Below are 57,671 nucleotides of genomic sequence, written 5' to 3' on the forward strand. Positions count from 1 at the left end.
CCGGAGTGGCTCGCCCTCTACAACCGGACCGGCACCGACGCAGGCACGTGCACGGACACAGACACAGACACAGACGCGGACACGGACACGGACACGGACGCACTGAAGGTCCTGACCGGCGGGCCCTCGGTGTGGTTCGCGACGGTACGCGGCGCCGACGGCAGGACGGCGGCGATCGGCCGGCTGGTCGTCGACGGCCGCTGGGCCGGCTTCGCCGCCTTGGAGGTGGCCCCGGCCGAGCGGCGGCAGGGCCTGGCCACCCTGGTGACGGCGGCGCTCGCCGAGCGCGCCCTGGACGAGGGTGCCTCGGCCGCGTACCTCCAGGTCGAGGCGGACAACACGGCCGCCCTCGAGCTCTACGACCGGCTCGGCTTCACCGACCACCACAGCTACCACTACCGCCGCCCCCTGCCGCGCGCGGGCCTGCCGCACGCGGGCGCCGACCGGGTATCCCTCTGAGGCGCCCACCGGGTATCCCTCCGATACGACCCAGCACAATTGATCCAGGGCGACTGATACGACCCAGAAGAACCGATCCACTACGACCCAGAAGAACTGATCCACGACAACGGACGGCGACATGGCCCACGAACCCGACATGGCCCAGGACCCCTCCGAGCCGGAGCAGGACGCCCGCGCCGCGCGGCGGCGGCTGTTCGCCGACACCGCCCGCGCCGAGCGGCCCGACCTGGCGCTGCTGTGCCTGCTGATCGGCGCCGAGGCCGATCCCGCACTGGACCAGACGGGCATGGACGAGGCCCAGATCGAACTGGACCGCCTGGCCGGGCTCCTGCCCTATCACCCGGCCGGCGGCCCCGGCGCCTGGGCCCGTAACCTCGCCGAACTGCTCGGCACCCGCAGCGGCTTCGCCGGCTCGCCCGGCGACTACCGGTGGCTGGACTCCTCCCTGCTGCACAAGGTGCTGCGGCGGCGCCGGGGCCTGCCGATCCTGCTGTCGGTGGTGTGGATGGAGGTCGCGCGGCGAGCCGGCGCCCCCGTCTACGGGGTGGCCCTGCCCGGGCACTTCGTCGTCGGCTTCGGCGACCCGTACGGGGCCCACGTCCTGGCCGATCCGTTCGCCGGCGGGCGGCTGCTCACCGATGACGACGCGGAGCTGCTGGTCGCGGGGGCGACCGGCGGGCGGCTGACCGCGGCGGTGACGGAACCCGCCGATCCGCTGGACATCGCGCTGCGGGTGCTCAACAACATCCGGGCCTGGGCACAGGCCCGCCCCGAGCACAGCGCCGTACAGCTGTGGGCACTGGAGCTGTCCCTCCTCCTGCCCAGCCATCCGGCCCGGCTGCGCCACGAGCATGCCCAACTGCTCGTCCAGCGTGGCGAGTTCCTCGCCGGGGCGGCCGAGCTGGAGGAGTACGCCCAGGTGGTGGAGGCCGTCGAGCCGGCCGGTGCGAAGGCCGTCCGGCGTCAGGCCGCCGCGGCCCGCGCCATGCTCAACTGATCCGTGGCGGGCGGGCGCCGCCGGACCACCAGTACGGTCGCGTCGTCCAGCAGCTCACCACCGGTGAAGCGCTCCAGATCGGCGCGGAGCGTACGGGCCAGCTCGGGCGGCTCCAGATCCGTCCAGCCGGCCAGCCGCGCGGCCAGGGGATAGAACTCGCCGTCCTTGCCGCGCGCCTCGGTCACCCCGTCCGTGCACAGCACCACCCAGTCCCCCGGTTCCGGACGGATCCGGACGCTGTGGCGCGGCTCGCCGGTGAGCGCGCCCAGGCCGAGCGGGAGCCCGCCCTCACCGTCCCGGCGCTCGCAGACCTGGCCCCCGCGCACCAGGTAGTACGGGATGTGGCCGCAGGACAGCACCCGGCCCCGCGCCAGGCCGCCCGGGCCGCGTACCTCCATCAGCAGCGCCGTGACGAACCGCTCGTCGGTGCCCTGCTCGACGGAGCGGGCGTTGTAGCGGGTCAGCGCCTGCTCCATGCGCTCGGCCACCGACTCCAGGGATTCCTGGTGCTGCGCGGCCTCCCGGAAGGACGCCAGCACCTCCAGGCCCGCGCCGATCGCCGGCATTCCCTTGCCCTGCACATCGCCGATCATCAGCCGCAGTCCGTGCGGGGTCTCGATGGCCTCGTAGATGTCGCCCCCGACCCGGGCGCCCTCCTGGGCGGACACGTAGAAGCCGTACGCCTCGGCCGGCCCGGCGACGAGCGGCAGCTCACGCAGCATCGCCCGCTGCACGGTGTCGGCCACCAGACTCGTGCGTTCGTGCAGTGCCTCACGCTGCAATCGGGTGCGGCACAGCACCAGTGCGAACACCGCCACCAGGTACTCGCCGAATATCCCCACCGCCCGGCTCGCCGGAGCCCAGTCCGGCACCGCGAAGAGATCGACGTACGTCAGCGACGCCACGAAGACCGCCGCCACCAGCCGCGTCTGCGGAAACGTACAGCGCAGCGCGGCATACAGCGGCGCCAGCCCCAAGAACGCCGAGATATGCAGCTCCGGCCCCGTCGCCGCGTCCACCGTGGCGACCACGACGATCGCGAGGCTCAGCAGCACAGCGGCCCGACGACCGCTCTCCGACGAGCGGGCGCGAGGAACACCATGGGCGCGCTGAGCGCGATGAGCTCGCATCACACTTCAAGCCTGCTCGACACCACCCCACACCGCACAGGGGCAAAGGACCCGCCCCGAGCACGCCCAAGGACACCCACAAGGACCACAAGGGTCACAGACCTCACAGACCTCACGGAGCCCACGGCCACAGCCTCAGCCAACCCCCTCGGTTCCGAGAGCCGGCCCCTGCCTCTTATCGGGTTCCTAGAGCCAACCCTTGTCGCGGGCCGTGCTGACCGCCTCGGCGCGGTTCTTGGCACCGGTCTTCTGGATGGCGGTCGAGAGGTAGTTGCGCACCGTGCCGTGGGACAGATGCAGGGCGGCGGCGATCTCCGCATTGGTGGCGCCGTCCGCCGCGGTCAGCAGGACCTCCCGTTCGCGGTCCGTGAGGGGGCTGGCGCCATCGGCGAGCGCGGCCGCCGCCAGCACCGGGTCGATGACCCGCTCCCCGCGCAGCACCTGCCGCACCGCATCCGCGAGGCGGGCCGCCGGGGCGTCCTTGACCAGGAAGGCCTGCGCACCGGACTCCATGGCGCGGCGCAGATAGCCGGGACGGCCGAAGGTGGTGAGGATGACGACCTTGACCCCGGGCAGCTCGTCGCGGAGTGCGGCCGCCGCGTCCAGTCCGCTGATGCCCGGCATCTCGATGTCCAGCAGCGCGACGTCGACTTCCTGCGCCCGCGCCGCCGGCAGAACCTCGTCCCCGCGCGCCACCTGCGCGACGACCTCGAGGTCCCCTTCCAACGACAGCAGCGCGGCCAGCGCCTCCCGAACCATCGACTGGTCCTCGGCCAGCAGCAGTCTGATCATGCGGGCCAGCTTAGCCAGCTCGGCCGGTCGGCTTGGTGGGGCCGCAGGCTTGGCTTGCTTGGTGGGGCCACAAGCTTGGGCCGGGGGGGCAGGGCCTGATGTGCCTTGGGGCCGCGTTCCTTATTTACGGCAACGATTACGGAGAGTTATTTGTTCCTGCTATCGCTACGTTCTGTGATTCTGGTGGGGGTGGGGTGGATGTGGCGGATGGGGTGGATGTGGTGGTGGAGGGCGCGGTTGAGGTCGGTGTGAGCAGGGGGACGTAGGCGTGCAGGGCGAAGCCCTGGGTGCGTGGGGCGGAGCCGGTTTCCAGGCGGCCGTCGGCCAGGGCGAGGCGTTCGCGCAGGCCGCTGAGGCCGTTGCCGTCGTGCTGGGCACGGGGCGGACCGGATCCGTCGTCGAGGACCGAGAGGCGGAGGTAGTGGCGCTCGTCGGCCTCCCACTCCTCGGAGAGGAGGAGTTCGCAGCGGCGGGCCCCGCTGTGCCGTACGACATTGGTGACGGCCTCACGGAGTGCCCAGGCGAGGGCGCCTTCCTCGTCGGCCGCCAGGCCCCGGTGCTCGCGCTCCAGCGCCGGGTCGACGGTGAGGGCGACCCCGGCGGTGCGGAGCGCGGCGCGCGCCCCGGCCAGCTCGACGGCGAGCTGTGGGCGGCGGTAGCCGGTGACCGCCTCCCGGACGTCGACCAGCGCCTGTCTGCTGACCTGCTCGATGTCCGCCACCTGCCGGGCGGCGTCCTCCGGCCGGTCGGGGAGCATCCGCCCGGCCAGCTCGCTCTTGAGTGTGATCAGGGAGAGGGAGTGGCCGAGGAGGTCGTGGAGGTCACGGGCGAGGCGCAGGCGCTCCTCGTTGGCAGCGAGGCGGGCGACCTCCTCCCTCGCTTCGCGCAGTTGGTTGGTCGTACGGATCAGATGCTGCATCCCGACCATCGTGAAGCCGGAGCCCAGGCAGGGCATGGCGTACGCGAACAGGTAGACCCCGACGTTCGGGGAGCGCAGCCCGATGGCGACGACCACTGCGGTCAGCGCCGGGATCGCCCACCGCGCCTGGGCGGCGGGCAGCACCCCCGCCGTCGCGACGCTCACGAACGTGAACAGGACCAGCCAGTTGGGACCGATCGTCAAGGCCAGCGAGGCGGCCAGCACCCCCAGGACGGCGACTGCCGAGCGCACCGCCGTCCTGCCCTGCGGGAGGTGGAGCATCTGCCGGAAGAGCAGAGCGAAGTAACCGCCGACGAAGGCGATGAGGCCGGACCATCCCAGCACCTCGTGTGCCATGGACATCTCCCCGTCGAGCAACTGCCCGACCGGGCCGATCAGGTACACGAACCAGATGGCGATCCACATCGCCTTGCCCAGTGCCTGCCGGCGGGTGCGGGGCCGGTCGCCCATCAGCAGCGGGTTCCGCTCGGTCTCCGGCTCGTTCATGCCTTGCGTGTGTCCTTCCGGTACAGCCATGCGGCGGCCGCCGCGAAGACCAGAAGGTAGCCGATGAGGAGCGCGATGTCCTTGACGTGCGGGGCGCTGCCGACCTCGATGGCCTGGCCCAGCGCGGTGTAGGCGTGGGTGGGCAGCCACTCGGCGATGTTCTGCACCCACTGCGGCAGGAAGGTCAGCGGCAGCCACAGGCCGCCCAGGAACGCCAGCCCGAAGTAGATCAGCATCGCGATCGGCCGGACCGCCTCGCCGCTGGCCAGATAGCCGATGGCCACACCGAGCGCGGCGAAGGCGAAGCTGCCGAGCCAGGTGCTCGCCAGGATGGCTATCCACTGCCATGCCTCCAGGCGTACGCCCTTGACGGCAGCGGCGGCGATCATGACGAGCAGGATGGACGGCAGGCTGATCGTCGCGGCGGAGGCCATCTTGGCGGCGACATAGCCGCGTCCGGGCAACGCGGTCAGGCGCAGCTGCCGCACCCAGCCCTTGGCCCGCTCCTTGGCGATCGCCTCGCTGTTGCCCAGCAGTACGGCCGTGATCGCGCCGAACGCCGCCATGGCGACCATGAAGTAGAGGGGCATGCTCAGTTGCGTACCGGGGATCGGCTGGTTGTCCGCACCACCCGCGATGATCAGGTAGAGGAGCGGCGGGTAGATCACCGAGAAGAACATGAACTTCTTGTTGCGCAGCGCGCGGGTGACTTCGAGCTTGATCAGGGTGGTCATCGCGCGGTCTCCCCGGTGTGGTGGTCGGGCGTGGTGAATGCGGACGCGGTGGATGTCGGTCCGGAGGCGGAGGATTCGGATGCGGAGGATTCGGAGGATTCGGATGCGGTGGTGAGGGCGATGAACGCCTGCTCCAGGCCGAGGCCGGAGACCTCCAGGTTGCGCGGGTACAGCCCGAGACCGTAGACCGCGTGCACCGTCGCGTCCGCGTCGGCGGACTGGATACGGACCGTGCGCCCGGACACCTCGATCGCGGTCAGGAACGGCAGGCCGCGCAGCGCCCCGTGGTCGATCGGCCCATCGAGGTCGAAGGCGATGCGGCGGGCGCCGGCCCTGGCCTTGATCTCGGCGGCGGTGCCGTCGGCCAGTATCCGGCCGCGGTGCAGCACGATCACCCGGTCGGCGATCTCGTCGGCCTCTTCGAGGTAGTGGGTGGCGAACAGAACCGTACGGCCCTGCTCGGCCTGCCGGCGCATCGTGCCCCAGAAGGTCTGGCGGGACGAGACGTCCATGCCGGTGGTGGGCTCGTCCAGGACGATCAGGTCGTTGGCACCGGCGGTGGCGAGGGCGAACCGTACGCGCTGCTCCTGGCCGCCGGAGAGCTTGTCGACCATCCGGTCGGCGATCTCGGTGATGCCGGCGGTGGCCAGTATCTGGTCGAGGGGGTAGCCGCGCGGGTGCAGATCGCGGGCCAGCTTGACCAGCTCCCTGACCTTGACGCCCTCCATCAGGCCACCGCTCTGCAGCATCGCACCGACCTTGCCCTGCTCGATGGCGCGTTGCGGGGTCGTGCCGAAGAGGGTGACGGTGCCGGAGTCGGCGCCCCGCAGCCCGAGGAGCAGGTCGAGGGTGGAGGACTTGCCGGCACCGTTCGGGCCGAGGAGGGCGACGGTTTCTCCCGGGTGCAGCTCCAGATTCAGGTCGGCGACCGCGCGCACCGCGCCGTAGCGCTTGTTGACCTGGCGGAAGCTGACCACGGGTGCCCGGGCCGCCTCCCGGGCGGTGGTGGCTGTGGTGGTCGATGTGATCGTCATGCCCTCAAGCCTCCGGGATCCGCCGGAAGCGTGGCAGTGTCAGGTGTACGCACTGCGGCATGACATCTGTCATGGGTGAGCCCCCAGGGGCCCTCGCTCGCGCGGTGCGAGCCAGGGCCCCTGGGGGCCTCGCTCATGCCCCGTCAGGCGTTGTCCGCGCCGATGGCCTGGATCCGTTCGGCCGGGGTGGTGCCCTGGAGGGCCTTGGCGACGGCGCTGGCCACCTCTTCGACGGTGACCGGCTTCTTGGAGCCGTCGCCCTTGGTGAGCAGGACACCGTTGAAGGTGTCGCCGTAGAGCTCCTTGAGGGCGGTCCGGTCGTAGAACGGCACCAGTTCGCCGCCGCTGCCGACCTTGAAGGACAGGAACTTCGGGATGGACCTCTGGGGGCTGAAGGAGACCGCGTGCGCCGCGTCCGTACGGACTGTGACCAGGCCGGACATCGCGGGCTCGGCGTACTGCTTCATCGCCTTGTCGACGGCGGCCTTTCCGACCCTCGGCTGCTGGGTGCTGCTGGCGAGCACGACGGGCGTCTCGGCCCCGGTCGTGACGCGGTCGCGGTAGGCGTCGGCGACCTTCTGCTCGGACGCCTTGGCGTCGATGGCCTTGTAGGGCGTGCCGTAGCGCGGTACGGCCTTGCCGTTCTCGAAGGTGATGCCGCCCTCGGAGGCGTCGGCGGCCCCCGCGAGGCTCCGCAGGGCGACCTGGATCTTCTCGTGGTCGACGACCATCGCCGGTTCGGCCGTCCGCGTGCCGCCGAAGAGGGAGCCGATGACGGAGACCGGGTTGTAGTCCCTGCCGGAGGCGTTGCGGACCGTCGTCTGCAGATCGACGTCGAGGCCCGCCTTCGCGGGGTCGAGGGTGCCGGACTTGCCGTCGACGGTGAGCTTGAGGGGCGTGGAGCGGCGGTCCTTGAGCGCCGACTCCAGCTTCTTGACGGCTTCCTCCTTGCTGGCGCCGCCGATGTCCACGCCGAGCGCGGTGGTGCCGTTGGGTACGTCGGCGTGGTCCAGCAGGAGTCCGGCGCCGTACGCGACACCGGCCAGGACCACGACGGCGACGCCGGCGAGGACGAGCTTGTTGCGGCCCTTCTTGGGCGGGTTGATCGGCTCGGGGATCTTGGGACGCGGCTTGGGGGCGGCGCTCTCGCCCGTACCGGCGGGCGAGGTGGCGAACGGCGACGGCGCGTTCTTCGGGGCCACGGCCGGGACCGGGCCGTCGGTGCCCGGGGTGGCCGGGATGCCGCTGACGAGCGTGTCGCCGGAGATCCGGTCACGACGGCCGGGGCCGGGGCCGGCGCCGGCCGGGTCGCTCTGCGCACCTCGCCGGCCGCCGGGTCCGACGCCGCTCTGGGAGCCGGGCGGTCCGCTCTGGGAGCCGGGGAGTCCGCCGGAGATTCCACGGCCGGAGCCGAGGCCGCTGCCGGGACCGGTGAGGGGCGCGGGCGGCTGGGGGGTGAGTTCGGCGGTCTCGTCGAGCGCCGGGGGCGTGCTCCGGGGCGTACCGGCGGAGCCCGCATGCGGGTCGCCGAAGCCGGGCGGGAGGTTGAGCGCGGAGTCGCCCCGGACCGGTCCGGTCGTCGGGCCGCTGGGGCCGCCGGCCGGGTTGTCGAACGGACTGTGGTCGCGGGGGAGGCCACCGCTGGACGTGTCGAACGGCGTTCCGCTGTGCGCGAGGTGGTCGAAGGGCGTCTCGTCGCCGAACGCCGCACCGGGCGGCGTGGAACCGGGCGGACCCGACGGCGTGGAACCGGACGGGGTGGCACCGCCGAATCCGAGTACGCCGCCGTCCGGTGCGCCACCGTCCTGTGCCTGGCCGTCGAAGGGCGAGGCACCGGCCGGGCGGCCGCCGTCGTCGAACGGTGACGGGGTGCCCTGCGTGGCCGGGGCGGGGGCCGAGGCCGGGCTGTCGGAGAAGTACGGCAGGTCGGGCCGCGGCCTGGGAGTGCCGTGCGGCGGGGTGCCGCCGCCGGGGGCGGGCGGCGCGGCGTGCGAGCCGGTGGTCGAACCGGACGGCCCGCCCTGGGCCTTGCGGGGCGCGAACCAGTCGCTGGCCTTCTCGGGCCGGCCGCTCGTCGCCGCCTCGTCGGCCGGGACGTGGGGCCGGGGGGTGCCGCCGGTGCGCTCCGCGGTCCGCTCGGCGCCGGCGGCGGTACGGTGCGCGCCCCGGGAACCGGCAGGACCGGGGCCGGGGGCACCGGCAGAACCGGGGGAACCCACGGGACCGGTGGAACCCGCCGGACCGGTGGAACCGCCGGATGCGGCAGACCCGTTCATACCGGACTCTTCGCCGACGGGCTTGCGCACGACGACCGGCGGGATGGGACGCGAACCCGGAATGTTGATCTTGATCCGCGTGGTCAGTGTGGTCTCGGTCTTGGGCTCCTCCGGCCGGTCCGCGGCACCGGGCGCCGACGCATCGCCGGCGTCTCCCCTGGGCGAGCCGTACGGCGGCGTTCCTGATGGGTACGCGGCTGCGCCACGGCCCTGAAGGCCGGAGGACGAACTGTCAGATTCACGACTCAAAGCAGGTTCTCCCGGTTGGCTCCGCCGCTCGTCAGAGATGATCCCCGGCCCGAGGCCGAGGGGTGCCCCCAGGGCGGCGCGACGGCGCGCACCACCATACTGTCCGCCGCGGGCGGACACCCGGCGAGCGTGTGAACACCGCCGCCACGGGCGATACCCCTGCTCCAGGGCTGTTCACTCGCACTTACAGGGCCGTTCACCCGGACTTGCGGGGCATCCGTCCCGGTATGGACCACGCGGGGACCATGTCATCCACCGACTCGGCCGTACCGCGCACCGGCGGCGCGCATCTGGGCCACGGTGGCGCAGATCACAGCGGCGAGGGTGCCGCCGAGCAGGAAGGCGTACGTCCCGGCGCCGGCCGCGAAGAGGAAATCACCTTCCGGACGGACGTCACTGAGCAGCAGGAACACCGTCAGCAGCCATGCCGCGCCGGGCACCAGCACACCGGCGGCGGTGCCGGTGGCCCGGGCGCCGCCGTAGAAGAGACCGGTGACACCACCCAGGGCGAGCACCAACCCGCCGGGGAACCAGGCCGCTTGCACCAGCGTGCCGGCGAACGCGACCAGCACACCGGCGACGAAGAGCAGGGCATATATGCCGATCCGGCCGGGCGTGAGGGGCGCGGAGGGCGCGCCGCCGCCGGCGGCCGGACCGCCGTCGCCGCCCTTCTTGCCGGGGGCCGCACCGGCGCTACCGCCCGTTGCCGCGCTCATTCCGCTACCTCCTCGATCCGGGCATTCTCTTCCATACCCGTTATTTCCGAGCTGACCACGTCACCGCCGATGCCCGCGAAGAGATCGTTCTCCCGCTCGCCTTCACCGGTTTCACCGGCTTCACCGGCCACGGCACCCGGGACCCCGTGCACCAGCCGGTAGTGCTCGGTGGCGAACAGCGGCTGCCCCAGGTCGTTGGAGAGCGCGAAGAAGGACCCGTCGACCACGATCTGGGTGCGGTGTGCGCGCATCGCCGCGGCCTTCGCGGCGGCGCACTCGGGGCCGCCGGAGATCGCGGCGGTGACCTCGGAGTCCGGCACCACACCCGGTACGTCGCCGACGGCGGCGATTCCGGCGAAGCCGTGGCCGTACGCGCGCAGCCGCGCGAAGCCCTCCTCGACCACGGATCGCGGGTTGCAGTTCCAGTAGATCTTCTCGATCGCGTACGGGGAGCCCAGGTCGGGCCGGAAGCGGTGCTCCGCGGCGAGCTCCGCGCCGCGCATGGCGACGCGGTGCGCCTGGATGTGGTCGGGGTGGCCGTATCCCCCGTTCGGGTCATAGGCGACCAGGACCTGCGGCCGGACCTCGCGGATGACGGCCACCAGGTCGGCGGCCGCCTCGTCGAGCGGGGCCCGCCAGAAGGCGTTCGGCCGCTCGTTCTGGGGCGCGCCCATCATCCCGGAGTCGCGGTAGCGGCCCGGCGCGCCGAGGAAGCGGTGGTCGATGACGCCCAGCGCGGCCATCGCGGCGGCCAGTTCGTCGGCGCGGTAGGGGCCGAGGGTGTCGTCCCGGTCCGGTGCGAGGTGCGCGAGCTCGGGCGGGATGACCTCGCCCTCCTCGCCACGGGTGCAGGTCACGAGGGTGACCTGTGCGCCCTCGGCGGCGTACTTGGCCATGGTCACGCCGTTGTTGATCGACTCGTCGTCCGGGTGGGCATGCACCAGGAGGAGACGGCGGGCGGGGCTCTCACTGCGACGCGAGGGGGGCGGCTGGGCAGTCATGCGGACAAGCCTACGAGCCGCCCGCCGCGGCCTCACCAGGCGATCCCGGCGGCCGCCCCCGGACCATGACGCAGAGCGCGCGGGCCTGCGCCCCGCCCCCCCGGCCCGGACGGCCCGCATCCGGAACGCCCACGATCCGGTCCGGAACGCCCACGATCCGGACGCCCCCGATCCGGACGGATCAGAGCCTGATGCCCCCGATCATGCTGGCGACGTTCGTCGTCAGGGTCTTGACCGTCGGCGCGATGGACGAGCTGGCGAGATAGAAGCCCAGCAGCATGCAGACGAAGGCATGCGCCGCCTTCAGCCCGGACTTCTTGACAAGCAAGAAGACGATGATCGCCAGCAGCACCACCGCCGAAATCGAGAGTGCCACGGCGGCTCACCTCCAAGTACACACGGTCCGGACAGAGTTGGGCGGTGCGCGGACCGCTGCCCGCGGACCAGCACACCGGGGTATGCCATGGGCTCCTTACCCCGTACCCACTGTGCGCAAGGGATCATAACTTTCCGTTGAAGCGCATAAGTCGGAGCACAGAAGCAGAGCGGGGGCGCACACGATCTTCACAGGTGCGACCACCGTGAGCCCCGCCCCCACTTATCCACAGGGCAACCCCGACCCACCGGCCACGTCCTAAGCTCGGCCCATGACAGGACAGCCTTCGTTTCCGCGGCAATCCGCCCGTACGCAGCGCTTCACCCTGGGCGCTCCGCGCGGCTTCACCCTCGCACCCGACGGCGCCCGCGTCGCCTTCCTCCGTTCCCGCTCCGGCACGGACCGCAGTCAGCAACTGTGGGTACTCGACCTGAACGAGGGACGGGAGTTCACGGCGGCCGATCCGCACGCCCTGCTGGCCGGCGCGGAGGAGGACCTGCCCCCGGAGGAGCGGGCCCGCCGTGAGCGCAGCCGGGAGGGCTCGGCCGGGATCGTCGGCTATGCCACGGATTCCGCCGTGGAGTTGGCGGCGTTCACGCTCTCCGGCCGGCTGTTCGTGTCCGAGCTGCGGGCCGGCACCACCCGCGAACTCCCGGTGCGGGGCCCGGTGGTGGATCCCCGTCCGTCACCGGACGGCCGGTGGGTCGCCTTCGTGTCGGAGGGCCGGCTCCGTGTGGTGGCGGTGGACGGCACCGCGACATCGGACAACGGCGGAACCACGACCTCGGACAACAGGGGCGCAGCCACCTCGGACAACAGCGGCGCGGCCACCTCGGACAACAACGGCGCCGCGGCGGAATCCGGGGCGGCGGCCGGAGCCGGCGGTGGGCCGGCGGCGGACCGCGTTCTCGCGGAGCCGGACGGCCCCGAGGTGACCTGGGGCCTGGCGGAGTTCATCGCGGCCGAGGAGATGGGCCGCTATCGGGGCTTCTGGTGGTCACCGGAGAGTGACGCGGTGCTGGCCGCGCGGGTCGACGAGGCGCCGGTGCGGCGCTGGTGGATCTCCGACCCGGCGCATCCGGACCGTGAGCCGGCGCGGATCGCCTACCCCGCGGCGGGCACCGCCAACGCCGAGGTCACGCTGGCGCTGTTCGGCCTGGACGGCTCACGCACGGACGTCGGCTGGGACACCGGGCGCTACCCGTATCTGGCGCGGGTCCACTGGTCCGCGGCCGGCCCGCCGCTGCTGCTGGTCCAGGCCCGGGACCAGCGTGACCAGCGGTATCTGACCGTCGACACCGCGACCGGCGCGACCACAACGGTGCACGACGACGAGGACGAGGTGTGGGTCGAGCCGTTCCCCGGGGTACCGGCCTGGACGCCGGACGGCCGGCTGGTGCGGATCGCGGACGAGGGCGGGGCGCGTCGCCTGTTCGTAGGCGACCGCCCGCTGACCGGGGCGCCGCTGCACGTACGGGCGGTGCTGGACATCGGCGCGGAGGACGTCCTGTTCTCCGCGAGCGGCAGCGAGATGCACGACATCGGCGTCTACCGGGCGTGGTTCCGCGGCAGCGGCGACCAGGGCGGCTGGGAGAGGGTGGGCGAGCGTCCGTACCCGACGGTGTCCTCCGCGGTGCGCGGCGGAGCGCTGACCGTGCTGTCCCAGACCTCGCTGGAGTGGCCCGGCACGCGGGTGGAGGTGATCCGGCTGGATCCGGACGGCGGCGAGAAGTCGCTGGCCACGATCGGTTCGTATACGGAGGAGCCGTCGCTCACCGCCCGGCCCCGGCTCGTACGGGCCGGGGAGCGGGAGATTCCGTGTGCGGTGCTGCTGCCCGGCGGATATACGGAGGCGGACGGTCCGCTGCCGGTGCTGATGGATCCGTACGGCGGACCGCACGGCCAGCGGGTGGTCGCCGCGCAGAACGCCCATCTGGTCTCGCAGTGGTTCGCCGACCAGGGCTTCGCGGTGATCGTCGCGGACGGCCGGGGCACCCCGGGCCGCTCCCCCGCCTGGGAGAAGTCGGTCTCCCGGCGGATCGCGGAGTTCGCGCTGGACGACCAGGTGCACGCCCTCCAGGCGCTGGCCGGATCCTTCCCCCTCGATCTGGACCGGGTGGCCATCCGCGGCTGGTCCTTCGGCGGGTACCTCGCCGGACTCGCCGCGCTGCGCCGGCCGGATGTCTTCCACGCCGCGGTGGTGGGCGCGCCGGTGACCGATCTGCGGCTGTACGACACCCACTACCAGGAGCGATACCTGGGACACCCGGACGACGAACCCGCGGTCTATGCGGCGAACTCACTGCTCACGGACGAGGGGCTGTCCGGGGCGGTGGAGCCGCACCGGCCGATGCTGATCGTGCACGGCCTGGCGGACGACAACGTGGTGGTGGCGCATTCGCTGCGGCTGTCGTCGGCGCTGCTGGCGGCGGGGCGCCCGCACGAGGTGCTGCCGCTCTCCGGGGTGACCCATATGACGCCGCAGGAACAGGTGGCCGAAAACCTGCTGCTGCTCCAGGTGGACTTCCTCAAGCGGTCGTTGGGGATGACCACCCGAGCGTGACGGTCCCGGGGAGGCCCTCCCGGCGGCGGGGGACCTCCCGAACACAGAACCGACCAAAATGGAACAAAGGCCACGACCGGCCGGGGAGCCGCCTGGCGTCCCGGCCGGTCTACGGCACCCGCACGGCCGTACGTTGTTCATCATGGCGCGTCCGTATATCGGTGATGCGACAGTGAAGTTGCCGCCATGTTAAAGAGGTTGGTGCTCATATGTCACCCATGCCGTATATGGGAACCACATGTCAAGCACGCCGGGGCGTCGATCTGCGCAATCTTCGCTCAAGAAGTGGGCTACCTGTTCGCGAGCACACCCGATCCCCTTGACTCCGCCGTAAATCACTTGCGAAAGTCCGCTCATCCAGCGGTGCTTGACCAGGTGCCGCTTCACGTTCCAAGAGAACTCGGCGCGGGGGCACTTCGCGATGACTAGTCCATCCCAGACCGCGGCTACCAAGTCCGACCCACCGGGACTTGGGCCGGAAGGTCTGAAGAAGGGGAAGAAGGCCAAGGGCGGTGAACTCACCGGCCGTTCCCCCGGCCAGCTGATGTGGATGCGCTTCAAGCGCGACCGTACGGGTGTGGTGTGCGCGATCGTCGTCCTGGTCTTCTTCGTCGTCGCGGCGCTGGCCCCGGTGATCGGCGCGCTGTACGGCAAGGACCCGTACACGCTCTACGGCAACGAAAACCCCGACCTCCTCGACGAGTTCGCCTACCCCGCAGGCCCCAACGGCGGCATGTCGCCCGAGCACTGGCTCGGCATCGAACCGACGCTGGGCCGCGATGTGTTCATGCAGCTGATCTACGGCATCCGGATGTCGCTCGGCATCTCCGTCGCGGTGACCATCCTGACCGTGCTCACCGGAATCATCGTCGGTGTGACGGCCGGCTACCTCGGCGGCAAGTCCGACTACTTCATCAGCCGGGTGATCGACTTCCTGCTGGCCTTCCCGAGCCAGCTGACCTTCGTGGCGTTCATGCCGGTCGTGGTGGCGCTCTTCGTGCCCCCGGGCACGGAGACACCCACCTACGTACGGGTCTGCGCGCTGATCATCGTGCAGTGGGCCCTGGGGTGGATGGGTCTGGCCCGGCTTCTGCGGGGACAGGTGCTCTCCCTGCGGGAGCGGGAGTTCGTCGAGGCCGCGCGGATCACCGGTGCCTCCCCCTGGCGGATCATCCGCAAGGAACTGCTGCCGAACGTGGTCACCCCCGTGCTGGTGCAGAGCACCTACATGCTCCCTCTCTTCGTCACCGCCGAGGCGGGCCTGTCCTACCTGGGCGTCGGCATCATCGAACCGACCCCCGACTGGGGCCGGCTGTTCCAGGCAGGCGCCGTCTACTACGAGAACGACCCCGCCTTCCTGCTCTTCCCCGCCGGGGCCATGGTGCTCTTCGTGCTCTGCTTCAACCTGCTCGGAGACTCGGTACGCGACGCCTTCGACCCCAAGTCCGGGCGCTGATCGTCCGCTTCAGGGGGTTTGCTGTCACCCCCACGGGCCGGGTCTGTCCCGGCTGCTTCCGACAGCACATCTGACCCCAACTGACAGGCAGGTGCTTGGAACCCATGAACGCACTTCCCATGCGCAGAGCGCGCGCGGTGATCGTGGCCATGGCGGCCGGTTCACTCGCGCTGACCGGCTGCAGCGGCGGCAGCGGCTCCGACAAGGACCACAAGGCACAGACGGACGCGGACGCCGCGGCGCAGGCCAAGGTGATCCCGCTGGGCACCGCCGCCGACTCCACCGGCCCGGCGGCGGAGATCAAGGACGCGCACGCCGGCGGCACCATCCGCGTGTACCAGCGTGACAGCTACAACCACCTGGACCCGGCCCGGATGTACGTCAGCGACCAGAAGTCGCTCGCGCGGCTGATCTTCCGGAGTCTGACCGCGCTCAAGCAGGACGACAAGGGCAACACCAAGGTGGTGGGCGACCTCGCCACCGACGCCGGCCAGATGTCCGACGGCGGCAAGACCTGGAAGTACACGCTCAAGGACGGCGTCAAGTTCGAGGACGGCAAGCCGATCACCTCGAAGGACATCCGCCACACCATCGAGCGGATGTACGCCCCGTTCTGCACCGACGGCCCGACCTACGTCCAGGAGTGGCTCTCCGGCCGGGGCACCAGCTACCGCAAGGCGCTGCCGGACGGTCCGTACAAGGGTGACCACCTGCCCAAGAACGTGCTGGACACCCCGGACGACAAGACCGTCGTCTTCCACTTCGACAAGCCGCAGGCGCAGCTGCCGTTCGCGCTGTCGATGCCCGGCTACAGCCCGGTGCCGGACAGCGACAAGGACACCCAGGACGCCTACGACGTCAAGCCGGTGACCTCCGGCCCGTACAAGATCGCGTCGTTCAAGTCCGGCAAGTCCATGCAGCTGGTGCGCAACACGAACTGGGACCCGAAGACGGACGCGGTGCGCCACCAGTACCCGGACGGCTTCAACATCACCTTCAACCACCAGTATTCGGACTCCACCAAGCGTCTGCTGGCCGACCAGGGTGAAGCCAAGAACGCGGTGAGCTTCAACAACACGGTGGACCCCACCCTGACCAGGGATGTGCTCAACGACAAGAGCGCGAGCAAGCGCCTGGTGCAGGGCTACCAGCCCTACGTCTGGCAGATGAACATGAACATGGACCGCATCAAGGACAAGAAGATCCGCGATGCGATCACCTACGCGATGCCGAGCCAGCAGGTCGTCCGGATCAACGGCGGCAGCTACGGCGGTGAGGTCGCCGGCGGTCTGCTCGCCCCGACCGTGGCGGGCTACGAGAAGGGCTACGACCCGTACGGAAAGCTCGCCAAGCCCAACGGTGACCCGGAGAAGGCGAAGAAGCTCCTCAAGGAAGCCGGCAAGACGGGCATGAAGCTCGTCTACGCCTACTCCAACACCGAGATCCGCCAGCGGGAAGCCGTCGCCATCGCGGACGCGCTGAACAAGGCCGGCTTCGACGTGCAGAAGAAGGAGGTCAACGCGGCCTCCTGGTACGAGGAGATGGGCAAGGTCGACAACGGCTTCGACATCTACATGACCGGCTGGGGGCAGGACTGGCCGGACGTCTCGACCGTGGTCCCGCCGTCGTACGACGGCACCACGATCCAGGACGGCGCCACCAACTACGCGCACATCCGCGATCAGCACGTCACCGACGAGATCAAGCGCATCGAGGCGATCACCGACGTCACCAAGCAGACCGCGGAGTGGCAGAAGCTCCACCACTACATCGTGGAGAAGGTCAACCCGGCCGCACCGGTCTTCTTCGTCAAGTCGCTCCAGCTGTACGGCTCGAACATCGGCGGCGCCCGCTACAACCTGGACATCAGCTACCTCGACCCGACCATGCTGTACGTGAAGAAGTAGCCACTCCAGGCACGTTCCTCACCTGGCGAAGGGACTCCGGAGAGCGCGCACACGGCGGAACGCGCGCCCTCCGGAGCCTTGCCCACCACCCCTCACACCCACTGCCGCCGCCGTCCTGAGAGCAGCGAACTGCCATGCTTCAATTCCTTTTTCGCCGGACGTTCGGCGCTGTTGTCATCATTATCCTGCTCAGTGCTTTCACGTTCTTCGTGTTCTTCGGTGCCGGTGATCCGGCAACGATGTCCTGCGGGAAGAGCTGCACCGCGGACAACCTCGCGCTGATCCGCCAGAACCTCGGCCTCGACCAGCCGCTGCCGACGCAGTACTGGGACTTCCTCACCGGCATCTTCACGGGCCGGGACTTCACCGTCGGCCGCTGCGACGCCCCGTGCTTCGGGTACTCCTTCACCACCAAGCAGGACGTCTGGACGACCCTGCTGGACCGGCTCCCCACGACCGCCTCGCTGGCCGCCGGCGGTGCCCTGGTGTTCCTGACCGTGGGTCTGGGCACCGGCCTGCTCGCCGCCTACAAGCGCGGCTCGTTCCTCGACAAGGTGCTCACCTCGCTGTCGATGGTGCTCAGCTCGGCGCAGATCTACATCCTCGGGCCGATCGCCCTCGGACTCTTCGTCTACAGCGGCATCCTGGACTCGCCCAAGTACGTGCCCCTCACCGAGGATCCCGCGGGCTGGTTCATGGGGCTGCTGCTCCCCTGGCTCGTGATGGCGACGATCTTCACCGCGCAGTACACGCGTATGTCGCGCTCGACGATGATCGAGCAGCTGCAGGAGGAGCATGTCCGCACGGCCAAGGCCAAGGGCATGTCCGGCTCGTACGTCTTCCTCCGCTACGCCTGGCGCGGTTCGCTGATCCCCATCGTGACCATCCTCGGTATGGACCTCAGCTCGCTGTTCGGCGGCGCGATGATCACCGAGTTCACCTTCTCGCTGGCGGGCATCGGGCGGCTCGCGGTCGACTCCGTCATCACCCTGGATCTGCCCATGGTCATGGGCGTGATGATCTTCAGCGCCTCTCTGATCCTGCTGTTCAACATCATCGTGGACGCGACGTACGCCTTCATCGACCCGCGCGTGCGCCTGTCCTAGGAGAACCTGACGTGACCACACTCACCAAGACCGAAGGCGCCACCTCGCCTGCCGGGTCCGGCCCCTTCCTGTCCGTTCGTGACCTGCGGGTGCGGTTCTCCACCGAGGACGGCATCGTGAAGGCGGTCGACGGTCTCTCCTTCGACCTGGAGCGCGGCCAGACGCTGGGCATCGTCGGCGAGTCGGGCTCCGGCAAGTCGGTGACCAACCTCGCGGTCCTGGGGCTGCACAACCCCAAGGCCACCGAGATCACGGGCGAGATCACGCTGGACGGCGAGAAGCTGACCGGGGCCAGGGAGAAGACCCTGGAGAAGCTCCGCGGCAACAAGATGGCGATGATCTTCCAGGACGCGCTGACCGCGCTGTCGCCGTACTACACCGTCGGCCGGCAGATCGCCGAGCCGTTCATCAAGCACACCGGCGCCAGCAAGCGCGAGGGCCGGCAGCGCGCCATCGAGATGCTGACCAAGGTCGGTATCCCGCAGCCCAATCTCCGGGTCGACGACTACCCGCACCAGTTCTCCGGCGGTATGCGGCAGCGCGCGATGATCGCCATGGCGCTGGTCTGCAACCCCGAGCTGCTGATCGCGGACGAGCCGACCACCGCCCTCGACGTCACCGTCCAGGCGCAGATCCTCGACCTCCTCAAGGACCTCCAGCAGGAGTTCGGCTCCGCGATCATCCTGATCACCCATGACCTCGGCGTGGTCGCCAACACCGCGGACGACCTGCTGGTGATGTACGCGGGCCGGGCGGTGGAGCGGGGCTCCGTCAAGGAGATCCTCACCGAGCCCCGGCACCCGTACACCTGGGGCCTGCTCAGCTCCATGCCGCGGCTCTCCTCGGATGTCAGCGAGGCGCTGCACCCGATCCCCGGCAGCCCGCCGAGCCTGCTCAACCCGCCGTCCGGCTGCGCCTTCAACCCGCGCTGCGGCTTCACCGACGAGGTCGGCGACGGCCTGTGCACCGACGAGCGGCCGCCGCTGGAGCTGGGCCGCGCCGCCGCGTGCCACCTGAGCGCCGAGCAGAAGCAGACCCTCTTCACCGAGCACATCAAGCCCCGGCTGGGCTAGGGAGCGACCACCATGACCAACAACGCCACCCTCCCCTCGCCCCGCGACGCCGCGCCCGCCCAGGGCGAGCCGCTGCTCACCGCCGAGAGCCTGACCAAGCACTTCCCGATCCACGGCGGCTTCCCGTTCAAGCGGAAGGTCGGCGCGGTGCAGGCGGTCGACGGCGTCGACCTGACCGTGCACGCCGGCGAGAGCTTCGGGCTGGTCGGCGAGTCGGGCTGCGGCAAGTCCACGACCGGGCGGCTGCTGACCCGGCTGATGGAGCCGACCTCCGGCAAGATCACCTACGCGGGGCAGGACATCACGCACGCCGGCCGCAAGGAACTGGCACCGATCCGCTCCGAGATCCAGATGATCTTCCAGGACCCGTACGCCTCGCTCAATCCGCGGCAGACGGTCGGCACCATCATCGGCGGCCCGATGGAGATCAACGGGATCAACCCGCCCGGCGGCCGGGAGAAACGCATCCGCGAACTCCTGGAGACCGTGGGCCTGAACCCGGAGCACTACAACCGCTTCCCGCACGAGTTCTCCGGCGGCCAGCGTCAGCGCATCGGCGTCGCCCGGGCACTCGCCCTGGAGCCGAAGCTGATCGTCGCCGACGAGCCGGTCTCGGCCCTCGACGTCTCCATCCAGGCGCAGGTCGTCAACCTCCTCCAGCAGCTCCAGCGCGACCTGGGCATCGCCTTCCTCTTCATCGCCCACGACCTGGCCATCGTGCGGCACTTCAGCGAGCGGGTCGCGGTGATGTACCTCGGCAAGGTCGTCGAGGTGGGCAGCCGCGACGAGATCTACAACCGGCCGCGCCACCCGTACACCCACGCGCTGCTCTCGGCGGTGCCCGAGGCCAAGCTGGTGGAGGGTGACGAGGAAGAACGGGAGCGGATCCGGCTCGCCGGTGACGTCCCCTCCCCCGTCAACCCGCCCTCCGGCTGCCGCTTCCGTACGCGCTGCTGGAAGGCGCAGGAGAAGTGCGCCACGGAGGAGCCGCCGCTGGTCCAGATCACCGGAAGCGAGGCCGGCCACCTGACGGCCTGTCACTTCCCTGAGGAGCCGACGACCGCGGCCCGGGACGAGGACATCGTCCTGGACCCGGCGCTGGCGGCCATCGAGGAGTCGCGCACCGATTCGGACGCGTAGTACGGGTTCGGACGCGTAGCGCGGTTCGGCAACACGCGCCGCCGTGACGGGAATGCCTCCCGCCACGGCGGCGCTGTCGTGTGCGGCCGTCGCCTCCCCGTAATCGCTTGCCGGTCTTGGAGCGCTCCGGAAAGAATGCGGCTCATGGGACATCTCGAGGTTGCGCACGTGGAGCACTACCTGCCGGACGGGAGGCTCCTGCTCGGTGACGTGTCGTTCCGCGTCGGCGACGGGGCAGTGGTGGCTCTGGTGGGCGCCAACGGAGCGGGCAAGACGACGCTGCTCCGGCTGATCTGCGGGGAGCTCCAGCCGCACGGCGGGTCGGTGACCACGAGCGGCGGCCTGGGCGTCATGCCTCAGTTCGTCGGGTCGGTGCGCGACGAGCGGACCGTGCGAGACCTCCTGGTCTCGGTGGCCCAGCCCCGCATCCGCGAGGCCGCCCGGGCCCTGGACGCCGCCGAGGAAGCGATCATGGACCGGGACGACGAGGCCGCGCAGATGGGCTACGCCCAGGCACTCAGCGACTGGGCGGAGGCACGTGGCTACGAGGCCGAGGCCGCCTGGGACATCTGCACGATGGAGGCGCTCGGCGTTCCGTACGAGAAGGCGCAGTGGCGCCAGGTGCGGACGCTGTCGGGCGGTGAGCAGAAGCGGCTGGTACTGGAAGCACTGTTGCGCGGCCCGGACGAGGTGCTGCTGCTCGACGAGCCGGACAACTACCTGGACGTACCAGGCAAGCGGTGGCTGGAGGAGCGGCTCAAAGAGACCCGCAAGACCGTGCTGTTCGTGTCGCACGACCGGGAGCTGCTGAGCCGGGCCGCGGAGAAGATCGTGAGCCTCGAGCCGAGTCCGGCCGGATCCGACGCGTGGCTGCACGGCGGCAGCTTCGCCACGTACCACGAGGCGCGCGCCGAGCGGTTCGAGCGGTTCGAGGAGCTCCGGCGGCGCTGGGACGAGAAGCACGCGCAGTTGAAGCGTCTGGTGCTCGACATGCAGCAGTACGCGGCGCGCAGCGACGAGATGGCCTCGCGCTACCAGGCCGCCAAGACGCGGCTGCGCAAGTTCGAGGAGGCCGGCCCGCCACCGGAGCCGCCGCGCAAGCAGGAGATCACCATGCGGCTGCGCGGTGGCCGTACCGGCGTACGGGCGCTGACCTGCGAGCAGTTGGAGCTGACCGGGCTGATGAAGCCCTTCTCGCTGGAGGTCTTCTACGGCGAACGGGTCGCAGTCCTCGGATCCAATGGCTCGGGCAAGTCGCACTTCCTGCGCCTCCTCGCAGGCCAGGAGGTGGGCCACACGGGCCTGTGGAAGCTGGGCGCACGTGTGGTGCCCGGGCACTTCGCGCAGACCCACGCGCACCCCGAACTGATGAGTCGCACCCTGGTCGACATCCTGTGGACGGAGCACGCGAAGGACCGCGGCGGCGCGATGTCCGTGCTGCGCCGCTACGAGCTGGAGCGGCAGGGCGACCAGCGCTTCGAGAAGCTGTCCGGCGGGCAGCAGGCCCGGTTCCAGATCCTGCTCCTGGAGCTGGAGGGCACCACGATGCTGCTGCTCGACGAGCCGACCGACAACCTGGACCTGGAGTCGGCGGAAGCCCTCCAGGAGGGTCTGGAGGCGTACGAGGGCACGGTGCTCGCTGTCACCCACGACCGCTGGTTCGCCAAGTCCTTCGACCGCTACCTGGTGTTCGGCTCGGACGGCGTGCTGCGCGAGACGCCCGAGCCGGTGTGGGACGAGCGTCGGGTGGCGCGGGTCCGCTAGCGGACCCCGACGGTGGGCCGGGCCAACCGTCAGCGATACCGGTCCAGGTCATGGAAGAAGCCCGGCACCGGGCTCGCGAGTCCGCGCTCGACGGCCCGGCGGTACACGTGCGCGCCGACTGCCAGGTCCAGCACGCCAAGGCCGAAGGGGGAGAACACGATCGGCCTGCCGCGGCCGGGCTCGAAGCCCCGCAGCACGTCGCAGAGGGTCGCGTCCACGAAGTCCCGGTTGCCGTCGGCCTGTTCGAGGAGGTGCGGGGAGGTGTCGGCCTTGAGGCAGTGCTCCACGTCGTCCAGCACGTTCACCGCCCCGCGCAGGACGGCCGGGTCGAGATCGCGCAGGGAAACGTGGAGGACTGTCGGGTGGTGCGCGAACCAGCCGGGCTCGTGGAGGTGCGGAGCGCCGGCCGTGGTGGCGAACACGATCAGCCCGGACGCGCGAACAGCTGGTTCCGGACCCTCGGCGACCACGACGTTCGCCTTGTCGTGCCCGTCGAGATAGCTCGCGAACGCATCGGCGTACTCGCGGTGGTGGTCGTGGACGGTGATCTCGTCGAAATCCCAGCCCGTGCCGTGCAGGTACGTGTGGATGTACCGGGCGATCAGGCCGGTGCCGAAGAACGTGACCGTGCGTGGGCGCGGCCGGTTCCTGTGCAGCTCGGCCGCGGCCAGCGCCGCCGAGGCAGCGGTCCGGGCGGCGCTGATGATGGAGCTCTCCAGGCAGGCGAACGGGTAGCCGGTCTCGTGGTCGTTGAGGATCAGCACCGCGGACGCCCGGGGAATCCCGGCCGCGACATTGCCGGGGAAGCTGGAGATCCACTTGACGCCGTCCACGTCGAAACCGCCGCCGAGCGAGGCGGGCAGCGCGATGATCCGGTCCGCCGGACGGTCCGGATAGCGCAGGAAGTAGCTGGGCGGGTTCACGCTCAGGCCGTCTCCGTGCGCCAGGTAGGCGCGGCGGACCACCTCGAGCACCTCGGTTTCCTGACCGGCCAGGATGTCGTGGACCGTCTCCCCGGCTATGACGGCGAATTCAGGTGTGGGCACGGAAAAGGCTCCTCGGTATGTGCGGACAGGGCGGCGTCGAACGGAAGAAGCGGCGTGGAACGGAAGAAGACGAGCGGGCGGGCTCATCCGCGGATCGCGTCGCCCGTGGCGGTAGCGGCCAGGTTCTCCTCGTCGGGATCGAATTCCCCGATCTCGCCGAACCGGGCGCGCACCCATGCGTCGTCGTAGACCGAGTCGAGGTAGCGCTCGCCGAGATCGGCGGCGATGCCGAGCGCCTGGACGTCGTCGCGTTCGGCGGACAGCCGCTGCCAGGCTCCGGCCACCACGGTCCCGGTCGACCCGCCGAGGAGACAGCCCTTCTTGGCCAGGAACCGGCACATCCGGATCGCCTCCCGCTCGGGCACCAGGAGGACCTCGTCGACGACGCTTTCGTCCACGATTTCCGGACGCCTGCCGGTGCCCAGCCCGGGAATGTGCCGGGGGCCGGAAAGCCCGCCGAAGGTCACCGAACCGACGCTGTCCACCGCGACGATGCGGGCGGTGTGCCCGATCGTCTTGAGATAGCGGGCACATCCGGTGAGCGTTCCGGTGGTTCCCGCCCCGATGAACAGGAATTCCAGGTCGGGAAAGGCTTCGGCCACCGCGGGGCCGGTCGTCTGGTAGTGCGCCCGCCAGTTGGAATCATTCGCATACTGGTTCAGCCAGAGGATCCCCGGGTCGCTGCGGCACAGCTCCTGGATGTACCGGATCCGGCTGCCCAGCAGCCCTTCCACAGGGTGCGGCTCGGCGATGACGACGACCTCGGCGCCGTATGCCTCCATCAGCCGTATGTTCCGCTCGTTGCACCGGCTGTCGGTGACGCAGGTGAATCGGTAGCCGCGGTTGGCGGCGATCATGCTCAACGCGACGCCGAGGCTGCCGGAGGACGATTCGACGAAGGCCGATCCCGGCCGCAGCAGGCCCGCGGCCTCGGCATCGTTCACCATCCGCAGCGCGGACTTGGCCTTCACCGAACCGGCGAAATTGAATCCCTCGCATTTCAGCGTGAGCCGGCGGCGCACGATCGGGGACAGATCCACGAAAGCGTCGTCCGTCAAGAGATCCTGGGGCGCGCCGGCGGTGCGGCCGCGCGAAGATGACCTATGCATAATTGACAGCCTTTGCGCCGGCAGTTCTCTTGTCGTGGCTATTTCGGGCCGGTGGATCAGTGTTCGCGGTTCACGAGGGCGCGGCCCACGGCGAGCAGGCGCGGCCGGAACGGGTTTCGGTGTCCCCGCCGGGCGTCGCGAAGGTGAACTCGACCGTGTCCAGCGCCCGGTCGATCAGCGCGCTCATGTCGCCGTGCGACGCCGCCCGGCCGGTGAGCAGGTCCAGCATCGTCCACCCGGTCCCGCCGTCGAGCCAGTCGCCCGGCTGGACCAGCGGCCGGTGCGTGTCGACCCCGGGCAGCCTGCGGATGGCACCGTGTCCGTCGGCTTTGACGAACCGGACCCGCTCGAGCGGGGCGAGATGAGTGAACTGGTAGAACACTTCCCGGGGTTCGACGGGCTCGGGCACGACGTGCTGGCCGAGCGCGACCTGGCCGGCCAGCCGCACCAGGCTGACCCCGGCCGCCCGGACGGCGAGGTCGTTGACAAGCCCGCCCAGCCTGCCGTTGACCTCGATGAGGTGCGGGCCGTCGGCGGTCAGGACGATCTCCGTGTGCAGCAGCCCGGTCCGCACCCCCAGCGCGTCGACGGCGCGGGAGGCCAGGTCGAGCACTTCCCTCTCTTCGGCGGGGTTCAGCACGGACGGCCAGAACTGCCCGGTCTCCCGGAACGGGGCCATCATGGGGAACTTGCCGGTCACCGCGAGATGCGTGACCACGCCGCGGGACGCCAGGGACTCCACCGACACGTACCCCGCAGAAGCCGCGCACCCCCGTCCGACCAGGAATTCCTCCAGCACCAACGCGCGTTCGCGGCCACTGTCGAGCAGGTGGTGCACAAGCGCCTTGCCCTCGGCGGCATCGGACACCGCGTGCGTGTTCCGGCTGCCTTCGCTGCGCACGGGCTTGAGGACCGCCGGAAGGCCGACTTCCCGCACCGCTGCCGGCCACTCGGAAGACGAGGTCAGCAGATGGGTGCGCACGGTGTCCGCCCCGCGTTCCCGGAGACGTCGCCGTTGCTCGTATTTGTCTGTCAGCAAGGCGACGACATCCGGGCTGTGGAAGGGCAGTTGGAGCGCGGCCGCGAGGCTCGCGGTCAGCGGGAGCAGGCTCTCGCTGAAAGTGACGATGCCGTCCGGCCGCAGCGGCCGCAGCAGCTCCGCGGTCGCCTCGGCCGTCGGTGCCACGTCCAGCACCGTGCCGACCTTGGCCAGCAAGGCGCGCAACGGATCGTTGTAGGGAGACGTGTCGAGGAGGAAGACCAGCTCACCCAGCGGTTTCAACCCCCCGACCAGTTCCCCGACCGATGCGGCACTGCGGCCGCACACGACGACAAGCCGTGCTGATGACGCCATCGCCCAATCCCCCTTCGATGCCCAGGTATTCGCATGCGGCCGCGACGTGCGGACGAGCCCGTCAGCCGTTGCTCACCGCGTCCGGCGCCGGAGTGCTCTCCTTGGCCGGCGCACCGGAGACCAGGGCACGGACCGACCGCGTCGTGCCCGCGACCAGACAGACCACGAGGACCAGGACCGCGGCCCCGGTCAGCGGTACCGCCGGGCTCCACCACGCGGCGAGCAACGGGGCCACCGCGTAGCCGAGCGGCTGTGCGGCGAGCGAGAACAACCAGTCGTAGGAGTCGACCCGCGCCAGCCGGTCCGCGGGCACGTGCTCCTGCAGCGCGGTGTCCCACGTGGGGTTCAGGAACCCCAGCGCCGCCTGGGCCACCCCGTATCCGGCGATGATCAACGGCACCGGGGCGTGCACCGCGAGGAGCAGCAGCGGGATCGCGTAGGTCGCCAGCGCGAGGTTCGCCCACATCACGGTGCGGCGCATCCGGATGCGGCTCGCCAGCAGCGAGCCGGCCAGCAGGCCGACCCCGCCCGTCTGCAGGATCCAGATCCAGGTGCCCTCGCCGCCGAGGTGCAGGATCGCGATCACCGGTCCGAGCGTCATCAGGATCCCGGCGCAGAAGTTCCACACCGAATGGGCGACGAGGCTCATCCAGAGCCAGCGCCGACTGGCGACCTCGCGCCAGCCGACGGCCAGGTCCTTCCGCAGGGTCTGGGGAGGGGACGGCACATGGCGCACGGTGGTGATCGCGAGGAGCCCGGCGCTGATCGCGAACGCCGTGCCGTCGACGACGAACACCCAGCCGCTGCCGACCAGGTAGATCAGGGAACCGGCCAGCGCGGGCCCCAGCACCCACGCCGCGCCCTTGGTGAAGCCCATCGCCGCGTTGGCGCGTTGCCGGGCCGATTCCGGCACCGTGCCGACCACCAGCGGCGACCTGGCCGGCATCGAGAACGCCGAGGCCACGCCGTAGACGAACTGCGAGACGCAGATGTGCCAGAGCACCGGTGACGCGCTGAGCAGTTCGATGCCCACGAAGACCTGGGTGAAGACCCGCAGGAGGTCCGCGCTCATCGCCATCCGCCGCGCCTGGAACCGGTCGGCGAGGGCGCCGCCGAGCGGCATGAGCGCCACCCGGGGCACTGTCGCGCAAGCCAGCGTGATGCCCATGGCGGCCGCCGAACCGGTGGCGAGCACGACGGCGATGGCCAGCGCCGCGGGCACCAGCGCCTCCGACAGGGCCGACAGGGTGCGGCTGATGAAAAGCAGACGGAAGTTGCGCAGCCGCAACGGATGAGGGGCAGTGCCCGTCTTCGCGTTCTCGTCAGGCGTAGTGGACATGGGGTGGCAGTCTTCTCTCGTCAGGGTTCACTCGGGTCGCATCCGAAAATTCGGCACAGCGGGCCGGGTTCCGGCGGCGTGCCGACCACCGGGGCCGTTCGTCACGGCCGCATCTCCTTCCAGGGAGCCCTTCAGGGCCCCGTCAGCCCTCCCGGGAAAGCAGGGAATCCGGGCTGTCGACGCATTCCCCCAGCGCCTCGTTCATCAGTTCCGCCAGCCGGCCCGCGATGTCCGGACCGACCCGCCGCCGGTCGACACGGACGCTCAGCTGCCATCGGCGCGATTCCGGATCACGGTCGACCTCGACGTTGACCGCGAGATTGTTGTGGTCGGAGAACCACCAGTCGGACGCCGCGATCCGGTGCAGCCGGTCCTGCAGGTCCAGGACGTGCATGGAGGTGAAATTGAACAGGACCGCGAACGGCTCCTGTCCGGTGGCCCGTTGGATCTCGACCAGCGGGAACCGCCGGTGGGGCATCAGGTCCCGCTCTGCCTCGGAAACGTTCCGGACCAGGGTGCGCCAGGTCTGCCCCGCCAGGTCGGCCCGGACGGGGACGCTGTTCAGGAACACCCCGATGCTGCGCTGGGCGTCGGCCCGCTCGAGGCGGCCGCTGGTGACCAAGCCGGTCACCACGTCCTCGCGGCCGGTGAGCCGCCGCAGCGCGGCCAGGTGCGCCGTCAGATAGACGCTCTTGACCGACGTACCGACCGAAGCCGCCAGCTCCTCGATCCGGTCGGTGAGGTTGCTCTCCAGGACGATCGTGACATCGGGGTCGGGCAGCGGCTCGCCGGCCGAAGGCGTCGCGGCTGCGGGGCTGAACGAAAGCGGCTCCGCACCTTTGAGTACCTGCTGCCAGTACTGCCGGGCGGGCTCCGACGCGGTCGCCTGCTGCTCCAGCGCGACGAACTCCCGGAAGGGCAGTGCGGGCGCGTCCGCCGCCGGGGTACCGCCGAGTTCGTTGTCGTAGGTCGTGAGCAGTTCGCTGAGCAGAACGGAGAAGCTCCATCCGTCGAGAATGGAGTGGTGGGCCGAGACGGAGAGCTGGAACGAACCGTCCGCGAAATCGTGGACGTGGCAGCGCACGAGCGGGGCCGCGGTGAGCTCGAACCCGCGCTTCCATTGCGTGCGCCACCAACCGCGTACGGCCTCGGCGGGGTCCTGGTGTTGCGCGTCGAGGATCTCCACCGGCACGTCCACGGAGCGGTGCACCTGGTAGACCGGGACCCGGTGGCCGGTCAAGTCGAAGGCCGAGCGCAGGAGTTCGTGCCGGCCGGTCAGCCGCCGCCAGGCCCGCTCCAGCGCGCCGGGGTCGAGCGGACCGCGCACCCGGACACTGCCGAGATCGTGGTACAAGGTGGAATCGCCGCTCATCATGCTGTGCAGGATGATGCCGCCCTGGAGCGCCGATGCCGGATACGCCGCTTCCACCTCCGGCGGCAGGGTGCGCAAATAGCTCTCCGGCAGCAGAGCCGGCTCTTCCCGAGAGGCAACCGGGGCCGAGCCGCTGCCTCCGCTCGCCACCCGTTCGGCGAGTTCCGCGATGGTCGGGTACGCGAACAGGTCCTCGATCGCGAACGGCAGGCCTGCCTCTTCGGCCTTCTGCACCAACGGCAGCGCGGTGATGGAATCGCCGCCGATCGTGAAGAAGTTGTCGTTCACGCCGACCACGTCGAGATCCAGCACCTCCCGCCACACCAGAGCGAGCGCGTGCTCGGTTTCGGTGCGTGGTGCGGCCAAGTCCTCCTCGCCGGCCCGCTCGGCGTCCTGGAGTCCGGGCAACTGCGCGGTGTCGAGCTTGCCGTTGGCGGTCATCGGCAACGCGTCCAGCCGGATGAACGCCGAGGGCACCATGTGCGCCGGCAGCCGGTCGGCAACTGCGGCACGAAGTCCGGCCGGGGTGACCGTCGCGTCCGGGGCCGGGCTCCAGTAACAGGCCAGCACCGGCTCGCCGCCGGCGCGTTCGACGACGATGACAGCGCACTCGCGCACCTCGCGGTGCCGGAGGATGGCTGCCTCGGTCTCTCCCGGCTCGATGCGGAACCCGTGCAGCTGGACCTGGCTGTCGGCCCGGCCGTGGAAGAGGAACTCGGCGTTGTCCGCCGCCGAGCCGACGTCCCCGGTGCGGTACATCCGAGCGCCGGGCGGACCGAAGGGATCGGGCAGGAAGCGCTGGGCGGTCAGCTCCGGCCGTCCCCGGTAGCCGCGCGACACCCCGGCGCCACCGACGAAGAGTTCTCCCCGGGTGCCCGGCGGCACCGGGTCCAGATTCCCGTCCAGCACGTAGAGAGACAGGTCGGCCAACGGGCGGCCGATCGGGCTGACCGTGCGGTCCAGATCCGCCTTCACGAGCGGACGCAGCGTCACATGCACGGTGGTCTCGGTGATGCCGTACATGTTGACCAGCTGCGGCGAGGCGTCGCCGTACTGCTTCCACCAGGCAGCGAGGCCGGCCGGCTCGAGCCGTTCGCCGCCGAACACCACCAGACGCAGGGCCAGCGCGGGCCAGCTCGCGAGTTCCGCGGCGCGGGACAACTGCCGGAACGCCGAGGGGGTCTGGTTGAGCACGGTGACCCCTTCGCCGCGCACCAGGCGCAGAAACGCCCCCGGGTCACGGCTGGTCGGGTACGAGACGACGACCAGCCGTCCGCCGTAGAGCAGTGCGCCCCACAGCTCCCATACGGAGAAGTCGAAGGCGAACGAGTGGAAGAGCGTCCAGACGTCGTCCCGGGAGAAGCCGAACTCTTCTTCTGTCGCCTCGAAGAGCCGGGTGACATTGGCGTGGCTGACCAGCACGCCCTTGGGCGCCCCGGTCGACCCGGACGTGTAGATGACGTAGGCGACGTTGCCCGGACCGGCCCCGGACTCGGGGTTGTCCTCGGGCAGCGCGGTGAGGTCCGCGTCGTCCAGCGCCACCCACTCGGGCGCCTCGACCGTGCCGCGCAGCGCCTCGGGACCGACGACGATCCGGCAGCCCGCGTCCTCGACGATGTACCGCAGCCGTTCCTCGGGATAGTCCGGGTCCAGCGGCAGATAGCCGCCGCCCGCCTTGAGGACCGCCAGCAGCGCGACCACAAGCTCCGCTCCGCGCCGCGCGCACACCCCGACCAGGCTTTCCGGCCCCACGCCGGAGTTCCGCAGCCGGTGCGCCAGCCGGTTGGCGGCACGGTTGAGTTCCCGGTAGGTGACCGTTCGCGAACCGTCGACCAGGGCGACCGCGTCGCCGTCCTCCCGCGCCCGCTCCTCGAAACGCTCGTGCAGGCAGGTTGCCGGGCCGTGCTGCGGCACGGCACCGGCCGGTCCTGCCCAGCGCGCGGCGATGTCGGCGAGGCAGTCCTGCTCGCTGCCCCGCACACCGGTCTCCTGCCAGCCCTCCGGCACGGGTTTTGCCTGCGGCCACAGGGAATGGACCGCCTCGGCGTTCTTCACGACCTTGAACATGGGATCTCCACAATCCTCCGCGGGAGCGGTCAGGCGGTTACGGGCGGCCGTCGGTCCCGGGGACCGGCGCCGCCGCACCGGTCAGCTCCGCGGGCCAGTTCCGGCGGTCGGGACCGTGCCGGTGCAGGACCGCGAGCGCGATCCGCTCCAGTCCGAAAGCAGTGCACGAGGTGTGTGCCTCGGCCCCGCTCATCCGGAATCCGAACTCCTCGGAGAAGTGGTTCTTGTGGTAGTTGCACGACACCACCGCCTGGGACAGCCCGTCGGCGACCTCCACCACCAGCTCCCATTTCAGCTGCTCGGCCCGCTGCATCGAGCCCATCATCCGTTCCGCCGAACCGAAGAACGGATCGCTGGCGGGCACGATCGACGCGGTGAGGCCGAGCAGGCCGAGCCAGTCGCGGGCCCGTTCGGTCCAGCCGTCCCGCCAGGCCACCGTGGCGTCCGGGGCGTCGATCCGGATCAGCTCGCGCATCCGGAAGGCACGCAGCCGACCCGGTTCGGCGGTGCGTTCGTGGCGGTAGCACTGGCCGGTCAGGTCGAAGACCGCGGGCGCGGTCAGTTCAGCGCCTGTGAGCTGCGGGTAGAGGTGGTAGCAGACCGCGGGAAGCAGCGCCGCGTCGGCGAGTTCGTGCCGCTGTGTCCACGGCTCGCCGCGGCGCAGCGCGGGCACGATCTCGCGCCACTGCCGATCGTCGCCTTCGTAGGTGAAGACCGTGCCGAGCAGCTGCGGGAACGATTCCACGTAACCGAGACGCTCCAGCAGCGCCCGGGAAATCACCTGCGGCACCCCTATCCGGTGCGCCGGCTCGGCGGCCGCGAGCCGGCCGATCGACAGGTGCAGGGCGTCGATCAGTGCCTCGTGCGTTCCGTCGAAGAGCGTCAGCCCCGGCACGGAGCTGTCGAGGGAGAGGTTCGCCGGATCGAACGCGACGGGGACGGACAGCTCAGCCATAACGCCTCATCAGCATCGAGGTTGCATTGGTTTCCAGCAGCCGGCTGTTGGAGATCATCAGCCGGGCGGAGTACAGATCGCGGAGCATCCGGGACACCGACAGGCTCGTGTGTTCCTGGTAGCCGGCCATCCCGCAGATCTCCAGCGCGGTCTCGGCCACCTTCACCGTTTCGACCGACGCGGCCAGCTTGAGATTGTTGATCTCGATCGCGAAATCGGCGCTGGGCTCGCCGTCCGGGTCCAGCGCGAGCCGGTCGTATCCGTCGGCGACCAGCTTGAGCAGCCCGTCGAGCAGGCCGAGCCGCTCGCCGATCGCGGCCGGCCGCAAGTCGGTCCCGCGCTCCGGCCCTTGGCTGCGCCGGCTGCGGCGCAGCATCCGGACGGCGCGTCCGGCGGCTTCCTCGGCGATGCCGATCCACACCGCGCTCCACAGGATGTGGGACAGCGGCACCATGGTCCGCGCCGCGATCTCGGCGAACGGCACCGGGAGCACCTGGGTCTCCGGCACGTCGACGGTGATCCGGCACCCCGGGCTGCGAGTGCCGCGCATGCCCATGGTGTTCCATTCGCCGACGTTCTCCAGCGTGGCGTCGTCCTTGCCGGCCAGCACCAGCACCTGTTCGCCGGGAGCGGCATCCGGGTTGCGGCGGGCGGTGATGAGGAAGGCGTCGGCCATCTGCGCGTAGGAGACCGTGGGGGTTTCCTTGACTACGGTCACCCGGTCCCCGTGCGCTGCGCAGGCGGTACGGCTCTGCCGCAGATTCCCGCCGACTCCGAGCTCGGTGGTGACGGAGGCGATCAGCCCGTCGCCCGCGGCAAGGACGGCGGGCAGACCTTCCAGCGTCGTGGAGCCGGTCGCATGCTTGGCGACACAGGCGACCTGGACCTGGTGCATGGCCCAGATCATCGCGGTCGAACCGCACCCGCGGCCCAGCGCGCGGCCGACCTCGGCCAGGTCCGCGGCGCTCAGGCCGGCCCCGCCGAACCGTTGCGGCAGCGCGGCGCTCAGCAATCCGGTGTGCGCCAGCGCCGCGACGGATTCCACCGGGAACACCGCGTTCTTGTCGACCTCGTCCGCGTGGACCGCGAGCGTGGTGCGTGCCGTCTCGGCCGCGGCGGCGAGCATCTCGTCCCGTCCCGCCCGGACTGTCGACGAACCGGTCATCGGTTTCCTCCGTTGCTGGACACGACGTCGTCGGCGGATCCGGTGAGCACCGCGACGACCGCCCGCTCGATGCTGGAAAGCGACTCGAAGGTGGCGCGGCTGAGCAGCGACGGCGGGAATTCCAGGCGGAGTTCGTCCTCGATGGCCATCATCGCCCGGACGGATTCGAGGGAGGTGAGTCCCGCGGACCACAGGTCGTCATCCGGCCCCAGCCCCTCGACCGCGATCGAGGTCTGGCTTTCGAGCACGGAACGGATCGATGCGCTCAGCCCCGGCGGCACCTCGGCAGCGCCCGCGGGCGCCAGGCCGGCCGCCCGCACCGTATCGGCGAACTCGTCAAGCACTTGGGTCTCCCGTTCCCTCAATGCGCGGAGAATCTTGGGCATGCGTCGCGACACCCCGGCGTCGCCTTCCATGGCGACGGTGTGCGCGAAATACCAGCGACTCGCCAAGGTGTCCATGGCGGTCGCCGACGTCTTCAGTTCCGGCCGTTCCTGGCTCGCGGCCGCCAGCACCCGGTGCGCGTAGGTGCGTTCGGCGGCCACGTCCGCCACGTCCGGCGCGACCCGGCCCGCCTCGACATCCCGGACGAAGCGATCGAACTCGTCCAGGTCGGCTTCGTGCCGGGCCACCGCGTCGGCGTACAGCTCTCCGACCGCGTCGACCGCCGAGACCGGACGGTCCACGCTGCCCCGCGAGACGATCAGGTCGTACCCCGCCACCACTGCGCTGCCGCGGGAACGCCGATACGCGGCGCGGCTCATGCGGGCCGGTTCGGGCCGGTTCATCGGGTCGAGAACGGTGACCGTGTCCTCGTCGGCGCCGACCAGGATCAACGCGTGCATCAGATGGGTCGTTCCCTGATACGGCGACGGGATGTCGTACGAGTCGACGGCCACCACCGCCGGCACCCCGTCCGCCAGCGCGGCCTGTTCGAGGCCGAACGCCGCCTCGGCGGAACCGGGCCGCAGCCGGGTGATGTCCAGCCCGGACAGCCGCGCCGCCGCGGGCAGCCACCGGTCGCCGGCGCGCAGCCGGACGTCGCCGGTCCGGTAGCCGAAGCCCCAGCTCGTCCCGATCAGGTCGGCGGCGCCCCGCAGGCCCTGCGCTTCCAGCACGTTGGTGGTCGCCTGCTGGATACAGCTCCCGTACTCGGTGGTGCCCGAGTAGGACAGTCCGGCACAGAGACGAGCGAGGAGTCCTTCGTGGGCCGAGCCCTCGCGGTCGCGCATGTCTCCTCCTTGTCGTGAGTCGTGGGGTGCCCGAACCGCGGGCTTCATTGCGGGGCGCCTTGTCCGTCGGCCTGCCGCAGCTCGGCCACCGCCTCCGCGAGCCCGGCGACGGTCGACCGCTCGAACAGCTCGACCAGCGGCAGGTCGACCCCGAAGGCCGCGTTGATGCGCGCGACGAGCCGGGTGCCCAGCAGGGATTTCCCGCCCAGTTCGAAGAAATCGTCGTCGAAGGAGATCTCGTCACGTTCCAGCAGCGCGGCCCAGATCCGCCTGATCTCCTCGCGCGTTTCGTCGGGCGACAGCGCTCCGCCCGGGGCAGCCGGCGCAACGGTGCGCAGGTCGCTGTCCGGAGCCCGCACCGCCTCCGCCGCCAGCATCCGGTACTCCGCGAGCAGGCGGGCGATCGTCTCCTGTTCGAAGAGATCGGTGGAGTAGACGATCGTGCCGGCGAAGGCGTCGGGCTCTTCCCGCACGTACCACTCCAGGTCGACATGTGTGGTCGTGGGCACGCCGTCGAACTCGGTGACGGACACCTCCGGCAGCGAGAGGTCGTCGTCCTCCCGCCCGGTGTTCAGCAGCTGGAACATCACCTGGGCCAACGGGTTCCGGCTCGGGTCCCGTGCCGGGCGCAGTGCGTCCACCAGCTGGTCGAACGGCAGGTCCTGGTGCTCATAGGCGCCCAGTGCGGTGTTCCGGGTCCGGCGCAGCAGTTCCCGGAAGGTCGGCTCGCCGGACAGGTCCAGCCGCAGCACCAACGTGTTGAAGAAGAGGCCGATCATCCCCTCGGTCTCGCGCCGGGTGCGGCCCGCGATCGGGGTCGCCACCGGAATGTCCTCGCCGGATCCGTTGCGGCTCAACAGGATTCCGAACAGCGAGAGCAGCACCATGTACGGCGTGCAGCCCTCGCTGCGAGCCAGTTCCCGCAGCCCGTCCGAGACCGCCGGGTCGAGCTCCAGCTCCAGTGCCGCGCCGGACTGGCTCAGCCGCTTCGGCCGCGGCAGGTCGGCGGGCAGGCTCAACGCCTGCGGGGCGCCGGCCAACTGCTCCCGCCAGTAGTCCAGCTGACGGTCGCGGACCGCGCCGTCGAACCAGTTCCGGTGCCAGATCGCGAAATCCGCGTACTGCACCGGCAACGGATCGAGGCCTGTCCGCTGCCCGTTCACCAGCTGCGCGTAGATCGCGGAGATCTCCCGGAAGAGAACCGGGATGGACCAGCCGTCGAACGCGATGTGATGGACGCAGATCCACAGGACGTGGTCGTCGCTGTCCAGCTGGACGAGCCCGGCGCGCAGCACCGGACCGGCGGCAAGCCTGAACGGGCGGGCGACCTGCTCGGTGACGAACGCGCGAGCGGCCTCCTCGTCCGGGCAGCGCACGGTTTCCAGGGGAACGGCAACCGTCTCGGCGACTTCCTGGTACGGCTCGCCGTCCACGCTCGGATAGCGGGTGCGCAACACCTCGTGCCGCCGCACGACTTCGTCCAGCGCGGTCTGCAACGCGGACACGTCGAGGCGGCCGGAAAGGCGAACGCTCTCGCCGATGTTGAAGAACGAACTGCCGCGGACGAGCTGGTCCATGAACCACATCCGCTGCTGGGCGAACGACAGCGGTATCCGTTCCGGCCGCTCCCCCACGGTGATGACGCCCTCCGCCGCCGGTCCTTCGGTGGCGCTCAGGTGCTCGATCGCCTCCGCGAGGCCGGCCACGCTCGGCGATTCGAACAGCGTCCGCAGCGGGACGTCGGTCCGGAATCGTTCGAAGACCCGGACCATCACCCGCATCGCGGTCAGGGAATGGCCGCCGAGCTCGAAGAAGTGGTCGTCGCGGCCGACCGTGCCGGGTTCCAGGCCGAGGACGCTCTCCCACACCTCGGCGACGGCCTTCTCGGCGGCCGAAGCCGGGGCGGCGAATGCCGGACGGGTGGTGGAGCCGAGCCGCCCGGCGATCCGCCGGAGCGCCTCGGCGTCCACCTTCCCGTTCGCCGTGACGGGCAGCGCGGCGAGCTGTTCGAGCTGAGCCGGGACCATGTACGCGGGGAGCGACCGGCCGAGGAACTCCGACACCTCGGCCGGGTCCAGCGGTTCGTCCGCGACGAGGAAGCCGACCAGGTTGCCCGCCTGGCCGACCGCCACAGCTGCGGCGCGCAGCCCCGGGAAGCCGAGCAGCGCCGCCTCGATCTCGCCGGTCTCGACGCGCATGCCGCGCACCTTGACCTGGGAGTCCTTTCGGCCGAGGAATTCCAGCGTGCCGCTGGGCGTCCAGCGGCCGAAGTCCCCGGTGCGGTAGATCCGGTTCCCCGGGGCCAGCGGATCGGCGGCGAAGGACAGGTCGGTGCGGCCGGGATCGTTGACGTAGCCACGTCCCGTGCCGACCCCGGAGCACACGATCTCGCCACGGCTGCCCAGCGGGACGGGCAGCCCGTCCGTCCCGAGGATGTAGACGGACATGTTGCGCACCGGCCGTCCGACCGGCACGTGATCGGTGGCCGGCGGTGCGTGCAGCACCTCGTGGGTGAAGTCGTCCGAGGTCTCGGTCAGGCCGTAGGCGTTCACGACGGGCACTGCCGGGAACCGGGCGAACCACCGCTCCAGCAGGCTCTTCTTCACCGCTTCGCCGGTCACCGAGATCCGGCGCAGCCGCTCCAGTGGCCGGGGATGCGCGGCGAGGTGCGCGAGCAGGATGTCGAGGTACGAAGGCACCGCCTGGAGCACCGAGACCCGCTGCTGGTGCAGAAGCTCGGCGAAGAGAGCGACGTCGGCCACCGCTTCCTGCTCGGCGATCACGGTCCGGCCGCCGACCACCAGCGCGGCGACAAGCTGCCACAGGGAGATGTCGAAGCACTGCGAAGCGCTCTGCAGAACGACGCTGTGCTCGTCGATCTCCATGTCGTCGATCTTGGCGAAGAGGTGATTCACCATGCCCGCGTGCTCGCACACGGCGCCCTTCGGCAGTCCGGTGGAACCGGAAGTGAAGTAGATATAGGCCGCGTGCCCGCCCTTGACGTCCGTCTCCGGGTCGTGCTCGGCACCGGCCGGAATCTCCGCCATGCGAAGGGCCGATGCCCCGGCACGTGCCACCGCGTCCGGCACGGACTGCCCGGCGTCGGCAGTGGTCAGGACCAGCCGGCACCCGCTCTGCCGCACCATGGTCGCGATGCGCTCGGCCGGGTATCCCGGATCGACCGGCAGGTAGACGCCGCCCGCCTTGAGCACGCCGATGACCGCCACCGCCCAGTCCAGGTCCCGCGACGTGGCGACCGCGACGACGCCCTCCGGCGTCAGTCCGTTCTCCAGCAGGGCGTGCGCGACCCGGTTCGCCCGCCGGTTGAGCTCCGCGTAGCTCAGTTCCTCGCCGCGGTGCACGAGGGCCACGCGCTCCGGCGCCGCCCGGACTTGCGCCTCGAACAGCTGGTGGAAGCACCGGTCCGGCGTGTCGCGTTCCGGGCCGGCCAGCTCCCGCAGCTGGACGTTCCGTTCGGCCTCCGACAGGAGCGAAACCTGGTGCTCCGCTGCCGGGTCCTGGACCATCAGCTGCATCGCGCGGACGTAGTAGCCGCTGATCCGGTCGAGGTAGCCCTTCGAGAACTCCGCCGCGTGGTAGTGCAGTTCGAGCACGACATCGTCGGTGGCGTAGTCCTGTGCGAACTCCGCCCGCAGCGGAAACTCCGTCTCGGTTTCGATGCGGATGTCCAGCAGCGCGAATTCCGGCAGGTCGTTCAGTTTCTTCATCGGGTAGAAGTGGGTGAAATTGAAGATCGACTCGAACATCGGCCCGGCGGGCGCCTTCGCGTCGAACTTCATCTGCGCCATCGGATAGCGCCGGTGCGGCAGCAGTTCGGTCTCGGCGTCCCGGACCCGGTTCACGAGATCGGTCCAGGTGCCGCCCGCGACCCGGGTGCGGAACGGCAGGGTGTTGAGGAACATCCCGATCGCCTGGTCCGCGCCCTCGCGTTCGGGCCGCCCGCTGTGCTCGTACCCGGTCAGCACCTCGTCCTGGCCGGTGAGCGCGGCGATCACCTTGACGTGCGCGGCCATCAGGACGCTCTTGACCGGCACGGACAAGGCCGACGCCAGTTCACGCACCTGGTCGGAGAGCCCGTCGGGCAACGGCACCGGGTGCATGAGCACGCCATCACCCTGCCCGGCGGGAGCGTCCCAGCGCGGGAGCGGCTCCGCGGCGCCCCGGGCGAGCACGTCGTGCCAGAACTGCTTGCTGGCCGGGGAGGCGAGCGCCTCCCGCTCCAGTTCGACGTGGCGCCGCAAGTGGTTCTGCGCGTCCGCGGGGCCGGCGTCCTCGCCGGCCAGCAGGCGGTAGTAGGTCTCGAAGAGCTTGGTGTGGACGAGCGTGATGCTCCAGCCGTCCACCGCGGAGTCGTGCAGGCTGATGCTGTACCGGTACCGGTCGTCGGCCAGGATGTGGACGTGCAGGCGGACCAGCCCGGGCCGGGTCCAGTCGAAGCTGTGGGCGCGTTCCCGGCCGAGCCACTCCTCGTGCCACTCGCGCTGCGCTGCCTCGTCGTACTCGCGCAGATCGACGACGGTGAGCGGCAACGGCCCCTCCCGGTGGACGATCTGGATGTCCTCGCTGAAGCCGGACAGCTGGTAGCTGGTGCGGAAGATCGGGTTGTCCCGCACCAGTTCGCGCACGGCCCGTTCGAAGGTCTCCGCGTCGAACGACGCCTGGATGTCGTAGCTGAAGATGTCGTGGTACTGCGCCGATCCGCGGGCGAGTTTGCTCTGGAAGATCAACCCGGCTTGCAGCATGGCGAGCGGGTACGCGTCCTCGGCGTCGGCCGGCAGTGCCGCCCGGTCCTCTTCCGGGATCAGGGCGAACGGCCGGTGTTCCGGATCGGGCTCGGGCTGTCCGGCGTCGCTCTCGCCGACCACCTCGGCGAGTTCGGCGATGGTCGGGTGCTGGAAGAGCTGCTGGAAGGTCAGCGGGATACCGGCCGCGTTGGCCTTGGCGAGCACAGTGATGAAGTGGATGGAATTGCCGCCGAGAGCGAAGAAGTTGTCGTGGACGCCGACTTCCGGAGCGTCCAGCACGAACTTCCAGATCTCCCGCAGCGCGGCTTCCCGTGGGTTTCGCGGCGCGGTGTGCCGGCTGTTCGCGCGCGGCGGCGGCACCGGCAGCGCGCCGCGGTCGAGCTTGCCGTTCGGCTGCAGCGGGAACTGTGCCACCTCCACGACCCGGTCGGGGACCAGGTGTGCCGGGAGGGTCCGGGCGACGTGCTCCAGGAGTTCCTCCTCGGTGCACGGCCGAGCGAGCCGCACATAGCCGCACAGCGAAGCACCGCCCTGGGGTTCTTCGCGGGCTATCACAACGGCATCCCGCACCGCCTCGGCCGTGCGAAGGCAATGTTCGATCTCGCCCAGTTCGATCCGGAAACCGCGGATCTTCACCTGGTGGTCGATCCGCCCCAGGTACTCGAACTCCCCGCTGGGGAGCTGCCGCACGAGATCGCCCGTGCGGTAGATCCGCTCTTCCCCGTCGAAGGGCCGGTCGACGAACTTCTCCGCGGTCAGCTCCGGACGCCGCAGGTATCCGCGCGCGAGCTGGACGCCGGCGACGCACAGCTCGCCGACGGTTCCCGGCGGCTGGACCTTCAGGTCCTCATCCACGACGTGGAACCGCGTGTTGTCGATCGGCACGCCGATGGGCACGCGGTCCACGTCGCCCATGGCCGTGCAGTCGTAGTGGGAGACGTCGACGGTCGCCTCGGTCGGACCGTAGAGATTGACCAGCGAGACCGGGCCGCCCGGGCGGTTGCCGAACACCCGCTGGAATGCGCGCACCTGGTGCGCTCCCAGCGCCTCGCCGCTCGCAAACACCCGGCGCAGGCTGCCCAGCCGCCCGGCCTGTCCCGCCGATTCCGCGAAGTCGACGAACGCCCCGAGCATGGACGGCACGAAGTGCAGGACGGACACGCCATGTCGCTCCACTGTCGCCACGAGGGATTCCGGGTCCTTCTCCGCGCCGGGCGCCAGCAGGCAGAGCGTCGCCCCCTCGGTCATCCACCAGAAGAGCTCCCACACCGAAACGTCGAACGAAATCGGCGTCTTCTGCAGGACGACGTCGCCCGGGACGATCGGATAGGCCCGTTGCATCCAGGCGAGCCGGTTGACCACCGACCGGTGCTCGACCAGGACGCCCTTCGGCGTACCGGTCGATCCCGAGGTGTAGATGACATAAGCCAGGGCACGGGAATCCCCGGCCGCGGCGAACTCCTCGGCACCGAACGCATCCGGCTCGCCGACGTCGAGCAGGCGGAACTGCCCGGCCACAGACCCGAGTTGCTGCTTCCCGGTGAGGACGAGCCGCGCTCCGCTGTCGGAGAGCAGGAACTCCTTGCGCGCTTGCGGATAAGCCGGGTCGACCGGCAAGTAGGCGCCGCCCGCCTTCAGCACCGCCAGAATCGCCACCAGCATTTCCGGAGACCGCTCCAGCAGAATACCGACTACGTCGTCGCGCCCGACGCCGTTCGCGTGCAGCGTGGCGGCCAGCCGGCCGGACTGCCGGTCCAGTTCCGCGTAGCTCAGCGAAAATCCGTCGCCGACCACCGCGACCGCGTCCGGGTCGGCCTTGGCTCGGCGAGTGAATGCTTCCGGCAGGGTGAGCCGTTCATCGAAAACGGTATCCGTGTCGTTCACTTGGCGTTGCGTCGGCAATTCGCCGCCGCTCGATGTGAATGCCGATTTCCACGCAGAGGAATTCATCCCCGGGACCTTCCGTCCGATATAAGGCACGACTCTGATGGCGCATCAATGATTCAGCGACCGGGTGCAGGTCCCGGAAACCGCGACGCACAACTCTGGCCACGGGGGCCCGCCGGGTGGTCGGGCCGCACCATTCCGGCCCTCGTCGCGGCCGGTTAGGGCCGGTTAGGTTGGTTAGTCGACAGACGTCAGCTCGGGGCCAGTTCGGCGATCTCCGCACCCGTGCCGGTGCCTGGCATCATGATGTGCCAGGCCCGGGAAGCCGGACAGCTTGGGGGTATCGGACAACCAGGCCAACTGCCCGTGCCGACGAGTACGGATCTTTCCTCTTCGCACAGCAATTACTGCTACAGAAGATCCACTTCCGCATTCTCAACCCCCCGTTAAACGGACCGACGATGCGGACATCTCCGCCCCTCCCCGGTCACGCAGGGCGAGGCTAAGTCCCGCAATGATCACCTGTCAACGGTTTGGGGCGAACCTGGTAGGCACGACCTCGGAGGAATGCCGGGACGTCGGGTTGGGCTGGGTGATAACTAACTGGCCCTGGGTGCACCACCGCTCGATTAGTCCAGTCCAGCACTCCGTTGACCTGCGCGAACCCCGATTTCGCCGAACGACGCCGCCATCGAGCCGGTCGGCTAATCGCTCGGGACGACCCGGCGTTCCTCCGCGAAGTGGCAGGCCGAGGCGTGCCGGGCCGGGCCGGTCGACTTCTGGAATTCCGGGGGGACTTCCAGCGGGGGGACGACCTCGGCACAGAGGTTCCGGGCCTTCCAGCAGCGGGTGCGGAACGGGCAGCCGGACGGCGGATCGGCGGGTGAGGGGACGTCGCCGGTGAGCAGGATCCGGTCCCGGTGGGCGCGGGCGTCCGGGTCCGGTACGGGGACGGCGGAGAGCAGGGCCTGGGTGTAGGGGTGGGTGGGGTGGTCGTAGATCTGCTCCTCGGTGCCGATCTCGGCGATCCGGCCCAGGTACATCACCGCGACCCGGTCGGAGATGTGCCGGACGACGGAGAGATCGTGCGCGATGAAGACGTAGGAGAGGTCGAACTCGTCCTGCAACTCCTCCAGGAGGTTGACCACTTGGGCCTGGACGGAGACGTCGAGCGCGGAGACCGGCTCGTCGGCGACGATGATCTCCGGGCGCAGGGCGAGGCCGCGGGCGATGCCGATGCGCTGGCGCTGGCCGCCGGAGAACTGATGCGGATAGCGGTTGACGTACTCGGGGTTGAGCCCCACCACCTCCAGGAGTTCCTGGACCTTGCGGCGGCGGTCCCGCTTGGGGGCCACCTCGGGGTGGATCTCGTACGGTTCGCCGATGATGTCGCCGACGGTCATCCGTGGGTTCAGGGAGGTGTAGGGGTCCTGGAAGACCATCTGGATGTTGCGGCGGACGGATCGCATCGCCCGGCCGGACAAGGTGGTGATGTCCTGGCCGTGGTAGCGGATCTGACCTGCCGTCGGACGCTCAAGGCCGACCAGCATCCTGGCGACCGTGGACTTGCCGCAGCCCGATTCGCCGACGATGCCGAGCGTTTCGCCCTTACGGAGATCGAAGGAGATGCCGTCCACGGCCTTGACCGCGCCGACTTGTTTCTTGAAGAGCACACCCTGGGTGAGGGGGAAGTGCCTGACCAGGTCGCGGACTTCGAGGAGGGGTTCGGGTTCGCCGGGTGCCGTCCCCGTTCCGGACAGGTCACCCGCTTCGGACAGGTCACCGGGCGCCATCGAGCGTCTCCTTCCAGAAGTGGCAGGCGCTGGTCCGGCCGGGGCCGACGTCGTAGAGCGGCGGGGGCGGATCGGTGCGGCAGATGTCCTGGGCGAGCGGGCAGCGCGGGTGGAAGGGGCAGCCCGGCGGGATGGCGGCCGGGCTGGGCGGCAGGCCCTTGATCGCGTACAGCCGTTGTCCCTTGTGGTCCAGCCGGGGGATGGAGTCCAGCAGGCCGCGGGTGTAGGGGTGGGCGGGCGCCCGGTAGAGCGGGTGGACGGGGGCGGTCTCGACGATCCGTCCCGCGTACATCACCGCGATGGTGTCGGCGACGTCCGCGACCACGCCCAGGTCGTGGGTGATCAGGATCAGCCCCATGGTGAGCTCCCGTTGGAGCTCCGCGAGCAGGTCCATCACCTGGGCCTGGACGGTGACGTCGAGGGCGGTGGTCGGCTCGTCCGCGATGATCAGGTCGGGCCCGAGGGCCAGCGCCATGGCGATCATGATGCGCTGGCGCATCCCGCCGGAGAACTGGTGCGGATAGTCGCCCACCCGCGCCCGGGCGGCGGGGATACCGACCCGCTCCATCAGTTCCACGGCCCGGCCGCGGGCCGCCCTACGGGACATCCCCTCATGGACCTGGAACATCTCCCCCAGTTGCGCCCCGACGCTGAGGACCGGGTTCAGCGCGGACAGCGCGTCCTGGAAGATCATCGCCATCTTGGCGCCGCGTACCCTGCGCCGTTCCTCCCCGCGCAGCGTCAGCAGATCGCGCCCCTGGAAGACGATCTCACCGCCGGTGACGTATCCGGGCGGCGAGTCCAGGATGCCCATCACGGCCTGTGCGGTGACGGACTTGCCGGAGCCGGACTCGCCGAGCACCGCCAGTGTCTGTCCCGGCGCCACGGTGTAGCTGACGCCGTTGACGGCCCTGGCGACGCCGTCCCGGGTACGGAACTCCACCCGCAGGTCCCGTACGTCGAGCAGGGCGGTGCCTGCGGGCGCGGCGGCGGTGCCCCCCGACTCCACGACACTGTTGGTCATCTGCCGTCTCCTCAGCGCAACTTGGGGTCGAGGGCGTCACGTACCGCGTCGCCGAGCATGATGAACGCCAGCACGGTGATGCTCAGCGCGCCGGCCGGCCACAGCAGCATGTGGGGTGCGCTGCGGATGTGGGTGGAGGCCGTGGAGATGTCGATTCCCCAGGAGACGGTGGGCGGCTTCAGGCCGGCGCCCAGGTACGACAGGGTGGCCTCCAGCGCGATGTACGTACCGAGCGCGATGGTGGCGACGACGATGACCGGAGCGACCGCGTTCGGCGCGATGTGCCGCAGCAGCAGCCGCCCGTTCCCGGCGCCCAGCGCCCGCGCGGCCTGTACGTAGTCGTTCTGTTTGGCGGTGACGACCGAGCCGCGGGCGATCCGGGCGATCTGCGGCCAGCCCAGCAGCACGATGAAGCCGACCACCGGCCACACCGTGCTGCTGGTGACGACGGACAGGAAGACCAGGCCGCCGAGGATCACCGGGATGCCGAAGAACACGTCCGCGAGCCGGGAGAGCAGAGTGTCCCACCAGGCGCCGAAGAAGCCGGCCAGCCCGCCGAGCAGGCTGCCGAGCAGTGCCACGCCGGCGGTGGCGCAGACGCCGACGGTGATGGAGGCGCGGGCCCCGTACACCACCCGGGTGTAGAGGTCCCGGCCCTGGGTGTCGAAGCCGAAGGGGTGGCCGGGCTGGGGGCCCTGCTGCGCCCTGGACAGGTCGGCGCGGTACGGGTTGCCGGTGGCGATCAGCTGCGGCCAGACCGCGATCACCAGCAGGAAGACGATGACCAGCGCGGAGACCACGAAGACCGGGTTGCGGCGCAGGTCGTGCCAGGCGTCGCTCCACAGGCTGCGCGGCTTGCCGAGCGGTACGCCGGCGGGCGGCCTCTCGCCCGGTGGCGGGGCGCCGGCCGGCCGTTCCAGCGACTCCGCCTCGCCGATGGCCAGCGCGGCGGTTCCGCCGTCACCGTGGCCGATGGCCTCCTTGGGGACGTAGGACCCGGGCTCCCCGGGGACGTGGGACCGGGGCTCCCTGGGGACGTAGGACTCAGGCATAGCGGATCCTCGGGTCGAGGACGGCGTACAGCAGGTCGACGAGGAGGTTCGCGGAGAGGAAGACCAGCACCAGGATCGTCACGAAGCCCACCACGGTCGGCGAATTCTGCCGGAGGATTCCCTGGTAGAGCTGGTATCCGACGCCATGGATATTGAAGATGCGCTCGGTGACGATCGCGCCGCCCATCAGGGCGCCGATATCGGTGCCGATGAAGGTGACGACGGGGATCAGCGAATTGCGCAGCAGATGGCGGCTGATGACGCGGTGTCGGGGCAGTCCCTTGGCGATGGCCGTTCGGACGTAGTCGGCGCGGGTGTTCTCCGCGATCGCGGTACGGGTCAGCCGCGTCACATACGCCAGCGAGACCAGCGCCAGCACCAGCCCCGGCAGCAGGAGTTCGTTGAACGGCGCCTCCGGGGCGACGGACGGCGCCGCCCACACCAGCCGCACCCCGAACACGAACTGCAGCAGATACCCGCTCACGAACGTCGGAACGGACACCACGATCAGCGACAGGAGCAACACCGTGGTGTCGATGCCCCGGCCGCGCCGCAGCCCGCTGAACAGGCCCAGAGCGATGCCCACCACGATCTCCATGACGATGGCGACGACGGTGAGCCGGAGCGTGACCGGGAACGCGGAGGCCATCAGTTCGGTGACCGGGCGGCCGTTGAACGCCGTGCCGAAATTCCCCTGGAAGATCTGCCCCATGTAATGCACGTACTGCCGCCACAGCGGCTGGTCGAGGTAGAGGTCACGGCGGATCTGCGCGGCGGTGGCGGGGTCCGGCGCCCGGTCGCCGAACATCGCGGCGACCGGGTCACCGAGCGCGTACACCATGAAGAAGATGAGGAAGGTACTGCCGACGAACACCGGGACCATTTGCAGCAGTCGCCGGACCACATAACGTCCCATGGCGTCTCCAGCCTCCCTCCTGTGCTGCTGCTCCAGTTCACTGTGATCTTGTTGTAGTCAGTTCACCTTGATCTCGTTGTAGACCGGCACACCGAACGCGTTCAGCGCCACGTTGCTGATCCGTTCGGAGTAACCGCAACTGCCGTTCTGGTACCACAGCGGAATTCCGGGCATCTGCTGAGCCAGGATCCGCTCCGCATCCTGGAACTTCTTGACTGCCGCACCGATGTCCGTCGCCCCATTGGCCTCATTCACCAGCCGGTCGAATGCGGAGTCGCTGAACTTTCCGTCGTTGGAGGATCCGTTGCTGTAGTACAGCGGCTGCAGAAAGTTCTGGATCAGCGGGTAGTCCATCTGCCAGCCCGCCCGGAACGGCCCGGGCATCGTCCTCGCCGTGATCTTGTTACGGAAATCGGCGAAGGTACCGACCGGGTTCCCCACACAGGCGTTGTCGTCCCGCAGTGCCCTGTTCACGCTGTTGCAGAGCGCGTCCACCCAGTCCTTGTGCGATCCGGTGTCCCCGTTGTACGTGACCGACATCCGCCCACCAGGAATTCCGCCCCCCTCCTTGATCAGCCGTCGCGCCCCGGCCGCGTCGAACACACAGGCATCCCCGCACAGCCCCGCCTGATAGCCGCCGGCCGCGCCCAGCACCGGTGACGTCCAGTCCGTCGCCGGTGTCCGCGTCTTCTGAAAAATCTCCTTGGTGATCTCTTCCCGATCAATCGCCATGGAAATACCACGCCGGACCTTCTCCATCCCCGGTCGCGACCACCGCCGGTCGTACAGCGGAAAGGTAAGCGTCTGAATGATCCCCGCCGGCTGATTGATATACCGGTCCCCCAGATCAATCTTCACATTCCGCAGCTGCGACGCCGGAACATCATCCACCAGATCAAGATTCCCCGCCTGAAGATCCGTGTAAGCGGTGTTGTTGTCCGTGTAGACCCGCAGATCGACCCCACCGTTCCGGGCCGGATCCCGCCCCGGATACTTCCCCCACTTCCGCATCCTCAGCACGGACCCCTTCTCGTACGAGTCCACGAGGTACGGCCCGTTCCCGACGGGCTTCGACAGCCAGCCGTCATGGTCCCTGAAGAACGCCCGGGGCAACGGCATGAAGGCCGAATATCCCAGCGTGTCCGGCCAGCTGGAGAACTTCTGGTTCAACGTGACGGTAAAGGTCCGCTCATCCTTCACCGCCAGCCCCGAAAGCGTCTTGGCAGTAGCCCGCCCACCCTCCGGATGAACCTTCCCAAAGCCCTCGATATACGCGAAGAACGACGCGTTCTTCTGCCTGTTGTCCAGCAGCGCACCGTAATTCCAGGCATCCACGAACGACCGGGCGGTGACCTTCTCCCCGTCACTGAAGCTCCACCCGGGCTTCAGCGTGACCGTGAAATGCCGCGAATCCTCCGTCTCGATCCGCTCCGCGATCACATTCTCGGCTTCCCCCGTCTTCGGGTTGTACCGCTTCAGCCCCCGGAACAGCATGTCCAGCACCTTGCCGCCCTGGACCTCGTTCGTATTCGCCGGCTCCAGCGGATTCTGCGGATCCCCCCAGGACGCGCTCACCACCCCGGACCGCGCGGCACTCCCCCCACCACACCCCGAGGCCAGCAGGACGGCAGCGGCAGCGGCAGCCGCGGCGCATACCCCCCACTTCACGCGCGCGGCCGCTCCACGCATGACGCCTCCTCAGCTCCGGACTCCGGGACCACACGTAGCCACAGGGGCCACACGTAGCCCACATCAGAGCCCAGCCCCGGGCGTGCCGCACCCCGACACCGGCCAGGCGAGCGATCACCCGGTGAGCGCGCCCTCCCTCAGCCGTCGCCGAGACGGCCGAACTCACCCACCTTCACGGCCCGGATGAACGCGCGCAGCGCGGGCCGAGAGGTGCTGATGACCATCTCCGGGCGTTTGCTGTCGCGGACGTACAGCTCGCCTGCGGTGTCGGCAGCCACTTCGACGCAGGTATCGGACCCCGCTTCGCTGAAGCTGGATTTCTGCCACCTGAGCTGAGACATAGACGCCTCCCCTAATCCCGGACGAGGTGGCCAAGCTCGCCCGCCCTCACCGCACGGATCAACGAGCAGAACGCGGGCCGGGAGGTAGTGATGACTATGTCCGGGCGTTTGCTGTCCCGGAGGTACGGGACGCCGGTGACATCGACAGCAACTTCGACGCAATGGTCGGAACCGGCCTCGCTGAAGCTGGACTTCTGCCACGTGAGTCGAGACATGCACGCCTTCCTACAGCAGGGGGTACAAGAGTCGCTGGATCAGCCCCAGCGAGTCCTTTGCCGAGTGCGCCTCGGGTCGGACCTCAGCATCGACCGGAGGCAGTGCCATTTCGCTCAGATTAGCGAACCACCTGTTGTACCTGTCGAGCGAGTCCACGTCACCCAGGTACAGCGACTTCTCGATATGGGGCACGACGACAGTGCCCAGTTCCGCCACCTTGGGCTCGATCAGGTTGAAGGGCGTACCGAAGGGCACCGCGCCATCGAAGGGCAATACCTGAATCGTCACGTGAGGAAGACGCGAGGCTTCGATCAGCCGAAGCAACTGATCGCGCATCATCTCGCGGCTGCCGAACCTCGCATGCAGCGCCGCCTCGTGGATGATCGCGTGATAGCGCGGCGGCGCCTCGCCGTGCAGCACGCCTTGGCGCCTCAGCCGGAACTCGCTCTCCAACTCCTGTCTCTCGGGCGACGGGCGGACATAGCCACCCTTGAAGTTGGCAGTGCCATACGCCTCGGTTTGCAGCAGCATCGGCACGAACATCGGCTCGTAATTGACGATCCGCTCAGCCCCGGCCTCCAGCTCTGCAATGTCGAGAAACGACGGCCTGATGCGGTCCCGATAGACGCTCCACCAGCCTTTGCCTGATCGCTGCCCCAGCTCCAGCAACGCGTCAACGTAGGTTGAAGATACTCCACTTACCCTCCCCGCGAGCCTACGTAGCCGCTCCTCCGACAGGCTGGTGCGCCCCGCCTCCACGCTGCTGATGTGCGACTGCTGCATGCCCATCACGGCGGCACTCTCCCCCACCGACAGACCCGCTCGTTCGCGCAGCTTGCGAACCTCTGCACCGAACCGCCGTTGACGATAAGTGGGCTTGACCCTCAGTCCCATGCGTCCCTCCCTGACTACAGATCAGCAGTATCCCGTAACTCACCGACTTTCAAGGGAGGTTGTGGATAGGCAACCAATGTCGCTACCTTGAGTGTGTCGCCAGTCACACGGCGCCACGCACCACAGCCATGCCGGAAGCGCACCGCCCTGCGCGCGCAGGACCCGGGGGCGGCAGGCCACCGGCAGGCGTATCCCACTCCGCTCCCCCTCCACACCACCGCCCGGAGGTTGCCGTGCGCAACACCGAAGACCGCTGGTCCTACGGCCTGTTCATCCCCCACGACGCGCGCGCCGCAGCCGTCGTACGAGCCACCATCCGCAGCATCCTCAAGGCCACCCGCCTCGACTGCATCGCGGACACGACCGAGCTGCTCGTATCCGAGCTGATCACGAACGCGTACCGCTACTCCCTCACCGACGCGTACGTCAGCGTGGACCGCACGCCCGAGCATGTCCGTGTCGCCGTCTGGGACACCGGACCCGGCACGCCCGGGCCGGTCGCGGCCGGGGCCGAGAACGAGCAGGGCCGGGGGCTGAGCCTGGTGGCCGCCTGTGCCGACGACTGGGGCGTGGACGATTACGCCGACCTGGCCGAGGGAGTCACCGGCAAGGCGGTCTGATTCACCGTCTCCCCGAAGCCCAACTGGCCTACGTGCTGAGGGATACGATGTCGACACGGACCGTAAGCGGATCACACCGGCTCCATCGCGGTCGGCCCCGAACGGAGTTCCACCATGAGCGCGCAGCCTGACCCCTACGCGAATCCCGGCCACTACAGCGATGTGGACCCGGAGAAGGCACTGAAGTACGCCGTCCAACACATCAAGGGTGATCGCGCACAGATCATCGAAGGAGTGATCGAGCCCGTGTCGCCGTCCTGGGACCACGAGAACGTCGGCGATTCCATCCGCGCACAGATCGCACCCAGGGTCCGCGATCTCGGTTGCATCTCCGGTTCCGGGAATCTCGACCTGCCCGGCTCCGCCAACTGGTACGTACCCGACCTCGCCGTCGTCCCTCGTGACCTGGCCAAAGGTGGAGAAGCACTCCTCCCCAACCAGACCCTCCTCGTGGTCGAGGTGACCTCAGACTCGAACGCCGAGACCGACCGCGTCGCCAAACGGAAGCGCTACGCGGAGTACGGTGCGCCGCTCTACCTGCTCGTCGACCGGCAGGAGCGGAGCTGCACGCTGTTCGCCGAGCCCGGGCAGCTCGGCTACACCCACGTCGAAGGGCCGCACCCCTTCGGGACGCCGATCACCCTGCCCGAGCCCTTCGGCTTGGTGCTGGACACCAGCGAGCTCTAGCCAGGATGAGACAGGGCAGGTGGGCGAGCCCCGAAGACCTGCGGGCGGCCCTCCGGCAGATCGCCCCGGATGCCGTGCCGGCCTTCGACGCCGAACGCGTCGTGGCACTGCGGGAGGCCCGTGAGCGGATCAGCTCGGCACCGATGAGGCGCTTCGTCGGCCAGTGGGCCGTCTATGTCGCGCTGTGGCGGCACCCTGAGCGTGCCGCTCGGCTCCATGCCCTCGAAGTGCGCTCCGCCGAGACGGACAGCCTCGAAGAGGCACGCTCCCTCGTCACCGAGATCGGCCGGATTCTCCGTGACGCGTGCATCGAGGCCAACGTCATCGAGGCCAACGTCGAAGAGCCCTGACCGCCGCCCCTTGCAGGGCAGGCGGCCAGGGCTCCGAACGGGCCGGTAGGCCCAAGCCTCAGGCCAGGCGCAGTGGTCAGCGCTTGGCGCGGGACGCGGTGCGGCCGCGCTCCTTCTGGTCGAGGACGACCTTGCGGATGCGCACGGCCTCCGGGGTCACCTCGACGCACTCGTCGTCACGGCAGAACTCCAGGGACTGCTCGAGCGACAGCTTGCGCGGCGGGACGATCGCCTCGAAGGAGTCGGCGGAGGAGGAGCGCATGTTGGTGAGCTTCTTCTCCTTGGTGATGTTGACGTCCATGTCGTCGGCGCGGGAGTTCTCGCCGACGATCATGCCCTCGTACACCTCGGTGCCCGGGTCGGTGAAGAGCACACCGCGCTCCTGGAGGTTCGTCATCGCGAAGGCGGTGACGGCACCGGCGCGGTCGGCGACCAGCGAGCCGTTGTTACGGGTCTTCAGCTCGCCGAACCACGGCTCGTGGCCCTCGTGGATGGAGTGCGCGATGCCCGTACCGCGGGTGTTGGTCAGGAACTCCGTACGGAAGCCGATCAGGCCGCGGGACGGGACGACGAACTCCATGCGGACCCAGCCGGAGCCGTGGTTGGACATGTTGTCCATCCGGCCCTTGCGGGTGCCCATGAGCTGGGTGACGGCGCCCATGTGCTCCTCGGGCACGTCGACCGTGAGGCGCTCGACGGGCTCGTAGGTCTTGCCGTCGACCTGCTTGGTGACCACCTGCGGCTTGCCGATGGTCATCTCGAAGCCCTCGCGGCGCATCTGCTCGACCAGGATGGCCAGCGCCAGCTCACCGCGGCCCTGCACCTCCCAGGCGTCGGGGCGCTCGGTGTCCAGGACGCGCAGCGAGACGTTACCGATCAGCTCGCGCTCCAGGCGGTCCTTGACCTGGCGGGCGGTGACCTTGCGGTCCTTGACCGCGGCCTTGGCGTCCGCGCCCTTGCCGGTGCCGCCACGGCCGACCAGCGGCGAGGTGTTGGTACCGATGGTCATGGAGATCGCCGGCTCGTCGACCGTGATCAGCGGCAGCGCGATCGGGTTCTCGGGGTCGGCGAGGGTCTCACCGATCATGATGTCGGGGATGCCGGCGACGGCGCAGATGTCGCCCGGGCCTGCCACCTCGGCGGGCTTGCGGGTGAGGGCCTCGGTCATCATCAGCTCGGTGATGCGGACGTTGGCGATCGAGCCGTCGCGCTTGATCCAGGCGACGGTCTGGCCCTTGCGCAGCTCGCCCTGCTCGACGCGGAGCAGCGCGATACGGCCGAGGAAGTTGTCCGCGTCGAGGTTGGTGACGTGGGCCTGGAGCGGCGCGTCCTCCTCGTACGTCGGGGCCGGGACGTGCTCCAGGATCGTGGAGAAGAACGGCTCCAGGTTGGTGGAGTCGGCCGGGACGGTGCCGTCCTCGGGCTTGGTGAGGGACGCGATGCCGTCACGGCCGCAGGCGTAGACGATCGGGAACTCGATCTGGTCCTCGTCCGCGTCCAGGTCGAGGAAGAGGTCGTAGGTCTCGTTGACGACCTCGTCGATGCGGGAGTCCGGACGGTCCGTCTTGTTGATGCACAGGATGACCGGCTTCCGCTGCTGGAGCGCCTTGCGGAGCACGAAGCGGGTCTGCGGGAGCGGACCCTCGGAGGCGTCGACGAGGAGGACGACCGCGTCGACCATCGACAGACCGCGCTCGACCTCGCCGCCGAAGTCGGCGTGGCCGGGGGTGTCGATGATGTTGATCGTGATCGGGGCCCCGCCGTCCTTGGGGTGGTACTTCACCGCCGTGTTCTTGGCGAGGATCGTGATGCCCTTCTCACGCTCCAGGTCGTTCGAGTCCATGACGCGGTCGTCGACCGACTCGAGCTGGTGCGCGGCGAAGGCGCCGGCCTGCTTGAGCATGGCGTCGACGATGGTCGTCTTGCCGTGGTCGACGTGGGCGACGATGGCGACGTTACGAATGTCGTGGCGCGTGGGCATACTGCGGCGCTTCTCCCGGAATCGTGGATGGCTACGCGTACGGCCTGGTACGCGCGCCCGCCGGGCTTGAAAAGGCCACGGCCTCACCCCATGGTACGGGGCCGGGGCGACAATGGCCGCCCCAGCCCGTCTCCAGCGCCGCTGACCTGCGGTTTCTTACCAATTGTTGGCTTTTGCGCGACCCCTTCTCCAGGCGTTCTCCAGGTGGCGGCCACTTCTCTCCGGGTGGCGGCTACTTCTCTCCAGGTCTCGGCTACTTCTCTCGAGGTGGCGGCTACTTCTTGTAACCGATGTCCTGGAAGCGGGGCGTGGTGAACCCGAAGGCACCGACGTTGGCCAGCGACTTCCTGGTGGCGACCAGCTCGGGCCGCTGGTAGAGCGGGACCGATCCGGCGGCCGCCCAGATCCGGGCGTCGGCCTGGTCCATCAGCGTGCGCGCGGAGCTCTCGTCCAGCTCGCCGGCGGCCTGGTCGAAGAGCTGGTCGATGTGGTCGGTGCCGACCCGGGTGTAGTTCTGCTCGACGGTCAGCGAGCCGTCCGGCGCGGGCTGCGGTTTGGCGTAGATCGGGCGGGCGTCGGTCGCCGGGTAGGCGGTGCCGGGCCAGGAGTACAGCGCCAGGTCGAAGTCCCCGGAGGCGATGTGGTCCTGGAAGTAGCTGGCGTCGGAGACCCGCTGGACGGAGGTCTGCACGCCGATCCTGGCGAGCATGGCCGCGATCCGCCGGCCGACGGTGCGCAGCTGCTGGGATCCGGCACCGTCGGGGAGCACGAAGCGCAGGGTGAGCGGCTTGCCGTTCTTCTTGACGGTGCCGGCCCGGACCACCGTGTCGTCGGCGGGCCGCCGGGCGGCCTGCGCGGCCGCACCGAGGGCGCGCTCGGCGGCGGCATGCCGGGCGCCCGGGTGACCGCCGGCTCCCGGCAGGCCCGCGGCCTGCCCGGTCTCGATCCGGGCGGCCGCGCGCAGCGCCCGTGCCGCACGCTTCCGGTAGCGCTTGTACTTGGCGTACGCGGCGGACTTCTTGTCGCCGCCCGCCTTCTCCTTCGCGTGGGCGGCCGCCTCCTTGTAGAACACGGCGCTCTGCCGGAGCAGGGCGGCCTGCTGGACCTCGGAGCCGACCGCGCCGAGGAACGACAGCGGGGCCTCGGCGGCGGCGGGGCGGCTGCCCTCGTAGCGGCCGTCCCTGGCGGGTACGCCGGCGTGCCCGGTGTGCCCGGTGTGCCCGGCGTGGCCGGTCACGGGGTGTCCGGGGCCGGGACGGTGGGCGCCGGCGTCACCGCCCGCGGCACGGACCGCGCCGCCCTCGCCGTCCCCGCCGTCCCCGCCGGAGCTGTGGTACCCGCCGTCGGCCCGCTCGCCGAAGGAGCCGTCCCCGAACCGTTCGCCGTGCGCCGCACCGCCGGAGCGGTTCCGGGACGAGCCCTCGCCGTTCCCGTCCCGGGAGTCCGCGGCGTGCCCGGAGCGTCCGGAGTGCCCGGAGACCCCGGTGCCGCCGGAGTGCCCGGAGACCCCGAAGTCGTCGACCCCGCGCCAGACGCCCGGTGCCGGTGCGCCGGCCTTCTCCCCGGCCTTCTCCCCGGCCTGCTGGCGGTCCCCGCCGTCGGCTTTCCAGCCGGCGTCCGCGAGCAGCGCCTTGACGGCCTCCGCGTCCTGGTCGCCGAGCGCGTCGCTGTGGTCCTCGTAGCCGGACTGCCCGGCCAGCAGCAGATGGCTGCCGACCGCCCGGGACGGCAGGTCGAGCGGCTTGAGGACGGTGTCGGCGAGGGCCTGCCGGTCGATGGCCCGGGCCACCGCGCGGCGCACCCGGTCATCGGCGAGCGGGCCGCTGCTGCCGTTGAGGGCGAGCTGGGTGTAGGCGGGTTCGAGGGCCTTGTGGACGGTGTAGCCGCGCAGCGCGGCGTCCTCCCCGGCGGCGCCGGGGCCCGTAAGGCCGGCTCCGGCGCCCGTACGGCCCGCGGCCCGGTCGCCGTCGCCCGGAGGACCCGCGTTGCCGGCCCCGGCCTTACGGGACGCGCCGGACCCGGAGCCGGACCCGGCGGCGGAGACGACCCGCTGCGCGACGCCCGGGTCGACCGCGGCGATGTCCACGCTCCCGGCCGCCAGTGCCGCGGCCCGTTTGTCGCCCGGCAGCGCCTCCAGCACGATCGTGTGGAGCTTGGCGGGCGCGCCCCACCACTTCGGGTTCCGGGCGAGGACGATCCGTCCCCGCTTGGTGTCCCGCTGCTGGACGAGGAACGGGCCCGCGCCGACCGTGAGTCGCTCGCGGGCCCGATCGTTGAAGGCGTTGGCGTCGCCCATCACGCTCTTGGGGTAGAGGGGGGTGAACAGGGACCGCCAGTCGGCGTACGGCCGGGCGAAGGTGACCTTGACCTCGCGCGGGCCCGCGCCCTGCTCAACCTTGCCGATCCGGTCGTAACCGGCGTTCCGGGCGGTCCAGTACGCGCTGTCCTTGCCGCGCAGCGCCGTCCACTGGGCGATGAAGTCCGCGGCGGTGACGGGTGTGCCGTCGCTCCACCGCGCCTTGGGGTTGATCGTGTACGTGACGACCTGCTTGGGGTCGCGGGCGCTGATGTCCGCGGCGTCGAGGTAGTCGGCGTTGCGCTGCGGTGCGCCATGGGCGTCGAGGGTGAACATGCTGGGCAGCACGGCGCCGGCGATCCGGGTGGTGGCCGCGTCGGCGTCGGCCTGGAAGGCGTTGAAGGTGCCGGGCATCGCGTCGATCGCCCAGCGCAGGGTGCCGCCGTCCCGGAGGTCGCCGCGGGGCGCCGGGGCGATGTCCTGGAACTCGGTGGCGGTCGCCTCCCGGCCGCCGTCGTCGCCGCATCCGGTCAGAACCGGCAGCGGGAGGAGCACCCCCGCCGCGACGAGTGCGGCGATACGGCGTCCAGGTCGCGGGTGAGCACGGGCCGGGCGGGCGGGCTTGTCGTGGTCGGTCATGGCTGTTACCTCCGGGCTCGCCCGCGTCGTGCCGCTGTCCGCTCCCTCGCCGGCGCGCCGGGTTCCCCCCGGCCCACCACACGTTCGGCCGACTTTCCACGTTCGGCCGACTTTGCGGCTCATCACATCTATGGGCCCCTACTGAAGGCGACCGCCCAGCGCCCGGCGGCCCGACACGTCGGAGGGGCTGCCAAGGTCACCCGCCTGGCCCTGTCCGCCGCCTCCCAGGACCGTCTCCCGGGGCCGCTCGGCGGGTCCGCATACGCACGTACATCCGCTCCGGCCCGTACCGTCGTTCGATCCGCGCCGTTGCGGGCGGTTGCCGGAACGCACCGGTTCGAGTCGTAATCGCGCCTGCCCCCTTCCCAAGGCCTACTGTGACGCGCGACACTCTCGGGCGCATGAGATCGCCCACCACACTTCAAAAGTGAGGGCACGTGACATGTCCCTTCAGGACGAACTGACCGCGGTGGAACGCAACCTGGACGACCTGGTCCGGTCGGTGGGCAGGCTGGAGACCCGGCTCGGCACGCGCGGCCTGGACATCCGCCGGGTGCGCACCGACACGGACCATCTGCGCGAGAGCGTCGCCCTGCTGAGACAGAGCGCCGCCGCCGGGCCGCCGGGCGGTCGTCTGGGCGCGCAGACGCCGGAGGTGCCGGAGGTGGTGCAGATCCCCGACGCCCCGTACGACGCGAAGCTCTGGACGGACGCCGATGACGAGGGGCTCGGCTCCCGTAACGGCCATGCGCCCTAGGGGACTTCGTCCCCGGCCCCTCGGGGGAATCCTGTGTCCCTTCGGGGGAATCCTGTGTTCCCTTGACGGAATCCTCTATTCCTCCGGGGGAATTCACCCGGCCTCTGGGGGAGATCCCCTGGCCTTCGGGGGGATCCCTGGGGGATGTTCCCTAGGGGATGCCCTCGCCCCACTCAGACCCCTACCCCGTTGCCGCATCGAGCAGCCGCCCCGACGGAGTGTCCGCCGGAGTCGTCGTCGTACTCGGCGGAGTGTGTCGCCTACGTGACCGCGTAGGCGACGTACGTGCCCGAGTACCCGAGTACCCGAGTACCCGAGTACCCGAGTACCCGAGTACCCGAGTATGCGACGTACTTGACGGAGCATTCCGTTCGGAGCGTGCCTTTCACGGAGACCGACGTTGGCCACTGGCATCGAACCCTCACCGCAGCCGACCGCGACCGGTGTGCACACCGCCTCGCGCGCCGCCATTCCCGCCCGCCACCTGCGGACCGACCGCTGGTGGCTGGCGCCGGCCGGCACCGCCGCCGGGCTGCTCGCGTTCGTCGTCTATTCGACCTGGCGGGCGTTCGCGAACGCCGACTACTACGACGCCCCGTACGTCTCGCCGTTCTACTCGCCGTGCCTGGCGCAGAACTGCGAGACGATGCGGGGCGGGCCCAACTGGGAGATCTTCGGGAGCTGGTGGGGCCTGTCCCCCGCCCTGCTGATCCTGATCTTCCCGCTGGGCTTCCGGCTGACCTGCTACTACTACCGCAAGGCCTACTACCGGGGCTTCTGGGCCTCGCCGCCGGCCTGCGCGGTCGCCGAGCCGCACAAGAAGTACACCGGTGAGACCCGCTTCCCGCTGATCCTGCAGAACATCCACCGCTACTTCTTCTACTTCGCGGTGCTGGTCGCCGGTGTGCTCACCTTCGACACCGCGCTCACCTTCCGCGACGAGCACTACCAGTGGGGCCATATGGGCCTGGGAAGCCTGGTGTTCCTCGTCAACATCGTGCTGATCTGGACGTACACCCTCTCCTGCCACTCCTGCCGGCACATCGTCGGCGGCCGACTGCGGCACTTCTCGAAGCACCCGGTGCGCTACCGGCTGTGGGGCTGGGTCGGCAAGCTCAACGAGCGGCACATGCTGCTCGCCTGGTCCTCACTGATCAGCGTGGCACTGGCGGACTTCTACGTCTTCCTGCTGGCCACCGGGGCCTTCGACGACCCCCGCTTCTTCTGACCACCGACGACAACACACCGACAACGACACACACCGACAACGACGCACCGACAACAACAGCACAGCGACGACGACTTCGAGGAAAGGTGTGCCCTCCGATGGCGCATGTGGACCGGCAGGCATGGGACGTGGTCGTGGTGGGCGCGGGCGGCGCGGGGCTGCGCGCCGCCATCGAGGCCCGCGAGGCCGGTATGCGGACGGCCGTGATCTGCAAGTCCCTGTTCGGCAAGGCCCATACGGTGATGGCCGAGGGCGGTATCGCGGCAAGCATGGGCAATGTCAACGAGAACGACAACTGGCAGGTCCACTTCCGGGACACCATGCGCGGCGGAAAGTTCCTCAACCAGTGGCGGATGGCGGAGCTGCACGCCCGTGAAGCACCGGACCGGGTATGGGAGTTGGAGACCTGGGGTGCGCTCTTCGACCGCACACCGGACGGCCGGATCTCGCAGCGCAACTTCGGCGGCCACGAGTACCCGCGGCTGGCGCACGTCGGGGACCGTACGGGGCTGGAGCTGATCCGCACCCTCCAGCAGCGGACGGTCTCCCTCCAGCAGGAGGACGAGCGGCAGTCCGGCGCGTACGACGCCCGGCTGAAGGTCTTCCAGGAGTGCACCGTCACCCGCGTCCTCACCACGGACGGCCGGGTCTCCGGCGTCTTCTGCTACGAGCGGGAGTCGGGCCGGTTCTTCGT

General features: G+C 70.0%; 43 protein-coding genes (2 of these 43 cut by a window edge). 15 read left to right on the top strand and 28 right to left on the bottom strand.

Annotated features, from left to right (window positions below):
• Window positions 1–459, top strand: the 3' end of a protein-coding gene (locus ACFY12_RS02720; RefSeq protein ID WP_390713873.1) for a GNAT family N-acetyltransferase. Its footprint begins 720 nt before the window's first position; only the last 459 of its 1,179 coding nucleotides appear in the window; its start codon lies off the left edge, out of view; it ends in the stop codon at window positions 457–459.
• A gap of 121 nt (window positions 460–580) precedes the next feature.
• Window positions 581–1,459, top strand: a complete 879-nt coding sequence (locus ACFY12_RS02725; RefSeq protein ID WP_390713874.1) for a transglutaminase-like domain-containing protein — start codon at window positions 581–583, stop codon at window positions 1,457–1,459.
• Here ACFY12_RS02725 and ACFY12_RS02730 read toward each other — a convergent pair.
• From ACFY12_RS02730 to ACFY12_RS02770, 9 genes are all read right to left on the bottom strand, one after another.
• A complete protein-coding gene (locus ACFY12_RS02730) occupies window positions 1,426–2,589 on the bottom strand; it encodes a PP2C family protein-serine/threonine phosphatase (RefSeq protein ID WP_390713875.1) in 1,164 nt (387 codons plus the stop codon). The two genes, ACFY12_RS02725 and ACFY12_RS02730, sit on opposite strands and share 34 nt — an antisense overlap.
• Window positions 2,590–2,775: 186 nt before the next feature.
• Window positions 2,776–3,381 carry a response regulator transcription factor gene (locus ACFY12_RS02735; RefSeq protein ID WP_390713876.1) on the bottom strand — a complete coding sequence of 202 codons (606 nt, stop codon included), beginning with the start codon at window positions 3,379–3,381 and terminating at the stop codon, window positions 2,776–2,778.
• Between the two features lie 136 nt (window positions 3,382–3,517).
• On the bottom strand, window positions 3,518–4,807 hold the full coding sequence (locus ACFY12_RS02740; protein WP_390713877.1) for a sensor histidine kinase: 1,290 nt from the start codon (window positions 4,805–4,807) through the stop codon (window positions 3,518–3,520).
• Window positions 4,804–5,541: an ABC transporter permease gene (locus tag ACFY12_RS02745; protein ID WP_390713878.1), complete on the bottom strand. Its 738-nt coding sequence runs from the start codon at window positions 5,539–5,541 to the stop codon at window positions 4,804–4,806. The genes ACFY12_RS02740 and ACFY12_RS02745 overlap by 4 nt, the downstream gene beginning before the upstream one ends.
• Window positions 5,538–6,575, bottom strand: a complete 1,038-nt coding sequence (locus tag ACFY12_RS02750) for an ABC transporter ATP-binding protein (RefSeq protein WP_390713879.1) — start codon at window positions 6,573–6,575, stop codon at window positions 5,538–5,540. The genes ACFY12_RS02745 and ACFY12_RS02750 overlap by 4 nt, the downstream gene beginning before the upstream one ends.
• A gap of 143 nt (window positions 6,576–6,718) precedes the next feature.
• Complete coding sequence (locus tag ACFY12_RS02755) at window positions 6,719–9,100, bottom strand: hypothetical protein (protein WP_390713880.1); 2,382 nt, start codon at window positions 9,098–9,100, stop codon at window positions 6,719–6,721.
• 248 nt (window positions 9,101–9,348) lie between these two features.
• Window positions 9,349–9,816: a DUF6113 family protein gene (locus ACFY12_RS02760; RefSeq protein WP_390713881.1), complete on the bottom strand. Its 468-nt coding sequence runs from the start codon at window positions 9,814–9,816 to the stop codon at window positions 9,349–9,351.
• Complete coding sequence (gene mshB, locus ACFY12_RS02765) at window positions 9,813–10,817, bottom strand: N-acetyl-1-D-myo-inositol-2-amino-2-deoxy-alpha-D-glucopyranoside deacetylase (RefSeq protein WP_390713882.1); 1,005 nt, start codon at window positions 10,815–10,817, stop codon at window positions 9,813–9,815. Before mshB ends, ACFY12_RS02760 begins: the two co-directional genes overlap by 4 nt.
• Before the next feature lie 181 nt (window positions 10,818–10,998).
• Window positions 10,999–11,193: a hypothetical protein gene (locus tag ACFY12_RS02770; protein ID WP_390713883.1), complete on the bottom strand. Its 195-nt coding sequence runs from the start codon at window positions 11,191–11,193 to the stop codon at window positions 10,999–11,001.
• A gap of 271 nt (window positions 11,194–11,464) precedes the next feature.
• Here ACFY12_RS02770 and ACFY12_RS02775 point away from each other — a divergent pair, with 271 nt between their 5' ends.
• The 7 genes from ACFY12_RS02775 (at window position 11,465) to ACFY12_RS02805 (ending at window position 22,202) form a co-directional block, all read left to right on the top strand.
• Complete coding sequence (locus ACFY12_RS02775) at window positions 11,465–13,756, top strand: prolyl oligopeptidase family serine peptidase (protein WP_390713884.1); 2,292 nt, start codon at window positions 11,465–11,467, stop codon at window positions 13,754–13,756.
• 421 nt (window positions 13,757–14,177) lie between these two features.
• On the top strand, window positions 14,178–15,212 hold the full coding sequence (locus ACFY12_RS02780; protein WP_390713885.1) for an ABC transporter permease: 1,035 nt from the start codon (window positions 14,178–14,180) through the stop codon (window positions 15,210–15,212).
• 104 nt (window positions 15,213–15,316) lie between these two features.
• Window positions 15,317–17,119 (top strand): ABC transporter substrate-binding protein, encoded by a 1,803-nt coding sequence (locus tag ACFY12_RS02785; protein WP_390713886.1) that lies wholly within the window; start codon window positions 15,317–15,319, stop codon window positions 17,117–17,119.
• Window positions 17,120–17,253: 134 nt separating this feature from the next.
• Window positions 17,254–18,225 carry an ABC transporter permease gene (locus tag ACFY12_RS02790; protein ID WP_390713887.1) on the top strand — a complete coding sequence of 324 codons (972 nt, stop codon included), beginning with the start codon at window positions 17,254–17,256 and terminating at the stop codon, window positions 18,223–18,225.
• An 11-nt stretch (window positions 18,226–18,236) separates the two neighbouring features.
• Window positions 18,237–19,298 carry an ABC transporter ATP-binding protein gene (locus ACFY12_RS02795; RefSeq protein ID WP_390713888.1) on the top strand — a complete coding sequence of 354 codons (1,062 nt, stop codon included), beginning with the start codon at window positions 18,237–18,239 and terminating at the stop codon, window positions 19,296–19,298.
• A 12-nt stretch (window positions 19,299–19,310) separates the two neighbouring features.
• Window positions 19,311–20,438, top strand: a complete 1,128-nt coding sequence (locus tag ACFY12_RS02800; RefSeq protein ID WP_390713889.1) for an ABC transporter ATP-binding protein — start codon at window positions 19,311–19,313, stop codon at window positions 20,436–20,438.
• A 144-nt stretch (window positions 20,439–20,582) separates the two neighbouring features.
• Window positions 20,583–22,202, top strand: coding sequence for an ABC-F family ATP-binding cassette domain-containing protein (locus tag ACFY12_RS02805; RefSeq protein WP_390713890.1), 1,620 nt, complete (start codon window positions 20,583–20,585; stop codon window positions 22,200–22,202).
• A 29-nt stretch (window positions 22,203–22,231) separates the two neighbouring features.
• On the opposite strand, the gene sbnB is transcribed toward ACFY12_RS02805, so the two are convergent.
• The 17 genes from sbnB to ACFY12_RS02890 form a co-directional block, all read right to left on the bottom strand.
• Entirely contained in the window at window positions 22,232–23,248 is a 1,017-nt protein-coding gene (gene sbnB / locus ACFY12_RS02810) for a 2,3-diaminopropionate biosynthesis protein SbnB (RefSeq protein WP_390713891.1), read from the bottom strand.
• A gap of 83 nt (window positions 23,249–23,331) precedes the next feature.
• The gene (gene sbnA / locus ACFY12_RS02815) at window positions 23,332–24,306 is read right to left on the bottom strand and encodes a 2,3-diaminopropionate biosynthesis protein SbnA (protein ID WP_390713892.1); all 975 of its coding nucleotides are present in this window, start codon (window positions 24,304–24,306) and stop codon (window positions 23,332–23,334) included.
• A 121-nt stretch (window positions 24,307–24,427) separates the two neighbouring features.
• Entirely contained in the window at window positions 24,428–25,711 is a 1,284-nt protein-coding gene (locus ACFY12_RS02820) for an acetyl-CoA carboxylase biotin carboxylase subunit family protein (RefSeq protein ID WP_390713893.1), read from the bottom strand.
• A gap of 61 nt (window positions 25,712–25,772) precedes the next feature.
• Window positions 25,773–27,050, bottom strand: a complete 1,278-nt coding sequence (locus tag ACFY12_RS02825; protein ID WP_390713894.1) for an MFS transporter — start codon at window positions 27,048–27,050, stop codon at window positions 25,773–25,775.
• Between the two features lie 142 nt (window positions 27,051–27,192).
• Window positions 27,193–30,567 (bottom strand): amino acid adenylation domain-containing protein, encoded by a 3,375-nt coding sequence (locus ACFY12_RS02830; RefSeq protein WP_390713895.1) that lies wholly within the window; start codon window positions 30,565–30,567, stop codon window positions 27,193–27,195.
• Complete coding sequence (locus ACFY12_RS02835) at window positions 30,527–31,444, bottom strand: hypothetical protein (protein ID WP_390713896.1); 918 nt, start codon at window positions 31,442–31,444, stop codon at window positions 30,527–30,529. Before ACFY12_RS02835 ends, ACFY12_RS02830 begins: the two co-directional genes overlap by 41 nt.
• Window positions 31,437–32,609: an acyl-CoA dehydrogenase family protein gene (locus ACFY12_RS02840; protein ID WP_390713897.1), complete on the bottom strand. Its 1,173-nt coding sequence runs from the start codon at window positions 32,607–32,609 to the stop codon at window positions 31,437–31,439. The genes ACFY12_RS02835 and ACFY12_RS02840 overlap by 8 nt, the downstream gene beginning before the upstream one ends.
• Window positions 32,606–33,841 carry a phosphopantetheine-binding protein gene (locus tag ACFY12_RS02845; RefSeq protein ID WP_390713898.1) on the bottom strand — a complete coding sequence of 412 codons (1,236 nt, stop codon included), beginning with the start codon at window positions 33,839–33,841 and terminating at the stop codon, window positions 32,606–32,608. The genes ACFY12_RS02840 and ACFY12_RS02845 overlap by 4 nt, the downstream gene beginning before the upstream one ends.
• 44 nt (window positions 33,842–33,885) lie before the next feature.
• Entirely contained in the window at window positions 33,886–40,491 is a 6,606-nt protein-coding gene (locus tag ACFY12_RS02850) for an amino acid adenylation domain-containing protein (protein WP_390713899.1), read from the bottom strand.
• Window positions 40,492–41,198: 707 nt separating this feature from the next.
• Window positions 41,199–42,287, bottom strand: a complete 1,089-nt coding sequence (locus tag ACFY12_RS02855; protein WP_390713900.1) for an ABC transporter ATP-binding protein — start codon at window positions 42,285–42,287, stop codon at window positions 41,199–41,201.
• Entirely contained in the window at window positions 42,274–43,311 is a 1,038-nt protein-coding gene (locus ACFY12_RS02860) for an ABC transporter ATP-binding protein (protein WP_390713901.1), read from the bottom strand. Before ACFY12_RS02860 ends, ACFY12_RS02855 begins: the two co-directional genes overlap by 14 nt.
• Window positions 43,312–43,322: 11 nt before the next feature.
• Complete coding sequence (locus ACFY12_RS02865) at window positions 43,323–44,363, bottom strand: ABC transporter permease (RefSeq protein ID WP_390713902.1); 1,041 nt, start codon at window positions 44,361–44,363, stop codon at window positions 43,323–43,325.
• A complete protein-coding gene (locus tag ACFY12_RS02870) occupies window positions 44,356–45,279 on the bottom strand; it encodes an ABC transporter permease (RefSeq protein ID WP_390713903.1) in 924 nt (307 codons plus the stop codon). The genes ACFY12_RS02865 and ACFY12_RS02870 overlap by 8 nt, the downstream gene beginning before the upstream one ends.
• A gap of 57 nt (window positions 45,280–45,336) precedes the next feature.
• Window positions 45,337–46,968 carry an ABC transporter substrate-binding protein gene (locus tag ACFY12_RS02875; protein ID WP_390713904.1) on the bottom strand — a complete coding sequence of 544 codons (1,632 nt, stop codon included), beginning with the start codon at window positions 46,966–46,968 and terminating at the stop codon, window positions 45,337–45,339.
• Between the two features lie 137 nt (window positions 46,969–47,105).
• The gene (locus ACFY12_RS02880; RefSeq protein WP_390713905.1) at window positions 47,106–47,309 is read right to left on the bottom strand and encodes a DUF397 domain-containing protein; all 204 of its coding nucleotides are present in this window, start codon (window positions 47,307–47,309) and stop codon (window positions 47,106–47,108) included.
• 11 nt (window positions 47,310–47,320) lie between these two features.
• Entirely contained in the window at window positions 47,321–47,524 is a 204-nt protein-coding gene (locus tag ACFY12_RS02885) for a DUF397 domain-containing protein (protein ID WP_390713906.1), read from the bottom strand.
• Between the two features lie 10 nt (window positions 47,525–47,534).
• Window positions 47,535–48,419 (bottom strand): Scr1 family TA system antitoxin-like transcriptional regulator, encoded by an 885-nt coding sequence (locus ACFY12_RS02890; RefSeq protein WP_390713907.1) that lies wholly within the window; start codon window positions 48,417–48,419, stop codon window positions 47,535–47,537.
• Window positions 48,420–48,652: 233 nt separating this feature from the next.
• Here ACFY12_RS02890 and ACFY12_RS02895 point away from each other — a divergent pair, with 233 nt between their 5' ends.
• The 3 genes from ACFY12_RS02895 to ACFY12_RS02905 all read left to right on the top strand — a co-directional run bounded on the left by ACFY12_RS02895 (window position 48,653) and on the right by ACFY12_RS02905 (window position 50,076).
• A complete protein-coding gene (locus tag ACFY12_RS02895) occupies window positions 48,653–49,039 on the top strand; it encodes an ATP-binding protein (protein ID WP_390713908.1) in 387 nt (128 codons plus the stop codon).
• 114 nt (window positions 49,040–49,153) lie between these two features.
• Window positions 49,154–49,726 (top strand): Uma2 family endonuclease, encoded by a 573-nt coding sequence (locus ACFY12_RS02900; protein WP_390713909.1) that lies wholly within the window; start codon window positions 49,154–49,156, stop codon window positions 49,724–49,726.
• A 5-nt stretch (window positions 49,727–49,731) separates the two neighbouring features.
• Entirely contained in the window at window positions 49,732–50,076 is a 345-nt protein-coding gene (locus ACFY12_RS02905; protein WP_390713910.1) for a DUF6247 family protein, read from the top strand.
• Window positions 50,077–50,152: 76 nt separating this feature from the next.
• Here ACFY12_RS02905 and typA read toward each other — a convergent pair whose 3' ends face one another.
• Both typA and ACFY12_RS02915 read right to left on the bottom strand, forming a co-directional pair.
• Window positions 50,153–52,057, bottom strand: a complete 1,905-nt coding sequence (gene typA, locus ACFY12_RS02910; protein ID WP_390713911.1) for a translational GTPase TypA — start codon at window positions 52,055–52,057, stop codon at window positions 50,153–50,155.
• A 274-nt stretch (window positions 52,058–52,331) separates the two neighbouring features.
• The gene (locus tag ACFY12_RS02915) at window positions 52,332–54,992 is read right to left on the bottom strand and encodes an ABC transporter substrate-binding protein (RefSeq protein WP_390713912.1); all 2,661 of its coding nucleotides are present in this window, start codon (window positions 54,990–54,992) and stop codon (window positions 52,332–52,334) included.
• A 442-nt stretch (window positions 54,993–55,434) separates the two neighbouring features.
• Here ACFY12_RS02915 and ACFY12_RS02920 point away from each other — a divergent pair, with 442 nt between their 5' ends.
• The 3 genes from ACFY12_RS02920 to ACFY12_RS02930 form a co-directional block, all read left to right on the top strand.
• A complete protein-coding gene (locus ACFY12_RS02920; RefSeq protein ID WP_390714352.1) occupies window positions 55,435–55,749 on the top strand; it encodes a hypothetical protein in 315 nt (104 codons plus the stop codon).
• 400 nt (window positions 55,750–56,149) lie between these two features.
• Window positions 56,150–56,977 (top strand): hypothetical protein, encoded by an 828-nt coding sequence (locus tag ACFY12_RS02925; RefSeq protein WP_390713913.1) that lies wholly within the window; start codon window positions 56,150–56,152, stop codon window positions 56,975–56,977.
• A 98-nt stretch (window positions 56,978–57,075) separates the two neighbouring features.
• Window positions 57,076–57,671 carry the start of a fumarate reductase/succinate dehydrogenase flavoprotein subunit gene (locus ACFY12_RS02930; protein ID WP_390713914.1) on the top strand. 1,393 nt of this gene lie beyond the right edge of the window, so 596 of the gene's 1,989 nt are visible here — the first part of the coding sequence; it begins with the start codon at window positions 57,076–57,078; the stop codon falls past the right edge of the window.

This window comes from Streptomyces sp. NPDC001339 (genome assembly GCF_042895955.1).
Taxonomy (GTDB): domain Bacteria; phylum Actinomycetota; class Actinomycetes; order Streptomycetales; family Streptomycetaceae; genus Streptomyces.

Coding starts and splice junctions, on each gene's coding strand:
- ACFY12_RS02725 (WP_390713874.1), top strand. CDS start 581: ATGGCCCACGAACCCGACATGGCCCAGGACCCCTCCGAGCCGGAGCAG.
- ACFY12_RS02730 (WP_390713875.1), bottom strand. CDS start 2,589: ATGCGAGCTCATCGCGCTCAGCGCGCCCATGGTGTTCCTCGCGCCCGC.
- ACFY12_RS02735 (WP_390713876.1), bottom strand. CDS start 3,381: ATGATCAGACTGCTGCTGGCCGAGGACCAGTCGATGGTTCGGGAGGCG.
- ACFY12_RS02740 (WP_390713877.1), bottom strand. CDS start 4,807: ATGAACGAGCCGGAGACCGAGCGGAACCCGCTGCTGATGGGCGACCGG.
- ACFY12_RS02745 (WP_390713878.1), bottom strand. CDS start 5,541: ATGACCACCCTGATCAAGCTCGAAGTCACCCGCGCGCTGCGCAACAAG.
- ACFY12_RS02750 (WP_390713879.1), bottom strand. CDS start 6,575: ATGACGATCACATCGACCACCACAGCCACCACCGCCCGGGAGGCGGCC.
- ACFY12_RS02760 (WP_390713881.1), bottom strand. CDS start 9,816: ATGAGCGCGGCAACGGGCGGTAGCGCCGGTGCGGCCCCCGGCAAGAAG.
- mshB (WP_390713882.1), bottom strand. CDS start 10,817: ATGACTGCCCAGCCGCCCCCCTCGCGTCGCAGTGAGAGCCCCGCCCGC.
- ACFY12_RS02775 (WP_390713884.1), top strand. CDS start 11,465: ATGACAGGACAGCCTTCGTTTCCGCGGCAATCCGCCCGTACGCAGCGC.
- ACFY12_RS02780 (WP_390713885.1), top strand. CDS start 14,178: ATGACTAGTCCATCCCAGACCGCGGCTACCAAGTCCGACCCACCGGGA.
- ACFY12_RS02785 (WP_390713886.1), top strand. CDS start 15,317: ATGAACGCACTTCCCATGCGCAGAGCGCGCGCGGTGATCGTGGCCATG.
- ACFY12_RS02790 (WP_390713887.1), top strand. CDS start 17,254: ATGCTTCAATTCCTTTTTCGCCGGACGTTCGGCGCTGTTGTCATCATT.
- ACFY12_RS02800 (WP_390713889.1), top strand. CDS start 19,311: ATGACCAACAACGCCACCCTCCCCTCGCCCCGCGACGCCGCGCCCGCC.
- ACFY12_RS02805 (WP_390713890.1), top strand. CDS start 20,583: ATGGGACATCTCGAGGTTGCGCACGTGGAGCACTACCTGCCGGACGGG.
- ACFY12_RS02820 (WP_390713893.1), bottom strand. CDS start 25,711: ATGGCGTCATCAGCACGGCTTGTCGTCGTGTGCGGCCGCAGTGCCGCA.
- ACFY12_RS02825 (WP_390713894.1), bottom strand. CDS start 27,050: ATGTCCACTACGCCTGACGAGAACGCGAAGACGGGCACTGCCCCTCAT.
- ACFY12_RS02835 (WP_390713896.1), bottom strand. CDS start 31,444: ATGGCTGAGCTGTCCGTCCCCGTCGCGTTCGATCCGGCGAACCTCTCC.
- ACFY12_RS02840 (WP_390713897.1), bottom strand. CDS start 32,609: ATGACCGGTTCGTCGACAGTCCGGGCGGGACGGGACGAGATGCTCGCC.
- ACFY12_RS02845 (WP_390713898.1), bottom strand. CDS start 33,841: ATGCGCGACCGCGAGGGCTCGGCCCACGAAGGACTCCTCGCTCGTCTC.
- ACFY12_RS02855 (WP_390713900.1), bottom strand. CDS start 42,287: ATGGCGCCCGGTGACCTGTCCGAAGCGGGTGACCTGTCCGGAACGGGG.
- ACFY12_RS02860 (WP_390713901.1), bottom strand. CDS start 43,311: ATGACCAACAGTGTCGTGGAGTCGGGGGGCACCGCCGCCGCGCCCGCA.
- ACFY12_RS02865 (WP_390713902.1), bottom strand. CDS start 44,363: ATGCCTGAGTCCTACGTCCCCAGGGAGCCCCGGTCCCACGTCCCCGGG.
- ACFY12_RS02870 (WP_390713903.1), bottom strand. CDS start 45,279: ATGGGACGTTATGTGGTCCGGCGACTGCTGCAAATGGTCCCGGTGTTC.
- ACFY12_RS02875 (WP_390713904.1), bottom strand. CDS start 46,968: ATGCGTGGAGCGGCCGCGCGCGTGAAGTGGGGGGTATGCGCCGCGGCT.
- ACFY12_RS02880 (WP_390713905.1), bottom strand. CDS start 47,309: ATGTCTCAGCTCAGGTGGCAGAAATCCAGCTTCAGCGAAGCGGGGTCC.
- ACFY12_RS02885 (WP_390713906.1), bottom strand. CDS start 47,524: ATGTCTCGACTCACGTGGCAGAAGTCCAGCTTCAGCGAGGCCGGTTCC.
- ACFY12_RS02890 (WP_390713907.1), bottom strand. CDS start 48,419: ATGGGACTGAGGGTCAAGCCCACTTATCGTCAACGGCGGTTCGGTGCA.
- ACFY12_RS02900 (WP_390713909.1), top strand. CDS start 49,154: ATGAGCGCGCAGCCTGACCCCTACGCGAATCCCGGCCACTACAGCGAT.
- ACFY12_RS02905 (WP_390713910.1), top strand. CDS start 49,732: ATGAGACAGGGCAGGTGGGCGAGCCCCGAAGACCTGCGGGCGGCCCTC.
- typA (WP_390713911.1), bottom strand. CDS start 52,057: ATGCCCACGCGCCACGACATTCGTAACGTCGCCATCGTCGCCCACGTC.
- ACFY12_RS02915 (WP_390713912.1), bottom strand. CDS start 54,992: ATGACCGACCACGACAAGCCCGCCCGCCCGGCCCGTGCTCACCCGCGA.
- ACFY12_RS02920 (WP_390714352.1), top strand. CDS start 55,435: ATGTCCCTTCAGGACGAACTGACCGCGGTGGAACGCAACCTGGACGAC.